The following is a 53609-nucleotide window of genomic DNA, read 5'->3' as shown; positions in this document are numbered from 1 at the left end:
CCAGTGCTGAGGAGGTTAGTTCTGCTGTTGAAGAGCAGACTGCAGCAACAGAAGAACTCGAAAGAGCAGCAAACGACCTCAAAAACATCGTGGCCCAGTTGCGCGATATTATCAGCAGGTTCAAGCTCTGATATGGTTTCTCTCGTATTTTCCTTTTCTTCTGACCTCTTCCGAAAGGTCTTTTTGGAGAAGATGCGTACCATAATCCATGAAGCCCTATCGAGGACTGGCGATAATATTCGGTTTCTACGCGCTCGGCGAGATGGTCAGTTCTGGCCTTAACCTTCCTGTCCCGGGTAGCGTTCTCGGGATGCTGTTCCTGCTCTCGGCGCTTCTGAGCGGTGCCATGAAGCTCGAATGGGTTGAAAACGAGGCCGAGCTCTTCGTGAAGAACATGAGCGTCCTCTTCATCCCGCCGGGAGTCGGGATAGTCACCTATCTCGGCCTGATAAAGGCCCAACTCGTTCCGATATCGGTCGCTCTGGTTATCAGCTTCGTCGTCACCCTCTTCGTGACCGCAAAAACCGTGGAGGTCGTTCGGAGATGAACCCCTACGGGATAGCCCTAACGCTCGTGGTGTTCTACGTCTTCTCGGAGCTCCACGCGAGGAGAAAGGCGTTCTACACGAACCCAGTCCTGCTCTCGATAATTACAATCGCCGTGGTTCTCAAGCTCGGAAACGTTTCCTACGACTCGTACATGGAGAGTGCGGTCTTCCTCAAGTTCCTGCTCGGACCGGCAGTCGTGAGCCTGGCAATCCCAGTCTACAAGAACAGGGGGCTCATAGCCAGGTACGCAAAGGAAATCTCGCTGGGAATTCTAATCGGCGGAACCACCGCGGTGCTGAGCGCCTACTGGACGGCCCAGTTACTCGGCGCGAGCGAAACCGTTCTTCGAAGCATAGCCCCCAAGAGTGTAACGACTGCCATAGCCATAGGCGTGAGCGCGAAGATAGGCGGAATCCCATCGCTGACGGCAGTCCTGGTGATAACGACCGGACTGCTCGGCAACGCCTTCGCGCCGGAGTTGCTGAACGTCTTTGGGGTGGGGGACAGAATAGCGAGGGGTTTGGCAACGGGGGTTTCCTCACACGGCCTTGGGACGGCGAGGATAATAACCGAGGACGAATTGGCCGGAGCCGTGAGCGGGTTAGCCATGGCCCTGAACGGGGTCTTTACCGCCATCCTTCTTCCGTATCTCATCGAAGTCATCTAAGATGCACTCGCTGACGCGAAGCCTGTCGTTGGCGTCGAGGAAGAGAGTGAAGTCCCTCTTCGCCAGCCTGTCGTCAACTGGTGCGTGCTCGACGAGGAAGGCTATTATTTCGGCCGTGCTGTAGGGCACCTTGACGCCGAGCTCGTCGGCCTTGCTGAAGAGCTTGTCGGGAACGTCAAAGATGTCCTCGCCGCGTTTGACCTCGACGCTCACCTTCGAGTTAATCTGCTCCCAGATTAGGAGGGTGTTCCGGGCCTTCTCAATCTTCTCCAGGGCCCTTCTCTCCAGTATGCTAACGTTGGCCCTGCTCGTGCCGAGAAGCTCGGCAATCTCGCTCTGCTTGAGGCCCCTCGCGCGGAGGCGGAGAATCTTAATCTGCTGTTCGGTTAGAAAGCTCTTCATTGTAAACACCAAAGCTTAACAGAACGTAGAAGGTTAAAAGTTTTTAGGTCTGGGCAGCGGTGGGGCATTCTCAATGGCACCTCTAACTCCGATGAAACTTTTGCACAGCCTTGGGAAGGTTTGGCGAAAGGAGCGCCCTTCTATCCAAGGAGCCGAAAAACAGTCGTGCACTCTCTTGAAAATATCGCCTCTTGAGAGTGCAAACTTCCTAGAATTGCATTCTTAGAGAAGAACCACGAACCTTGGTCAAACTTCGCGCAGGCGAAGTTTGTAGTTCTGGGGCCGGGGCCGGGATTTGAACCCGGGCTAGGGGATCCACAGTCCCCTGTGCTGACCAGGCTACACCACCCCGGCCACGTCCAGCTTAAGCTTTTGGGTTAGCTTTATAAAGTTTTCGTCAGATGGCGGGAGCAGAGGTGGCAAATCCCGCCTTCACCCGATATTAGGGCGCGCGTGCAGTTTAACACCGATTGAAAACCTCACCGGGGGCTGAGGAATGAAGGCAAAGCGGGAAGCGCTGGTCAGCCTCTTCACGGCGATGAGAGAAGGTAAAGTTGACGAGGACATAATAGACCTCCTCCTGCTCATTAACTCTATCAAAGGAATCTACACTACGAGCTCGTGCTCGGGCAGGATTGGAATCATCGAGGAGCCAGCTTTGGGCGCCAAACCCCTGAGCAGGTGGCTGATTAAGGTTCACCGCGAGATGACGTTCCCCGAGGCAAAGAAGGCCTTGGAGAAGGCCAAGGAGGGACTGATATTCCTCAAAAGCCAGCCCCCGATTTTCCACGTCGTCGCCGAGGACCTTGAGAAAGCAAAGAGGCTCCACGAACTCGGCCTCGCCAGCGGTTTCAAGTACACGACCTTCAAGGTAATCTCCAACCGTTACCTCGTCGAGATAAACGCCACCGAGTATCTAACCGCTCCACTTGGCAGGGATGGAAAAATCCTCGTAAGCGACGACTACCTGCGCTTCGCCCTCGAAATCGGCAACTCGATGTTGAGACGCTCGAAGGGCAGGCTTCCGAGGCTGATGAAGAACTTTGAAAAACTCCGCGAGGAGCTCGGTGAGGACGAGCTGTTCTACGAGCTGGCGGGGGATTTTAGAATTGGAAACCTTTAAAAGTGATGGCCCGTCACTAGTGATGGGGTGTTCACTTTGTTCAGCACCCGGCCGATACGAGACGAGAAAAACCTTCATGGGAAAGGTCACAGGAAGGCGCTTAAAGAACTCGAAAAACCGTTGATGAAGGCGACTTCGTGGCGATTCTGGGTTCACGGAGAGTTGGCAAAACCAGCGTTATCAACGTCTTTCTCAACAAACATCGCTCAAAGTACAATTACCTTTATTACGACCTGGCCTTTGGAATGGGGCGTGAGGCAATAAGTTACAGGGAACTTGTCCCTGTCTCGACGAACATACCAGAGGGGCTCGAATATTCCGCCACGCTGAGCCTTGGAATCGTGAAGATGGACGTTAAACCGAAGGGAATCGCCGAGTTCCAGAATGCGTTTCTAAACCTTCTCAGGCACCTAAACAGGTTGGGAAAGAAAACGGTGGTGGTATTTGACGAGGCGCAAGTTCTCCCAAGGTTTGCCCCGTTGAACATGCTCGGCATGCTCCAGACGATTTCGGACGGCTTTGAGAACGTGACGGTCGTCCTCTCGAGCTCGATGCCCGGCCTGCTGGAGAGGATAATAAACCCCTCTGGGGATAAACCCTTCTTCGCAAGATACGTTGAGAAGATTCACATTTCCAGATGGACGGTTGAGGAAAGCGTTGAATACCTGAGGAAGGGCCTTCCGGATGCCTCAGAGGAGGAGCTTTACGAGGCCGCCCGGGAGCTTTCAAACGTTCCGGGTTTTCTGGCGTATTACGGCAAGCTGAGGGTTAAGGGGAAGTCTCACGGGGACGCACTAACAACGGCTGTTAATCATGCCGTCAAGCTTTGGAAGAAGGATTTAAGTGACTTCATCAGGATATACAGGTCTCCCGCGTATATAATCGCCCTGAAGAGGGTTGCCAAGGGGCCCTCATATGGTGTGACGACCGAGGAAATTGTCACTGAAATAACGTCCATCGTGGGAATCTCTGAGAGGAGGGCAAAGGAAGTCCTCAAGAACCTCGTTGATAGTGGCTTCTTAATAAAGCCAAAACGGGGCGTTTACCAGATTCCAGAGCGTCCCTTGCGGCAGGCGGTCCTCGAAACAAAATTGGAAGAAGTTGGGAGCCCCGTTTGATAACTCTGTCTTACCTCATCTCGTTCCACTCTGGATTTCCGTAGCGCTTCTCGATGAGCTCCTCGGCAAGCTCAAGCTCGTAATCGGTCAGCTCGCCTTCCTCTAGCTCGAAGGCGTTGAAAAAGCTCTCCCTCAACAGCTCGTAGGCCTCCCAGCGGTTCAGCTTTATTCCCTCGCGCTCCAGGGTCGTTACGCGCTCCCAGATGCTCGAAACGCCCTTGTCAGCGAGCTTCGCCTTGGAAGCCCTCAGGACTTTTCCGAGGATTTCAACGCGCGTCGCGTACATGAACGTGCCGTGCTGGAGGATTACCCCCTTCCTCCTCGTCTGCGCCGAACCGCTTATCTTCTTCCCGTTGGCGACGATGTCGTTTAGGCCGGAGAAGCCCGCGTTAAGCCCGAGGTCGTTTAAGGCATCGACGAGAGGACCGGCTAAGTAGCGGTAGCTCGTCTCGACGTTCCTCAACGCTGGATGAAGGTCTTCACCAACGACGACTGAATAGGTTATCTCGCCGAACTCGTCGTGGAAAACGCTTCCTCCGCCAGTTATCCTGCGCACGACGGTAATGCCGAGCCTTCTGGCCTCTTCAAGGTTGACGTCGTGGACGACGCTCTGGAAGCGGCCTATCGTCACCGAACTCGGTGAGAAGGCGTACAGCCTCACCGTGTCGGGAACCTTCCCCTCGATTCTGGCAATCATTATCGCCTCATCTATTGCCATCTGAACCTCCGGTTTGGCAACGATGAGCGGGATGAAGCGCATAGCGACCACCAGGGTTAAAAGGTTCCATGAGCTTTTAAGCCCAGCGATGATGATGCCCAAGCCCTCCTGAGGGGGTGATGAGAGCGGTCACCACTGAGCACATGGCATATACCAAAACTTTTTAAAACCCCGGGCACTCCACTATAACCGGGAGTGGGCCGGTAGCTCAGCCTGGTACGAGCGCCGCCCTCGCAAGGCGGAGGCCGCGGGTTCAAATCCCGCCCGGTCCACCAACAAAACGTTTTTACGCACCTTTTCCAACTCCATTAAGGTGGTGCCATGGGCTCCCTTGAGGGGTTCTTTGAGTCCAGAGACACAACAGAGTTGCTCGAGCTCGTGTCCAAACTTCCCCCAGAGGACGTTTTAGGGTACCTTCTTTCGACGTCCAAACGTGTTCTCGCAGTTTATGCCACGATGAGGGATTCACTTCCCCGGGGTTACGGTAGAGTGAAGTTCTCACGCTTCGTTGAGGCAAAGGGGCGGCAGGTGGAGGAGCTCTGCAGAATCGCACTCAAGCTGTATCCTCAGGCGCTTTCTTCCGAGACCTCCGGTGAGGATGTTAAGGTCTCCCTCTCCACGGTCGGAGATTACCTCGACGTCCTCAGGGAGGCGGTAAAGCTTGAGGAGCTCCAGCTTCGAGCCGCCAGGTATCTGGCCGGAAAGGTCGGGGACTCTGATATGAGGGCAATACTTGAGGACCTTTCAGCCGAAATCGAAGAGAACATATCGCTTCTCAAGAAAGAGCTGGAGAGGGCAGAAAACTTTGATAGAAAGGCCAAGTTCTCCGATTTCGTTAAGGAGCTGGTTGGTGATAGGGATGGACGAGTTTGAACTCCTTAAAAAGCTCGTTGCCATTGAGTCTCCCTTCGGCAGGGAAGGGGAAATTTCACGCTTCATAGCGTCTCTGCTGGAAGAACACGGTTTTGAGGTCGAAACACTTCCTGTTGAGGGCTTTGGCGACGACGTGCTGGCATATCTCCCCGGTAGGGGCCTAACGGTCGTGCTCAACGGCCACATGGATACGGTAAACCTCTCGCCGGGCTGGACGAGGAATCCGAAGGGAGAGCTCGACGGCGACCGCTTCTACGGCCTTGGAAGCGCGGACATGAAAGCTGGCCTGGCCGTTCTGCTGAGCCTCTTCGTAGAGATGGGTGAGCTTTCAAAGCGGGAGAGGCCGAACCTAATCTTCACCGCCGTGAGCGACGAGGAAGGTTACTCGCGCGGAACCTGGGAGCTGATAAAGAGCGGGAAGCTCGAGAATGCAGATTTGGTTCTCGTGGCGGAGCCGACGCGTGAGAGGCTGATGCTCGGCGCGAGGGGTCGCTTCGTAATCACCGTTAGGGCCAAAGGAAAGAAGGCCCACGCCGCAAGGCCGGGGTTGGGAATAAATGCCATCGAGGAGCTGGCAAAGTTAGTTTCGAACCTTGGGCGGATAAAGACGAAGAGCCACATAAAGCTCGGCAGGGGCTCGTACTGCACGCTCTATATGAAGGGCGAAGCCGACGGCCTGAGCGTCCCGGACTACGCGGAGGCGATAATTGACAGGCACACCGTCATAGGGGAGGACTGGGAGCGCGTTGAGGCCGAGCTGAGGAAGCTCGCGGACAGGGTTGGCGTTAAAGCTGAGCTCGAAATTGAGAAGTTCCCGAGGCCAACGCCGGACATGCTCCCCTACGTTGTGAGGGAGAACCTCCACGAGGTCCGGCTGTTCAAGAGGGCGTATTTCTCTGTAACGGGCCTCGACCCGGAAGTAACCTACGGCAGGAGCGTCGGCGACTTCAACTACTTCGCGACCTACCTCGGCAAGCCAACCTTCGTCTTCGGGCCGGAGGGGGGCAACTGGCACGCGAGCGACGAGTGGGTGAGCGTTTCGTCGATGAGAAGGGTGAAAGAAATCTACAGGGCCTTCCTTGCGTCGCTGGTGTAGCCTCGGTAAAGCCGGTCTCATCACCGCTCAGGGCAGGGAGTTTTCCTCATCGGCGCGAAGACTTTTAAGCTTCCCCTTTTAACCCCTTCCATGTTCGCGCTCATAGCGAGGGCAAGGAAGGACGCGAAGGCTCTAAGTTACATAAACGAGAGGAACTACGGGGGCTTCCTGAGGGTTGAGAGCCTCGGCGGGGGCAGAACCAAGGAGGAAGTCCTTGAGAACCTTGAGAGAATTCTTGAGGGGCCATACATCCCGGTTCTCCTCCTCGGCGAGAAAGAGAAAGACCTCATGGAGGAGCTTTTGCCGGTTCTGAGGGAGTCAGGAAAGCCCTTCTACGCGAGGGTTCTGAGGACGAAGCGCGTTAGAAACATGCGCGTTGACGAGCTCTACTCCCACATCGAGGAGATAAAGGCCCGCTTTCGCCTCGGCATCGAGTGGAAGGGAACCTACGCCCTCAACCCCGAGAACCCATTCGGCCTCGAAATTAACCCGGACTATGACGTTTACCTCGCCCTTGGCGACGGCTTCAGAAAAGCTATGCGCTCGCTCCTCGACGTCGAGCTCGGCGAGAACTCGCTCGTCTTGAGGAAGACTATGAACCAGGAAATTTACTTCTCCGGCCCGAACAGGGTTGCTGAGGTTAGCAAGAAGCTCGGCTTTCCGACGGAGGTTCTCTGGAAGTGCCCCTGCACCGAGGACGTCTCGCTCGACTCGCTCATCTCCGCCAACAGGGAATACATAGAGGCCTTTGCCAGCGCATCGAAGGCTTTCCTCAGGGCTTTTAAGGACTACGACATCGTCGTTCCCTGGAGCGGGGGAAAGGACTCGACGGCCACACTTATTTTAGCGAAAGAGGTCTTCGACGAGGTTACAGCAGTCTACGTTAGAATGGAGTACGAGATGCCCGGAACGGACGAATACGTTGAAGAACTCGCGAAAAGGCTCGGCGTTAACCTCATCCGCGTTGACGTTCCGATGCCCATCGAGGAGTACGGCATGCCGACCCATCGGAACCGCTGGTGCACGAGAAAGAAGGTTGAGGCCCTCTATTCGGTCGTTTCGGAGTTTGAAAACCCGGTTCTTCTCGTCGGCGACAGAGATGGGGAGAGCGCAAGGAGGAGGCTTAAACCGCCGGTCGTTGAGAGAAAGACGGACTTCGGAAGAATCCTCGAGGTTATGCCGATAAAGTTCTGGAGCGGGTTCATGGTCCAGCTCTTCATCCTCATGAGGGGCTTTAAACTGCACCCTCTCTACTACGAGGGCTTCTACCGGCTTGGCTGTACCGTCTGCCCGAGCCTTGCCGAGTGGGAGGTTGAGTTGTTAAAGAAGAGGGGGGTGAAGGCCCTTCCGGGCTAAAGCTTCCTTCCAACCGCCAGACCGACGACGAAGGCAACTATCGCGAACAGGCCGATGAGCCCGTAGTCCGCCTCGCCCGTTGCAGAGCCGGTGGAACTCTGGGCCGGTGAGCTGGTTGCAGTCGGAACGCTTACCTCCGGAACCGTTGCGTTTTCCTCTGGAACGTTTGGAATCGGGCTGAGGGGCGTTGAGAGGAACAGGTTTGCGGTTTCCTTGGCGTACATGTAGAAAGTCATGGCCGTTTGCAGGTCGTCCGTGCTCTGGTTCTTCTTCGCGAGCTCTTCAAAGCTCTGGGCGAACTCGTAGTAGGCTATGGCAAGTATGGGGGTTATTCCCTTCTCCTCGGCGATGCCTATCGCGGCCTTGGCGTCGCCCTTGACCATGTTGAGCTTGTCCATCAGAACGGTCCAGTTGGTTATCGCGAGGGTGTCGAGGAAGACCTCACCCTGAACGCGCGCCTGCATGGCCGTGAACAGCGCCGCGGAGTACTTTCCGTCGTCATAGTACTGCTGGGCCTTCTCTATCGTGTCGGTGAGGCTGTTTCCGAGGACGTCGCCGTACATGGACTCGATGTAGGCGACGATTAGGTCGGACTCGTCTATGTAGTCTCTCGCCGTGGCTTTGATTAGGTCTTTCTTGATGGGCTCGCCCTTGGCGAAGCGTTTCCCGAGGTCTGTCCACAGGATTGCGGTTTTTGCCCTTTCGTAGGCGTAGGCCGCCTTTCCTATTGCGTCCCAGTAGTCCCCCGAGTAGTAGGACTTCCACGCCTGGTCAAGGTTGCTCTTTGCGTCCTCTATCCTCTGTTCGGCCGCGGCAACTGCCTGGAGCATCGTGATTCCTCTAATGCTCTGGTTCTCGACGTAGGCTTCGGCGCTCTTGATTGTCTCGCTGGTGTTCTTCAGGAGCTCCTCAACGTCCTTTGGGGTGTTGGTCTGGAGGTACCAGTCAACGTGCCTTATCACTATCCTCGCCTGGAAGTCCTTGCTAAGGGCGGTGTAGTAGAGACCCTCGTCTATGTACCCCTTCGACTGGTTGAGCAATTGCCCAGCGTTGTTCAAAGCCGCGAGGAGCGTCATGTAGGTGTCGTAGCCGACGTTGCTTTCCTTCAGTTCCTTCATGACCCTCTGGTAGTAATCGGTTGTGTTCTTGTAGTCGCTCAGGGCGTCGTTTCTGAGGAAGGAGGTGTCAATCTGGACGTTCTGGGGGGCCTTCGGTTTCGGGAGCCTGTGTCCCGTGAAGTAGTATACCGCCTCGTAGATGTCCTTAACTTCCACCACTTTGAGCCCCCAGCGCTCCTCCGCGTACTTGACGACGTCAACTGGCTTGGTCTCGGTGTTTATCTCGATAACGCCGCCGATTTCCTTCTTCTGGGTTTCCTGGACGTACTGAATCCTCTGGCCCTCGGGAATCAGGAAGAGCTTTACCCCGGCCTGGTGTGCGGCGGCCGCCTTCTCAAGGATTCCGCCGACTGGACCGATACTGCCGTCCGGGTTAATCATTCCCGTCATCATGACGTTTGGGTTTACCTTCCAGCCCATTAGTGCCGCGATTATTCCGACGGTCATTGTTCCTCCAGCCGAAGGGCCGCCGATGATTGAGGTGTTCGCGCGAACCTGGATAAAAACGTCGTAGTGACTCATGTTGACTCCGAGAACCCTTCCTGCCACTTGAGTGGCCAATCTGGCGCTGGCCTGCATGTCAACCTGAGCCAATGGCCAGGTCTCTATGTAGACGTGTCCGCTTCCTGGAGTTACCGTAATCACGAACTCCGTGACGACACCGGTCAGCTCACCGGTTGAGGTCTTGGCGACGGCTGGAGCGTGCATTATCACCGTGTGTCCCTCGCTTGGACACTGGGCCATCACTGGCGTCGCTAACGGAAGCAGAAGGAGTACTGCCAGAACTAAAACGACCGCTCTCTTCATCCTTTCACCCGTTTGGAGAATTAGAAAGGCCAAATAAAGCGTTTGTGGTTCAACAGTTTAACGCCTCCAGAGGGCCAGGAAGAACAGCAGGAGGACGAGCACCTCAAGGAAGTCAACGATTAATCCGATGTCCCTTCCCAGCGCCCTGCTCTCCGCTGAAATCTCGACGACCTTCTTAAAGGCGAAGAGCAGGAACGCCAGCGCCAGGTAGAGCGTTGCCCTAAGGTGGCTCTTGCGGTAGGCCAGGTAGCTGACCCCAACCAGCGCCATTGCAAGCAGGATTATCGCAACGTCGAGGAGCATCTCCATCATTCACCCTCACCCATTCCAGCGAGGAGGTCTATAAGGCTATCTGCCAGCCTCTCCCACAGTCCCGGCCTGTAGTCCCTAATCAGTCTCACCAGGGTTTCCGGGTCGTAGTTAATCGTGTATATCACGCTCTTTCCGGTCCTTTCGGCCTTCACGACGCCGAGCTTCTCGAGTTCACGCATATGGTAGCTCACCGTCGGCTGGCTGACCTTCAGCCTTTCCGCTATTTCGCCCTGGCTCATAGGGCCCTCCATGAGCAGGAGCAGTATCTTCCTCCTCGTCTCCGTTGATATCGCCATCAGCAGTCTCTGGGCTTCCTCCTCGAAGCCTGCCGGGAATATGTAGCGCCTCCTGCCAACCTTCCGTGAAAACACCTTGCCCTCCTTTTCGAGCTTTCCGAGATGATACTGAAGGTCGCCGATGCCCAGTCCCAGCTCCCTTGCCAGCTCTCTGAACGTCACGCCGGGCCTGTTTCGGATGTAGTTCAGTATCTCGTTCCTCCGCTCCATCTTTCAACCCTTAAACCCTGTGGTTCATCCCTCTATGGCAAGTGATATAAGGCCTTCCCCTTTTATGCCCTGCGGTGAGAGTATGGAGTGGCTGATTAAAAAGGCTGAGGAGCTCGCGAGAAAACACGGTCTCGATTACTATGAAATCAGGCTCGTTAAGGTCACCTCAAGGAGGCTCGTCATGAGCAACGGCCAGCTGAGGGAGCTCTCAAGCAACTCCGAGCTCGGCATCGGCGCGAGGGCCTTCAACGGAACGTGGGGCTTTTCGAGCGCCAACGACCGCGAGAGGTTTGAGAAGGCAATAGAAACGGCGATGAAGATAGCGAAGCTCTCCCGCGGGAACGCGAGGATTTACCTCGGCGAGCCCGTGAGAGACGAGGTCGAACTTAAGGTCAAGAAGCCCTTCACTGAAGTTGACATCGAGGAGAAGCTCTCTCTCGTCAAGGAAATCGACGGTCTTCTTAGGGGCGAGAAAATCGTCAGCAGGACCGTCAACTACGGCGACTCAATCGTCGAGACCTTCTACTTCAACTCCCTCGGGAGCGAGATAAGAACCGTCGTCCCGAGGATACGGCTCGGCTTCTCGGTAACGGCCAAGGAAAACGGCGAGATGCAGGACTTCTGGAAGAGCTTCGGCGGAACCCTCGGCTGGGAGCTGGTTGAGGGGATTGACCTCCACTACTGGACGGCCCACGTAAAGGAGAAGGCCCTTGAGCTTCTGAGGGCATCTTCACCGCCCTCCGGAGAGATGGACGTCATAGCCGACCCAGAGCTGACTGGGGTTTTCATCCACGAGGCTTTGGGTCACGCCGTCGAGGCAGACTCCGTCAAGAACGGCGACAGCATCTTAGCTGGAAGGCTCGGGGAGAAGATAGCGGTCGATGGTCTGAACGTCGTTGACGACCCCACTCTGCCGGGCAAGTTTGGGAGCTACCCGTACGACGACGAGGGGATTAAAGCGAGGCGCGTTGAGATTATCAAGGACGGCGTTCTCGTCAGCTACCTCAACGACAGGGAGACGGCCGAGTACTTCGGCCTCGAACCCAACGGCCACGCGAGGGCCGAAAGCTACTCCCATCAGCCCCTCGTGAGGATGGGCAACACCTACGTCGAGCCCGGCGACTGGTCCTTTGAGGAAATCCTTGAGGAGGTTAAGAACGGCCTCTACATGCTCGGCGACAAAGGCGGCGAAGTGGACACCGCCAACGGGACGTTCACCTTCGGGGCGAAGCTCGGCTACATCGTGGAGAACGGCGAGATTAAGGAACCGGTCCGCGACGTTGCGCTCTCTGGCAAAATCCTCGACGTTTTGAAGAACATAAGGGCCATCGGAAACGACACGCGCGTTGAGTTTCCGGGCTACTGCGGAAAGGGCCAGTGGGTTCCGGTTGACGACGGCGGGCCGCATATACTCACAAGGGCCCTCGTGGGGGGATTGAGATGATTGAGGCCGTTGAGAGGCTCGTGAAGCTCCTTGAAGGCGAGAACGTCGAGTGGGAGGTATTCTACCAGTTTGGGCGCTCGGGCTCGTTCAGAATCGAGAGGGAAACCCTTGAGCGCTCCCAGAGAAAGTTCTACTCGGGAATAGGCCTCAGGGTTGGTTTAAAGGGTAGGCTCGGCTTTTCCTATATAACGGGCCTCCACCCAAGCGAGGAGGAGCTTAAGAAGCTGGTGGAGAGGGCGGTAAAGCTGGCGAAGATAAGCGAGGTTCCCTTCAGGGGCTTTCCGGCCAGTGGAAGGGTGAACCGCGTCAAGGGAATCTACGACAGGGAGATAGACGAGATTCCCTTCGAGGAGGCCCACAGGCTCGCCCTCGAATACGCTGAGCTGATGCGGGAGAAGAAAGGTAAAGAGACGCTCTCGGGTTCGCTCTCCCTTGCTGTCGGGACGAGCGGGGTCGTCAACTCCAACGGAATCGAGCTTGAAGAGCGCTCCACCTACATGGGAGTTTCGGCCTACGCGGTGCTCAGCGAGCCTCCGGGGACAGGCTCCTACAGGCAGAGCTTCACCTCCCTCCAGCCGGTTGAGGAGCTTGAGCGCGCCGTTGAGAAGGCGATTGACGAGGCGAGGCTGAGCGCGAGGGCGAGGAAGCTCGAACCCTATTCGGGGGAACTCGTTCTGGAGCCCAACGCTCTGGCTTCAATCATGGAGGTCTTCCTGAGCAACCTCTACGGCGATGAAGTTTACCACGGCAGGAGCAGGTTCTCGAAGCCCGGCGACGAGGTAGGTTCCTTCACGCTCGTGGACGACTCGACCCTTCCGGAACTGCCGGGGAGCTATTCCTTCGACGGGGAAGGAAGTCCGGGCCAGAGGACGGTTCTCGTCGGGGACGGAATAGTTAGAAACTTCCTCCTCGACCACACCTACGCTTCATTCCTCGGCATGGAGAGCACCGGGAACGCGCTGAGAACCTTCAGGAGCGTCCCGTACATCGGGACGAGCAACCTAATCCTTGAGCCCGGGGAGGAGAGCCTTGAGGACTACGAAGGAGTCGTCGTCAGGAAGGTCTTCGGCGAGCACACGGCCAACCCCGTGAGTGGTGACTTCTCGCTGACGGTCGAGCTCGGCTACGTGGTTGAGAACGGTGAGCTCAGGCCGTTCAAGGACAACATGCTCGTCGGCAACGTCTTCGAGCTTCTCAGAACGCTGAAACCCGGAAAAGAGGTTGAGAGAATTTCGAGTTTTCTTTCACCGAGGGCAATCGTCGAGGGGAGGCTCGTTTGACAACGTTTTTATATTTTCTCGCTTAACCCTATTTAGGGGATGCCCCATGACCAGCGATGAGCTTGATGAGATTCTATCCCTTCTCAAACCCGGTGAGACAGTGCTCGTTGAGTACACTCAGGATTCTCCCTCTGAGCTCCTCCTGTGGTTGCTCGTGGGGTGGGCAAAGGCAAACGACAGGGCGATTCTCATTGATGACGTCCTCGACACTTTTCCAGAGGTGCTTGCCAGACTCGAAGTTCTCGGCTTCGACGTCTCTGGCTTTGAAGAACTGCCCGTAGTCAAAATCGGCGGTTCAAGGAACGTTGGAAACGTAATAGGGACAATAGACGTTGACAGGCATTCAATCGACTTCCGCTACTACGAGAGGATATACTCCAAGGCCACCGATGGCGTCATGGTGAACCCCGTCCTTGGGTTCCACAAGCTCTTTCTGGTTCTTACGGACCGGGAGCTCCTGAGGCTAATCCGCAACGTTGCAGGCTTCGTTGGGAAGAAGGACAGGATAGCCCTGTACCTCGTCAACTCCGACGTCATAGCTTCAAAGCCCGGTGGCTTCGGAGCCCTCTTCAGGGAAATCGCAACGACAGTCTTGGCACTTTACCCAACGGAAAGGGGCTATGTTCTCGGCGTTGTAAAAACATCGAGAAGAGAACTTCTCGGGAAGGAGGTCGTAATCCTCTAAATCTCCTCCAGCAGTTTCTTCCTCTTTTCTTCGTACTCTTCCTGGCTTATGACGCCCATGTCGTAGAGTTCCTTCAGCTTCTTCAGCCTGTCCATCGGGTCTTCCTTCTTCTCCTGAACAGGTGCAGTGTGCGAGATTGGGGCCGTTCTTGTGACGAGCTCCTTCGGCTTGTTGAGAACCCATTCCTCGCTGGTGAGGCCCTTTTTGACCGCTATGCTTACTGGCTCGACCGCTATCGCGTTGAGGGCCTCCTTGATGGCGTTTATCGTTTTCCTGGCCTCCTCCTTGTCCATCCAGCCGAGCTTCAGCGTTATGCTCTCCTCGCCCTCTATTATGAACTCGGAGCTCATTATGCCGAGCTTGACAGTGACCCTCTCGAGCTTCTGGTAGGGCAACGCCCTGACGTCGTACCTCCCGAGAATCTTCTCATCGAGGTAGATAATCCTCCTGTCCGTAACGAGAAGCCACTTGGGCTTTTCGAGGCTTACCTTCTTCTTGACCGAGTAGAGGACGCGCTCCCCGGGTTCAATAATCTTCCCGAGGGCCTTCGGAAGTTCAGGCTCTCCCATGGACACCACCTAACCTAATTTGGCGGTGGAATATATTAACCTGCCGGAAACCGTTTAAGGAGAAGCCCCCTACGGTTGGGGAGGTGTTGGTATGGACTTCGAGAGGAAACCGCTCATCGGCATGGTTCACCTCAAGCCCCTCCCCGGCTCGTACCTCTACGACGGCAACCTTGAGACCGTTACTGAGCTCGCCCTGAGGGATGCCAGGACCCTTGAGGAGGCGGGCTTCGACGCGATAATGATTGAGAACTTCGGAGACGTCCCGTTCCCCAAGACAGTTGACAAGGTGACGGTCGCTTCCTTCACGGCGGTAGCTAAGGCCGTTAGGGACGAGGTGAGCGTTCCGGTCGGGATTAACGTCCTCAGGAACGACGGGATATCGGCCTATTCAATAGCCTACTCGATTAAAGCGGACTTCATAAGGGTGAACGTGCTGAGCGGAGTTGCCTTCACCGACCAGGGAATCATCGAGGGCATCGCCCACGAGCTTGCAAGGCTGAGGAAGCTTCTCCCGAGCGGAATCAAGGTTTTCGCCGACGTTCACGTCAAGCACGCGGTCCACTTCTTTGACTTCGAGGACGCGGTAAGGGACACCGTCGAGCGCGGTCTGGCCGATGCGATAGTGGTGAGCGGAAAGGCAACCGGAAAGCCCGTGGATTTAGAAAAGCTCGCCCTCGCGAAGAGAATCTCGCCCGTTCCAGTCGTCGTCGGCTCGGGAACGACCTACGACAACCTGCCGGAGCTGTGGAGGTATGCAGATGCCTTCATCGTCGGCACGTGGCTCAAGCGCGATGGAAAGGTCGAGAACGAGGTTTCCTTTGAGAGGGCAAGAAAGCTCGTCGAGCTGGCGGAGAAGTTGAGGAGAAGTTCTTAGCTTTTCCTTCAGAATTCTTCGAATTTTCTTCTCCGAAAGTCTTATTACGATTAGGCGCGTATCTTCTAGAAGCCCTGTCCCGCTTTTCTCTTCCGCGAGATGGGTTGTTGTTTGGAGGTGCTAAGTTTGGGAATCCTGAAGAAACTGGTGGTCGGCTTCTTCCTGCTCATCTTCCTCGGCGTCGCGGCAATCTTCGGAATGCAGTACTACTACGAAACCGCTTACGACAAGGTTCCGGTCGAGGTCAAGACCGAGACGGTGAGTGGCGACGTCTTCTACCTCAGCCACGTGCTCGAGCCCGGAAAGTACAAGATAACGGCCGAGAGCGAGGGGACGGTCGAGAAGATAACGATACTCGACGAGAACGGCAACGTGCTGACCGAGTCCGAGACGGACAGCCTGATATACGGCTCCAGCGTACCGTTTCAGGTGAGGATTGACTACAAGGCGCCCGTTAACGTGGACAGCTACACTGTCTCGGTCGGCATATACAGGCTCGTCAAGAAATGACGAAAGCGTTATATTTTCTTTCCTTTACTTCTTCTCGTCTCATTACTCACTCTTACCTTGGGTGATGCTCATGGGGAAGTACTTCGGCACGAGCGGAATCAGAGGGCTGTTCAACGAGTGCGTTACCCCCGAGCTGGCGTTGAAGGTTGGAAAGGCGGTCGGGACTTATCTCGGGGGAGGAAGGGTCGTCGTTGGAATGGACACGAGAACGAGCAGTGAGACCCTCAAGTCGGCCCTAATCAGCGGGCTTCTGAGCACGGGCGTCGAGGTGATAGACATAGGTCTGTCCCCAACGCCGCTCACGGGCTTTGCGATAAAGCTTTACGAAGCCGATGCGGGTGTTACGATAACCGCCTCCCACAATCCTCCGGAATACAACGGGATAAAGGTGTGGCAGTCCAACGGGATGGCCTACACCCCCGACATGGAGGCCGAACTTGAGGGAATCCTCGAATCCGGGAACTTTAGAAAGGTTCCCTGGAACGAGATTGGGACGCTCAGGAGGGCCGACCCCAGGGATGAGTACATAAGGAAGGCCCTCGAGATGGTGAAGCTCAACGATTCCTATACTGTTGTCGTCGATTCCGGCAACGGCGCCGGCTCAATCCTCAGCCCATACCTCCAGCGCGAGCTGGGCAACAGGGTTATTTCGCTCAACTCTCACCCGAGCGGTTTCTTCGTTCGCGAACTCGAGCCGAACGCGAAGAGCCTTTCGGGGCTGGCGAAGACGGTTAGGGTCATGAATGCCGACGTTGGAATAGCGCACGACGGCGACGCAGACAGAATCGGCGTGGTGGACGACGAGGGGAACTTCGTTGAGTACGAGGTCATGCTCTCGCTCATAGCCGGCTACATGCTCAGAAAGTTCGGGAAGGGGAAGATAGTTACCACCGTCGATGCCGGCTTCGCTCTGGACGACTACGTCAGGCCCTTGGGCGGGGAAGTGATAAGGACGCGCGTTGGAGATGTGGCGGTTGCCGATGAACTGGCCAAACACGGTGGAATCTTTGGTGGCGAGCCGAGCGGGACGTGGATAATTCCCCAGTGGAATTTGACACCAGACGGGATATTCGCGGGGGCGCTCGTCCTTGAGATGATAGACAGGCTCGGGCCGATAAGCGAGCTCGCCAGAGAAGTTCCGCGCTACGTGACGTTAAGGGCGAAGATACCCTGCCCCAACGAGAAGAAGGCCAGGGCCATGGAGATTATAGCAAAGGAAGCTTTGAAGAGCTTCGACTACGAGAGGCTCATAGACATCGACGGCATAAGGATTGAGAACTCTGACTGGTGGGTTCTGTTCAGGCCGAGCGGAACCGAGCCGATAATGCGCATAACCCTTGAGGCGCACACCGAGGAGAAGGCGAAGGAGCTGATGGGAAAGGCTGAGAAGCTCGTCAGGAGCGCGGTGGAGCGGGCTTGAAATGAAAACCTACATCCTCTACGCCCTCCTCTCTGCCTTCTTTGCTTCTCTCGTTCCAATCTTTGGAAAAATCGGCCTCAGGGACGTTAACCCAACGCTCGCGACCGCCGTGAGGGCCGTCATAATGGCGGTCTTCCTCGTCGGCGTCGCCCTCGTGAGCGGTGTAACTCGGGAACCGCTGGGCGGAAGGGCGCTGCTCTTCATAACGCTCTCAGGGATAGCGGGCGCGCTCTCGTGGCTCTTCTACTTCATGGCCGTTAAAGCCGGCCGTGTTCCCGCTGTAGTTGCGATAGACAAGACGAGCGTCGCGCTGGCAATCTTCCTCTCGTGGTTCATCCTTGGGAGCAGGATGGACGTGAAAACAGCGGTTGGCGCGCTCCTCATAGTTCTCGGCGCGATTCTGGTGGCCCTTTAGGACTTCAGAGCATTTTTGAGCCTTTTAACGCTCTCCTCAACGTCGTCCTTGTCGAACTCTAAAAACTCTGCCTCCGGGAAGCGCTCCATGAGCTCCTCGAAGAGCAATCCCGGCCCTTCTTTAACCTCGAAGGAAAAGCGCTCGATGATTTTCCTGCTATCCTCAAGCCTCTTCTCCTTGTCCATGTAGAAGAACGCCGGAATCAGACCGTAGTCAAAGGAATCGGGGTCGTTCGAGGTTGTGTGGAAGACACCACAGGTTGGGGAGCCTTTAACGCCGACGAAAACCACCCGCTCCGGCTTCTCTTCAGTCAAAATTCTTCCTATGAAGTCCGCTATGACCTGAACCCTCTCGCGCATGCCGAGTCTCTCAAAGCTCTCCCTTCCCATCGGGGGCCTCGGCCAGCCGATTAGCTCGAACTCCGGGCAGGGATAAGCAAGAATCTGCCATTCGTCGCCGAGTTCTCCAATCAGCTTCCTTAGCTCTCCTGCCGTCCTGTATTCCTTCTCCTTCGGCCCGCGGTAGACGTAGAACGGGCTCAACAGGCAGGGGGCGATGATTAGGAGGTTCACGGTAATCACCTGACAACTTTTACCAGAGGAACCTTCTCGAAATCCGAGTCAAAGGTTAGAATGCGCTCAATTTCGTGTTCCGCGCAGGTTGCAACGATGAGGGTATCGTTGGGAAGCAGTTGATACTTCTCCCCAATCTCAGAGCGACTCATAGTATGCCTCCTTGAGGCGCTTGTAGTCGATTTTTTCGACCTTTCTGATGAGCATGGAGTCGAGTATCTCATCAACGTCTGGGGTTATCACTATTCTCACCCTCGCGTGCTCCGGCAGGTTGAGCTTCTTCAGGGGCTTCAGCACGCCGTTCTCGTAAACCGCCTCCACAACCTCCATGTTCCCACCAGTTTCCCTTACTCCCAACTCCCTTTAAGCCTTGCTCAGCTCCTTGATAATCCGCTCCACCTCTTCCCTCAGCTCCTCTAAGGTTCCCTCGTTGACTATGACGTAGTCAGCCAGGTCCTTTAGCTCGCTCGTGTGGTAGAGCCTTTCCTCGGCGTCGTCCATCTCCTTGAAGTCTTCGAATGTCTTAATTCCCCTGTCCTTGCTGGCCTTCCTCCTCATCAGGCGCTCGAACCTTATCTCGGGTTTAGCTTCGACGTAGATGACCTTCCCGCCGAGCCTCTTTATCGCCTCGATTTCCTCACGCGAGCGGACGCCGTCTATGACGATATTTTCGCAGTTCCTCTTCTTGTCAACGGCGAGACGAATTAATATATCCCCGCCGTATTTGTCCTTCAGGTACTTTCCGAACTCTATGAGTTTCTCGCGCGTCGGTTCTGCCTTCTCTGGCAGTTCCGGAACCCAAGAATACTCGGAAACGTTGTGGGTCAGCAGGTCAATCAGCGGCTCACTGCAGGAAACCCTGCAGAAGCCCTTCTCCTCGAAGAATTTAGCGATTGTCGTTTTTCCAGCGGCAATCTTTCCAACGACCCCGATTATCATCTCCTTCGCCTCCAGTAGCGCCATACAACCTTGGCCCCATCTGTCGACTCCATGAGGCCGTCGTAGGTGAGTTTGGCGACGAACTCAAGGAGGGCCTTCTCATCGACCATCGTGGGGAATTCGAAGCCAAAAAGGTATTTCAGCTCGAAGAAGCCGATGTGGAGAAGCCTGAAGGGATTGAGGAGGTAAACTCCACCCTTCTCGTCCAGCGGGAATGGAAAATCTGCCAAAACAAGTCTTGCGCCCTTTTTCCTGGCGATTCTCACAAGCTTGTCCTCATTTGGGAAGAACAGCTCCCTGGGGCTCCCTTCAACGGCTTCGTACTCGAGCCTTGGAAAGGTGTACCTCAGTCCGATTGCCTCGTAGGGGAGCTTTAGGGCTTTGGCAAAGCCGAGGAGCGGTCTGGCGGAGAAGCTCAGGAAGACGAGCGTTTTCAGGTTTCCCACGACTTCCGGCCACGCCCTCGGCGGGAACCTACGCTCTGCCTCGATTATCGGCGTTAGGAACTCAAGCTCTTCGGGAAGGAGCTTTTCTGCCTCGTCCAGCTTTCTCCGCTTTATCTCGAGGTCGAGGTTTGAATAGACGGTAACCTGCTTGACTCCGAGCCTCTCGCGGAGCTTTCCGATGACGAGGCTGTTGCCGATGACGACGCTCTTGTCAGTTCTGTCGTGGGCTATTATGAAGAGCTTGTCCCCCTTTGGGTCGTAGCGGACCTCGTCTATCCTGAAGGGGCTCTCCGGAAGGCCGTGCTCAAGCCTTATCTCTCGAACGAGCTCCGATATTGCTTCCGGTGTGGACATCGGGCTCCATTATCATGGGAGCTTTTAAGGAGATTGTTCCGTTTCTGGAACAAAGATTTTAAAATTGTGGAACAAACTTGGGTCGGTGGTGGGGATGAAAATCGGGCCCAAGGAGATAGCGATTTCAGGTGTGATGCTCGGCCTCGCGCTCCTCCTTGACGTCGCTCCAATAGACTTTCCGACGGTCTGGGGCATGAAGATTGACGTCGTAGCTGTGCCCATAGTAATCGTTTACTTCATCCTGGGCTTCTGGGGAAGCCTCTTCGCCCTCGGCCTGCTCTTCGTAGGCCTCAGCGTGGTTTCATCTGCGAGCTGGCTCGGGGCGATGATGAAGGTAACGGCAACCTTCGCCGTCATACTCGGCCTTGAGTTCGCGAGGAGAACGGTCGGAATGGACTTCAGGAACCCGCGCAGGTTGCTTCTCTTCGGTGCCGTCGCCTACATCGTCGGCGTTGCCATAAGGGTTCCGCTTATGCTTCTGTTGAACTACTACGTGGCCCTTCCGATATGGCTTGGCCTTCCGAGGGAGCAGGTTGTTCAGGCCGTTGAAAACTGGACTCACGTTCCCTTCTGGGTGGCTATAGGCCTTCCGAACGCGGTTCAGAGTGCCATAGACGTCTTCCTGAGCCTCACGGTTGCGGTTCCGGTTCTCAAAAGACTCCCCCACCTTGGCACGGTGGACGTTTCAACCGGTGACATCGAGGAGAACGCCTTTTGATTCTCAATTTTTGAAAAAAGAGAAGGAATTCAGAGGTTCCCCAGGATTTCATCTCCCTCAATCGTTCTCTCGCAGTAGTGGCAGCGGAGCTTTAGTGGGTCCCTGCTCTCGACCTTGAAGCGTGGCCTCACGTACTCGTGGTTGCTGACGCAGTTTGGATTGGGGCAGGTGAGGATTCCGACTATCTCGTCCGGAATCGAGACCTTGAACTTCTCCACTATCTTGTAGTCCCTGACGATGTTGACGGTAGCGTCCGGCGCGATGAGTGCAATCTTGTTGACCTCCTCCTCGCTGAGGTAGCGTCCCTCGACCTTCACGATGTCCTTCCTGCCGAGCTTTTTGCTCGGAACGTTCGAGGCTATGAGGAGGGTCCCCCCGTTCGGCTTCGTCAGGCCGAGGATTTCGATGACCTTGAGCCACTTTCCTGCCGGAATGTGGTCTATTACCGTTCCCTCGGGGATTACCTCAACCTTCAGCTCGGGCATTTTAGAGCACCCCCAGCGTTAGGCCTAAAAGCGCCATTCTAACCGGCACGCCGGAGAAGACCTGACGGAAGTAGAGCGCGTGCTTGCTCTTGTCAACCTCTGGGTGAATCTCGTCCACCCTCGGGAGCGGGTGCATGACCTTCAGCGTTTCCTTGGCGTTCTTCAAAAGCTTGCAGTTCACCTGGTAGCTGCCCTTGACCTTTAGGTACTCCTCCTCGTCAGGGAAGCGCTCGCGCTGGATTCTAGTGACGTAGAGCACATCAAGCTCTGGAATCGCGCCCTCGAGGTCGGTCGTCTCGTAAACCCTAACGCCCCTCTCCTTCAGCTCCTCGACGATGTGCTTCGGCATCCTCAAGAGCTCGGGTGAAATCAGATAGAGCTCGACGTCGTAGAAGGCTAAGGCCTCCGCGAGGCTGTGGACGGTTCTTCCGTACTTGAGGTCGCCGAGCAGGCCAATCTTGAGGCCGTCAATCCTTCCGAAGGCGCGCTTTATCGTGTAGAGGTCGAGGAGGGTTTGAGTCGGGTGCTGGTTGCTCCCGTCGCCGGCGTTGATGACCGGAACCTCCGCCACCTCAGCCGCCAACCGGGCGGCTCCCTCAAGTGGATGCCTAATCACAATCACGTCGCTGTACTGCTCGACGGTTCTTATCGTGTCGGCCAAACTTTCACCCTTCTTGACGCTCGTGCTTGAGGCCGAGGAGAAGCCTATCACCGAGCCGCCGAGCCTGTGCATCGCGCTCTCGAAGCTCAGCCTTGTTCTCGTTGAGGGCTCGAAGAACAGCGTCGCGAGTATCTTCCCGCGCGCGTATTCGAGCGAGCCCTTCTCCTTGAGTTCTTCCTCGAGCCTTTCGGCGACCTTCAAAACAAACTCGATATCGCTTTTCGAGAAGTCCCTAATGCTTATAACGTCCCTTCCTTTCCAGTCCATAAGAGCCCTTCCGGTGTAAAATCCGATGGGTTTTTAAGCCTTTTTTGACATCAACTTGTGGACAATAACGATTTAAATCCTCCGCGGTTTAATAACTCGGTTTTAGGGTGATGGTATGAAGACGCCGAGCGTTTATATCACTGAAGAGCTCATGCCCTACCTGCGAGCAAGGATAGCGGGAATCCTGTACCGTGAGGGGTTCAGGCAGTCGCGTATAGCGAGCTACCTTGGCATAACTCAGGCGATGGTGAGCAAGTATCTTGGGGGCACTTACAAGCGCCCTCCCGAGGAAGTTGCCGTGCTCTTAGATGCGATAGCCGAGGAGATTGCCAGGCTAATCCTGACGGGTGCTACGAAGGATGAGATTATAGTCTTCACCTCAAGGAGGCTCTTTGAGCTTTTCTCTTCCGGTAAACTCTGCAGATACTATGCCAAGTACGCCGGGGTGAGCGAAGATACCTGCAGGTCTCTCTTTGCTTCCACCCACTCTTCGGCAGTTGAAGAGATGAGGCTGGCACTCCGCGAGCTCCTCTCGTTGCCTGGGCTTCCAAAGCTCATCCCCGAGGTCAGGAGCAACCTGGCCTACGCGCCCCCCGGAGCGAAGAGTCCAGCCGATGTAATCGCGATTCCCGGCAGGATAACCCTCGTCAAGGGCAGGCCCTACGCCCTTCCGCCGGAGCCCGGCGCGAGTAAGTTCACGGCTTCGCTAATCCTCTCCGTTTCCGAGAGGGCTCCGGAAGTGCGGAGCGTCATGAACGTCCGCCTCGACCGCGAGATTGCCGAGGCAGTTAAGAAATTGGGTCTCAAATACTCCGAGATAAGAACCGGCGGCCTGAGTGACGAAGATGCCATAGAAAGGATAGCGGGCCTGTTTGAGAACGATTCCCCTGACTTCGTCCTCGACTGGGGCGGGGAGGGCGTTGAGCCACTCACCTACGTCTTCGGCAGGAATCCTCTAGACGTCGTCGGGAAGGTTAAGGCGCTGTTGGAGGTGATGAAATGATTTACACAAAGGAGCTCCGGTTTTCAACGAGGGGCGAGATTGACCTCGTGGACATAACGGCCGAGGTTGAGAGGGTCGTTGAAGAGTCCGGAATCCAGAACGGGCACGTTTTGGTCTTCGTTCCTGGGGCAACGGGTGCGATAGTCACGATAGAGCACGAGTCGGGCCTCTTAGAAGACTTTAAGAGGGCGTTGATGGAGCTGATACCAAAAGGTGCCGGCTACCTCCACGACAGGATAGACGACAACGCCCACAGCCACCTGCGCGCGACCCTTCTCGGCGCGAGCGAGTGCTTTCCGGTCGTAAACGGCCGGCTCGTTCGCGGAACGTGGCAGCAGATTTTCTTCGTCGAGCTGGACGTCAGGCCGAGGCACAGGCGCGTTATCGTGCAGGTCGTTGGTGAGTGAGAACTTCTGGTTCTCACCTATTTATACACCTTGAGAAGTGTGAGTTCTCAGGATTATAAACGCTTCAATGCGAAGGCGTTAAACAGTTCAGAGATTAAAATGAGAGTGGTGGGAGGATAGGAAAGAGGATAGTTGTCGAGCTTCCTGAGACAGTAAAACTACCCGAGGACGAGATAGAGGAGAGAATCAAGGTTGAGTTGGCCATAAGACTTTACGAGAGGGGAATCGACCTCAAAGTTCTGGAGGAGCTATCATGAGGGTTGCCGCAAACTCGTCACCACTCATATTTCTCGCCAAGCTCAGACTGCTCCACATTGTTGATGAACTCTTTGACGAGGTCTACATTACCGATGCCGTCTACTATGAAGAATATCTGGGAGGAGGCAGAACTCTCAGCCTTCCCACAGCTCCAGCAGGAAGAAGGGCACGTCCTCCCTTTCGAGCACGATTACGTTCCGTGGATATCTCCTGTGGGCTTTTCCGGCTTTCACCTCCACCTTCAGGTTCCCAGCTATCGCGTCAACCTCGTAGGAGTTCCGGTAGTAGTAAACCTCCCCGAACTTCCTGTGCAGGTGCTCCTGAACGAGCCACTCATAGAGGGCATCTTCCCTCAGCTCAGCCCCGCTCCAGGCAGAGAAGAGCCTCGCAAGTAGAGGGTCGCGGAAGAAGAACTTCTTCTCCCTCTTGTACAGGACCCTGCTTCCTTCCTTCAAGTATGCAATTCCGATGATGTACAGCTCCCGGAAGAACTCGATGTAGTCCTGCACGACCTTGTAGGAGTAGCCTGATGTCATTCCCGCTAAAGCCCGAAAGCTCGTAGCCGAGGGCGCGCTCTGAATCAGAGCATAGAACGTTTCCCTCGCTATCTCGAGGCTCTTCCCAAAGCGGACGAATTCACCTATGTATGCTCCGAGCAGGTCTTCCATCGGCAGACCGTTTATTGAACCGGGGAATCCGCCGGTTTTCAGGTACTCCTCGAACAGTCCCAGTGTTTTTTCTCTGTGAAGTTCTGGCCTTTTCAGGCCCATGACCTCAGCGTATTCCGCAAATGAAAGAGGCATGACTTCGAGCGTCTTTCCCTCTCCTCTCCTGCCCGGAAACATCTCGATGTCCCGCTTCACCCTTAGGGAGCTTGAGCCAGTAACCGTGACCACGTCGTTCTCCAACATGCCAGCATCGATGAGCGGTTTGAGGCCCCTCCACCAGCCGTCGAGCGACGTTACCTCATCGAGGAAGATGTATCCCGTGTTGATTCCTTCCCGCTTTTTCATCCCTTCGAACTCCCTAAGGAGAGACGCCAGTTCCCTGTGGTCTGGGAGAATCTCCACGTTAACGTAGAGAATCGACTCCGGCGGGTTTTCCTTCAGGAGTTCCTTGATAAGAAGCTTTATCCCCGTCGTCTTTCCCACCTGCCTCGGGCCGAGGACGAAGTTGAGCGAGAACGGTTCGAGCGATAGCTCATCGGTCCATTTAGGCCACCAGTGGATTTTCTGCTCTCTCCAGCGTTTAACATGGTAGTCCTCTTTTCCCTCCCACCAAGGGTTCATGTAAACTAAGTCCCCCAATCTCATGCCCTCACCTGAGAATTTCTAGTTCTCACACCTTTATAAACTTTGAGAACTTGCACTTCTCATGATTTGTGACTCTTAAAGAGACACCCTCAGTTTCAGTATTGAACCCTCCAAAAACGCCGTGAAAGGGGGTAATAACCCGCCCGAGTTCATTGACTCCGCCCTCGGCGGTGCTCCCCGGGCGATTTAGGTTAGGCTTTTCACAATAAAAGGCTTTCTACCACACTTTGACCTCTTCGTTTTCGTTCTCCTCGAGCTCGACCTCCTCGTACTTCCCGTTCAGCTTGATTGAGATGGCATAGACGAGGGCAACGAACGAGCCGAAGAGAAACGCCATGAAAATCCAGACGAGCCTCTCAGATTCTGGCATAAGTTTCTGATTCTTAACGACGTCGTAGGTAACCCACGCGAAGCCCGCGATGTTGAGAACCCAAATCAGACCCCAGATTCCGATGACCACGTCGAACATGAAGAAAAATTAGGAGTGGAGGTTAAAAACTTCACTCCTTCTTGAGCTTCTCGCAGTTCTTGACCCAGTTCTCGAGGATGTCCTTGAGCTTGGGCTGGCCGATTTCCTCGAGCTCGTAGCGGACCCTTACAGCTGGCTTGTTGAGGTTCATGAACCTGCGCAGGTCAACCGGGGTTCCGAGTATGACGACGTCGGCATCGGCCCTGTTGATGGTCTCCTCAAGTTCCTTAATCTGCTTCTTGCCGTAGCCCATGGCCGGCAGAATGAGGTCGAGGTGCGGGTACTTCTTGTAGGTCTCGACGATTGAGCCGACGGCGTAGGGCCTCGGGTCAATGATTTCCTTCGCTCCAAACTTCTTGGCGGCGACGTAGCCGGCTCCGTATTTCATGCCGCCGTGGGTGAGGGTCGGACCGTCCTCGACGACGAGAACGCGCTTGCCCTTGATGAGCTCGGGGTTGTCAACGAATATCGGCGAGGCAGCCTCGATGACGGTGGCGTTCGGGTTGACCTTCTCAATGCTCTCGCGAACCTTCTGGATGTCGTCCCTGTTGGCGGTGTCAATCTTGTTGATGATTATGACGTCAGCGGCCCTGAAGTTGGTCTCACCTGGGTGGTACTTGAGCTCGTGGCCGGGCCTGTGCGGGTCGGTGACGACTATCCAGAGGTCGGGCTCGTAGAACGGGAAGTCGTTGTTTCCGCCGTCCCAGAGGATTATGTCAGCCTCCTTCTCGGCCTCGCGGAGAATCTTCTCGTAGTCAACGCCCGCGTAAACCACCATGCCGCGCTCGATGTAGGGCTCGTACTCCTCGCGCTCCTCGATGGTGCACTCGTACTTGTCGAGGTCCTCGAAGGTGGCGAAGCGCTGGACGACCTGCTTCCTGAGGTCGCCGTAGGGCATCGGGTGCCTTATGGCAACGACCTTGTAGCCCATCTCCTGGAGGAGCTGGGCGACCTTTCTTGAGGTCTGGCTCTTTCCACAGCCGGTTCTGACGGCGGTAACGGCTACAACCGGCTTGCTGGACTTGAGCATGGTGCTCTTCGGGCCGAGGAGCCAGAAGTCGGCGCCCGCTGAGTGTGCCCTGCTGGCGAGGTGCATGACGTGCTCGTGGGAGACGTCGGAGTAGGCGAAGACGACGATATCAATGTTGTGCTCCTTGATTATCTTCTCCATGTCGTCCTCACTCCATATCGGAATGCCGTTCGGGTAGAGCTCCCCGGCGAGCTCAGGCGGGTAAAGCCTGCCCTCGATGTCCGGAATCTGAGTGGCGGTGAAGGCGACGACCTCGTAGTCAGGGTTGTCCCTGAAGAACACGTTGAAGTTGTGGAAGTCCCTTCCGGCCGCTCCGAGAATCAGAACCCTCTTCTTTTTCTTCTCGGCCATTTTCGTTCACCTCTAAAACTTTGTTCGTTGGTGTATTGAGCTTTACACTTATAACGGTTTTCGTTTAGCGATGAAAGGCATTTACGTAACTCCTTCGAAATCTTTTAACGTTTCCTGAAAAACCTTCAAAAAACGCTGAACCTCCCCCGTTCCTGAATTACCCGGTGGGTTAATAAACGATTGCCGAAGACGCTTTCGGGGATTGTCATGGTGAGTGGAGACGTTGAAGTTCGAACTCACACGGCCCTGCATGTTGTCAAGGGGGCCGTTGTGAAGGTCCTCGGTGAAAAGGCCAAGTGGACGGCCTCGACCTACGTCAAAGGCAACCGTGGGGTTTTAGCGGTTAAGTTCGACCGGAAGCCGACGCCCGAGGAGGTAGAGGAAATAGAGCGCCTCGCCAATGAGAAAGTTAAGGAGAACGTTCCCGTTGAGGTTTACGAGCTTCCGCGCGAGGAAGCGGAGAAGCGCTTCGGCGAGGATATGTACGACCTGTTTCCCGTTCCCGAGGAGGTTAAAACCCTTAAAGTGGTCGTCATCGAGGGCTGGAACGTCAACGCGTGCAATAAGGAGCACACGAGGACGACGGGCGAAATAGGGAAGATAAGAATCAGAAAGGCCCGCTTTAGGAGGAGCAGGGGGCTTTTGGAGATTAGCTTTGAGGTGCTTTAATCTATGGAACCATAACGAAGCCGTGAACCGCAAAGTCGCTGTCGAAGGTGAACGCCTTCCTGATTCCAAGCCTCTCCATTATCGCAAAGGCCAGGCTGTCGAATAAGTCTATTCCCTGCTGGTCGCGGTACTTGAAGAAAAGCTCCCAGGCCCTTTCCCAGTCCGCTTCGGTTTCCTTCTCGATGAAGATGAACCTGCTCGCGGTGTAGAGGCGGTACTGCTCCTCGGCAACGTCCTTTCCAACGTGCTTTGCAACGCCGTTTAGGAACTCCATCAGCGTGGGCCTGCCGATTACGAAAACAGACCCCTCCCTAACGGCGTCCTTAAAGAAGCCCAAGGCCCGCTCGTGCTCAGGGTCGTCCCTGACGAGGAGAGCTATCATGGCGCTCGTGTCCATGTAGAAGAGCTCTGGCCTCAGTGGCTTCGCCATTCGACCACTCCCCAGTCTTCATCGTGGCTCGTCTTCTTGCCTTTAAGCTCTACCACGCCGAACGCCTTCCAGATTGGGTCTTTTTCTACTTCCTCCTCGGTTATCCCTGCGTTCCTCCTGAGGTATTCCTCTATGGCCTCCTTGAGTATCTCCTTTATGGGCTTTCCCTCCCTGAGCGATAGGGCCTTGAGCATTGAGTACAGGCTCTCATCAATCTCGGTCTGTACATGTTTTGTAGATGACATGGAATCACCATAAACATGAAGAAGAGAGGAACATTTAAACCTTCACTTCCGCACCCACAGCGCCCCTGCCATGCCGAAGTAGGTGGGGCAGGCGTAGGCGCTCGCCTTCAGCTCGAACTCGGCCTTTCTCATAGCTCCAAGCATTATCAGCATCTGCCAGTAGCTGTCCACGAGGGCCTTCCTAACGAGGTCCTCGGGAATGCTGAGAAGCTCCTCAAGGCGGTCTTCGTTGATGAGCTTCATTATCAGCCTGTCGTACTCCTCGCTCTCCTTCACCTTCCCGTAGGGGCCTTTTTCATCGTGTCCATGTCCGTGGTCCGCGCTGATTATCAGCGCAACCCTCTTCTCCTCCCGCTCAAGGACTTCGCCGAGGATTTCGCCGAAGCGGACGAGCGTTTCTCTGCTCACTCCCCTCGACGGCGTCATCAGGACGAGCGGTTTCCTTTCGAGAAACTGGAGCGGAATCAGCTCGCCCCAGCTCAGGGGCCAGCGCGAGTACCCCCCACTGAGCGCGGCAAAGTTTAAATCCACCACTGGCATTCCCGCCTCTTTCTCGGCTTGATAAATCTTCTCCGCCAGCTCTCTGTCGGTTTTCCACTCTCCAGGTAGCTCCTTCCCTTCGAAGCCGAGCCACGAGACGAGGTTTTCAGCAAGGACGACGCCGAGGTGGTCGCTCATCCTCACGTTGTGGGGGCTTATCAGGACGTAGGAGTCCGCATCTCTGAACTCCCCGCCGATTCTCCTCAGGACTTCCGCGAGCCTCTCGGTTTCCTCGTCCGGAGGCTCAAGAACCGGGTTGCCGTGGGGCATCAGGCCTATTCCGACGAGCATCTCAATCACCTCAGACAGTTTTCAAGCCCTTCAAGCGGGCACTCCGTTGTCTTCCCCGCCGGGGCATCCTTCAGGGTTCTCAAGCCAGAACCCGTGAGAATCGAGACAGCCTTAACTCCCTCTGGAAGGTTTAGCTTTTCTATGGCTGCTATCCCCGTCGCGCTCGCCGGCTGGACGAAGAGGCCCTCGAGGGCGAGCTTTTTCTGAGCTTTCCTTATTTCATCGTCCGAAACTGAAACGCACCCTCCGCCAAGTTCTCTCAGGAGTTTCAGAACCGCGTTCCCGCTCGGCGGGCAGGGGTTCGCTATTGCCTTCGCTATCGTTCTCGGGTTCTCGAAGCGCTCTACTTTTTCCTTCCCTTCACGGAAGGCTTTGCATATCGGGGAGCAACCCTCAGCCTGAACCGCTATCAGCTTTGGAAGGCCATCAATAAGCCCGTTCTCGTAAAGCTCGAGGAAGCCCTTTGCCACTCCCCTGAAAAGACCGCCCGAGCTGGTTGGGATTAGAACGTAGTCCGGGGTAAGCTCCTCGGCTATCTCAAACGCGATACCCTTGTAGCCCTCGATTCTGAAGGGGTTGTCGGAGTTCATGAAGTAGACCCCAAGCTTTTCTCCAAGCTTGAGGCTCTCGAAGTAGAGCCTCCCGTAGTCCCCGAGAACCCTTATCACTTCCCCGCCGTAGACAGAGATGGCCTTTAATTTTTCGTCGCCCGCGCTCTCGGAGACGAGAATTTTAGATTTCAACCCGAAGCGTGATGCGTAAGCCGAAACGCTCGCCGCCATGTTTCCGGTAGAGACCGTCCCGACGGTCTTGTAGCCGGCTTTGAGTGCGTAGCTCATCGCCAGAAACGTTCCCCTGTCCTTGAAGCTCCACGTCGGGTTCACCGTTTCGTTCTTGAGGTAGAGCTTAACGCCAAACTCATCGCCGAGCCTCGACTTCACCAGCGGGGTGTCGCCCTCGCCGAGGGAAAACTCAAGGGCCGGCTCGACCGGCCAGAAGTCCCAGAACCGCTCCCAGACGCTCTTTCCGATATAGGGTTCTCCCTCAAAGAGCTCGAACTCGACCGGCCCACCGCACTCGCACCTCTGGACGGGCTCATCGTATGTTTTTCCACAGATTGGACACCTAAGCTTCAACTCTAACCCTCCTCACGGCTTTTAGGGTGACGGTCTTTCCGTCGAGGGTGATTGTGAACCTCGCGTAGGTGTCTTTTTCGGCGAGGCTCTTGAGGGTTTCGGCGAAGGTTTTAGAGGCGTTTTCGTTTGAGAACTCAACCTTCCACAGGAGAACGTAGTCGGTACCGTTGGTCGCGAGGATTAGATGGTCGCCGAGCCACGCGCTTGAAACGTTCCACGCGGTTTCGTTGCTCAGCTTGGCGACGTCCCTGAGGAGGACGTAGACGTAGAACTCGCCCATCCTGTCGTCTCTCATGACGCTCCAGTTCGCTGGAACGCTCAGCGAGACGTTCACGGGCGTCACGTTCTCCAGATAGAGTTTGGGGTGCATTATCTGGGCCGTTGAGAGGGGATAGTGCCTGTAGGCCTCGTTTACAAGTTCCCAGCCACCTTTCTCGTAGAGGTAGCGGACGAACCTGTCACCGAAGACGTAGGGGAAGATACCGATGTCCGTTAGAGGGTTCCCGCTGAGGGAGCGTATCTTGTATATAGGAATCCCGTTCCGCTCGCAGTAGAGGTCGGCCACGAGGTCTGCATCTCCCTCAACCAGCGCCCTCACCGCGAGGGTTCCGTCGAAGGTGCTGGCACCGTACTTTGCATCGAACCACTGCTTTTGCAACACGTGCGTGAGCTCATGCGCCAAAGCCCTCTTCGCAATCGCGGGGTTTCCCTCAAAGTTCTCCTCGATGACGTAGATGGTGTTTCCAACCGTGAGGGCAATCCAGCCGGCGCTCTGCTCCTCCTTCGCCTTGATGAAGGAGTAGTTCCCCGGCAGAAGGAGGGTCATCTTGTAGGTGAGCTCCTGAACCTTCAGCTCCTCCTCGTTCTGGCTACCTGGCCCGAAGAGCCTTATCGCCTCCGCCCTGCTGATGACGATTACCTTCGGCTTCTCTTTGAAGTGTAATCCCCTGATTTCCTGAACCTGCTCGATGATATCGTTAATCTGGTCGAGAATCGCGTCGGTGGAGTAAGCTAGGTCAACGGCCGAGTAGAGCGACAGAACGACCGTCGCGATGAGAAGAACCGCGAGCGCTTTCTCCTTCATTCCCCTCGGAGAAGGTTGGAGGGGGAGTTAAAAAGGGATTTGGTGCAAATCTAAAACTCGACGAACTCCTCCTTCATGCCGTCCTTCGTGATGACGACGACCTGCACCTTCCTGTCCCCTGTGTAAACGTCGCGCTTTCCGGCGGTTCTGACGGCCCTAACCGCGAGCTCCTTGGCTTCTTCGACGCTCATGTCCTTCCGGAAGCCCTCTTCGAGGACGGCTATCGCGAAGGGACTGCCGGAGCCAGTGGCCGTGTACTCGTCGAAGATAAGACCTCCGAGCGGGTCGAGGTTGGCCAGCGTTGGCTCCTCGACGTAGCCACCTATGATAATCTGCACCATGTAGGGGAACCACTTGTTCTCGTTGAGGATGTTGCTGAGTAGGTGTGCCATCGCCTTGGCCGTCATCGGCCTTCCCCACGTGAACTGGTAGTAGCGCGCCTCTGCTTCCAGCATTCTCGCCAGAGCCTGGACGTCTCCGACGCTTCCCGCGGTGGTTATCGCTATCCTGTCGGTTATCGGGATTATCTTTTTGATGTTCAGGGTTTCAACCATGTGGTCAAGCGAGGCCTGAGTGTCCGCCGCGAGAACCACTCCGTCCTTGGCCTTTATTCCCACCGTTGTTGTTCCGGTCTTCTTCTCCACCTTCTCTCACCTGAAGTAAGAAACGCGCCGAAGTTTTAAACCTTAGCCCTTCAGTCCCGGCACGAGGAGGCGCTTCCCCTCGACCTCGATTATCCTCGCCCTTATCCCGTAGGTCTCCTCTATCACCGCCGGCTCCAGCTTTCTCGACGGTCCCTCCCAGACCTTTTCGCCGTCCTTCAGGACGAGAACCCTGTCGGCGTAGCTTAACGCGAGGTTGAGGTCGTGGAGAACAGCAACGATAATCTTCTCCCCTTTGAGCTCGTTAAGCAACTCCATCACCATGAGCGCGTGGTTTACGTCGAGGTGGCTCGTGGGCTCGTCGAGGAGGATTGCCCTGCTCCCCTGTGCCAGAGCCCTCGCTATAAGGACGAGCTGGAATTCCCCACCGCTCAGGCTCGTTACCCTCTCCCTTCTCCTCTCCCAGAGGCCGACCCTTTTGAGCGCTTTCCTGACGCTCCCCCGCGTTATGTAGGCACCCATCTCCACGAACTCCTCGACGGTGAAGGCGAACTGGGGAAGGGAGCTCTGGGGAACGTAGGTTATCAGCCTCGCCCTTTCAGCGGGCCTGAGCGATGTCAGCTCAACGCCGTCGAGCCTTGCCGTTCCCCTTGGCCTTAAAATCCCGACGAGGCACTTGAGGAGTGTGCTCTTCCCCGCTCCGTTGGGCCCGATTACCGCGAGAAGTTCGCCCCTCTCGGCTTTGAGCTCTACGTTTTTCAAAACCTCCCTCTCGCCGTAAGCGAAAGAGATTCTCGCCTCAAGCAACGAGCTCACCCCTCTTGTGCCTCATCAGGAGGTAGAGGAAGAAGGGCGCGCCCATGAGGGCCGTCACTATGCCGACCGGGATTACTGTCGGCTTTGCCACAGTTCTCGCGAGCAAATCTGCGATGACGAGCAGAACCCCACCGAAGAGGGCCGTTGCTGGCGTTAACTCCCTGTGGTTCGGCCCGAGGAGAAGTCGCATTATGTGGGGGCTTACCAGTCCGATGAAGCCGATTATCCCGGCGGTGTAAACGGCGAAAGCAGTAAGCGTCGCTATGACGCCGAGGAAGATTTTCCGGTAGAGATGAAGGTCGAGGCCGAGGGCTATGCTCTCCTCGCCGAGGAGTATTAGGTTGAGCTCGCGCCAGCGCCAGCTGAGGAAGCCGACGCCGAGAAGCGAAACGACGAGCATTATCCCTACGTCCCGCCAGGTGCTCCCGTTGAAGCTCCCGAGGAGCCACATCCAGCTCAGATGGCTCTCCTGGGGGTGTGTGACGTAGATGTACCACGTTATCGCGTTTGCAAGGAAGCCGTAGGCTATTCCTGCCAGGAGGAGGGTGTCAACGGGAACCGCGCCGTTGGTCCTTGCTATCGTGTAGACGATGAAGACCGAGAGGAAGGAAAAGAGGAGCGCGAGGGGGGCCATGTAGGCCGGGTTAATCAGCGTTCCGATGGCGGAGCCGAGCGCGGCGCCAGAGCTTATTCCGATTATGTATGGGTCTGCGAGGGGGTTTCGAAAGAGGGCCTGGCTCGCGACTCCGGCACTCGCCAGCGCGAGGCCGACGAAGTAAGCTAGGAGGACCTCCGGAAGGCGGAGTTGCCACACTATGGTGAAGTACTCTGGGGGTTGGCCTGAAACAATCTCCACTACGTACTTGGCCTCCTCCGCGAGGACGTTCGAGTGGATAATCAGGGCGAGTTTGTCGAGAACCCACGAGAGCCAGCTCGCGAGGGTTGTTTTTACTCCGTAATCCACGCTCTCGGCGACGTCGTGAAGGCTCAAACTAACCGGGCCGAAGTAAACGCCAAGGAAGATTGAAAGTGCTGAAAGGATGAGCAGGGCCGGAAGCCATTTCCGCATGTGCTGGAGTTTTTGTCCAGCCTTTTAAAGTTGATGCATCAGCCAGGAATCCGGTCATCATCCCGGGGTCAGGTTCGAGAGTGCTCATCACGTCGGGGTGGCCACCCCATAGGGAGTCCCCTCAAGCCTTAAAAGCCTTGGGGGAGAGTTATTAACATGAGCGTCTCAGCGAGGGAAGTGAAGGCCAGAATACCGCTGGCACTCGTCACGATACGGCCGGCGAAGCTCTTCGACATAAGCGACGTGATGAGAATCGAGAGGGAGTCCTTCCGCGAGGCCTACCCGAGGGGAATCTTCCTCGTCTTCCTCGAGAACAACCCCGAGACCTTTCTCGTTGCCGAGTACAACGGCAGGGTAATCGGCTACGTCATGGCATACCTCCGCCCGGACCTTGAAGGACACATAATGAGCATAGCCGTTGACAAGCGCTACCGCGGGAACGGCATAGGCTCGGCCCTGCTCGCCGAGGCGATAGAGAGGCTCATCGCACGGGGAGCTCGTTACATCGGCCTCGAAGTTCGCGTGAGCAACGAAAAGGCCATAAAGCTCTACGAGCGCTTCGGCTTCCGGAAGGTGAAGCGGATTATCGGCTACTACTCGGACGGCGAAGATGCATACTACATGCTCCTGCCTGCCGGGGAATGGAGGGGAAGCTGATGATAGTCTTTTACCTGAGCGGGGACAGGGTCTTCTCGACCGACCAGAACGCGATAAACGGCCTTTACAACAAGCGCCACTTCGGGAAGCTTGTCGAGGGCAAGCTTTTCCTCTCGTTGCTCGAAGCCACCTACCTCGTGGAGAGGGGCAAGATAGAGGTCAGGGACGGGAAGAGAAAGCTCACTGTCGAGGAGCTTATGAACCTCGGGAGGAAGAGGGACGAGCTGTTCGACGCCAAGTATCTCGTCTACAAGGACCTGCGCGACAGGGGCTACACCGTCAAGTCCGGCCTCAAGTTCGGCTCGCACTTCCGCGTTTACCGCAGGGGCATGGACGAGCACTCCCAGTGGCTCGTGTGGGTCCTGCCTGAGAACTCAAGGATTAGTCCGAACGACATAACCGCTCGCGTTAGAGTAGCTCACGGTGTCAGGAAGAACATGGTGATGGCGATAGTTGACGAGGACGCGGACGTTACCTACTACAGGGTTGAGTGGACGAAGTTCTGAACCTGTTTTCATTAATCTCGCAAGAGAAAAGGGATAAAAGCTGTATTTTCCTGTCCGGCCTTCTTGTGGAGCCACAGTTGGCCCCCTGAAGCACCTGCAGGTCGGCGTGGCTCCGGCTTATGGATGCCCCACAATAACCAGCAGTGCAAACGCAATTGCCCCAATCTCCAACATTAAATCTGTGGGAAGGTTTCTTCTCCTCCCGAATTCACTGTGTCTCAAAAAGATAACGGCCAAAATGTAAAGGAGGAGGGCATAGTCCGCGGCCTTCCAGACCTCCATCCGTGTCACCACCTCAGTTGTGCCATATGATTAGGGGAACAACTATGGTGTGTTCAATGTATATACCCTTGTTGCCCCCAAGGTCGTCAACCACCTTAATATAGGCCCCAAGGGCTATAAGGCCTTCGGCTATAATGGCAAGGGTGCTTTCTGCTATTGTAATACCAAGCCGTTTTAGGAAAGTGATTAGAGCTGCCCTCCCTATCTTAGTACCACCTCCGACTACACCAAGCCCCATGAAGTCGATGAGCTCCTGAGTCTCGTGTTCGTTCAATGTAAGCTTCCATCCCCACCAGTGCGTCTCAAAGTGCCACTGGGGCAGGATGCCTCCTCCTTTGGACATTGCTCCCACAGGTGCCCCGACCGGAGTTGTAATCCTGTATCTCTCCAAGTGTGCATTCGACAGTGTGTTTTGTAGCTCGCGAACGGTACTCATAGAGTAATGCTCATAGTGTACCCTGCCATTCTGGACGACCTTCACAGTAACGTGGTCTTGTGAAACAGCGGTTACCATGGCGATTTCGAATGAGTGTCCGTCGTACATCCCAGTTACCAGTCCCTGCGAGGTGTTTATCGTAAAAGCATACCTGCCATTGAAGCTGAAGCCAGATATTGAGTTCGGGGAAACCTCACGTATGCCCAGCTTGACCAGATCGCTTTTTGACAGCTCAAAGAGGTATCTCTTTTCCTCCTGTGTTAATGGGTTCAATATGAGCCCGGGGTGTCCCATTATCTGCCGGTTGGCAAAGGAGGATGTCGCCGCCGCGCTTCCAGCCGTCACTCCGACCATCAGCAGTCCCAACAGGACTGCGAACAATGACTTCCACCGCATGGGGTTCGCCTCCGTAAAGTTGTCTGCAATATCTTGTACTCAACTCATCCTTATAAGCTTTTCTCTTTACCGTTAGTATAGTTCCTTCCTTTTTTTTCGAGTAAAAATTTATTCTAACCGGGGTTTTCCGTTTAGAACAGTTCAAAAGAAGCCTGAGTAAAGGAGTTGCATGGTCACGCAAATGGGCTGAGATGTCGGGAAGATGCTGCTGAAGCCCGCGATTTGCGTGGTGTGGCACGTTTATTTAACCACTTTTCTCGTTCTTCTCTTTAGGCCTTCTAAGGATTCCCCATAGTGCGAGTCCTGTCAGTACTGCGAGAACCCAGGCGGGTCTGCTTCCGGCAACTATCTTTAGGAGGTCGCCCCTGTAATTCAGCCACCACTGGAGGTATTCCCCTCTGAACGCTCCATAGCCGAGTATGAATCCAACCGGCATTCCCGCTAGGAACTGAATGCTCGCAGGTCTCTCCGAGTAGTACTTCATTTGGGGCTTGATTATTCAGTTGAGCACCAAAACGACAACCGCCAACCAAGGGTGAAGCGTTGACGAGAGGCCCTCCACAAAAAACACCCGTTTTGCCCTCACCATCACCACCACGTTCTTCTTAACGAAGTCAATTATAAGTTTTACCACTAAAGACCATCAAATAACGTCCTTCTGATTTGCCAAAAATGGATTTTGTGGATTCCTGGGGATGCAGGGGGATTTCTTGACAACAGCCACTGTCCACAGGGCATAATGGAAGAAAAGGAGAACCTCACTTCAAGAACCCTGTCTTCTTTCCGAGGTCCTCGAACGCATCTATGACGTACTGGAGGTCCTCCTTGCTGTGGGCCGCTGAGGGTTCGAGCCTTATCCTCGCAGTTCCAAGCGGGACGGTCGGATAGACGATGGCCTGAGCGAAGATGTTGTACTCGTCGTATAAGCGTCTGCTGAACTCCTGGGCGAGCTTCTCGTCGTAGAGCATGACCGGTGTAATCGGGTGCTTGGTGTTTCCGAGGTCGTAGCCGAGGTCTCTCAGCCCGTTCTGGAGGAAGTGGGTGTTGTCCCAGAGCTTCTTGACCAGCTCATCGCTCCTCTGGAGAATCTCAACGGCCGCTATGGCCGCCGCGACGTCGGGCGGGTTGGGCGCGCTGGAGAAGAGGAACGGCCTGGCCCTCTGGCGGAGGTACTCAATGGCCTCCTCGGGACCGGCAACGTAACCGCCGATGACACCGAAGGCCTTGCTCAGCGTTCCCATCTCGAAGTCAACACGGTCGTGGAGCTTGAAGTGGTCGACGATACCCCTTCCGCTGTCTCCGAGGACTCCTTCACCGTGCGCGTCGTCTATGTAGAGTATCGCGTCGTACTGCTCAGCGAGCTCCGCCATCTCCGGGAGCGGGGCGAGGTCGCCGTCCATCGAGAAGACACCGTCGCTGACGATGATTTTCTTCTTCTTGTCCTTGTTCTCCTTGAGCCTCTTCTCAAGGTCTTCCATGTCGATGTGCTTGTAAATGACCTTCGGCGCACCGCTGAGGCGCATTCCGTCTATAATACTCGCGTGGTTGAGCTCTTCGCTGATGAAGACTCCGTCTTCCCCTTTCTTGAGGAGGGCGCTTATCGCTCCGAGATTCGCGTTGTAACCGCTCTGGAATAGTATGGCCGCTTCGCGCTTCTTGAACTTCGCCAGCTTTTCTTCAAGTTCGACGTGAAGCTCCATAGTTCCCGCTATCGTTCTAACAGCCCCGGCGCCAACACCGTAGTCGAGAATGGCCCTTATGGCCGCGTATCTAATCTCCGGGTGAGCCGCCAAACCGAGGTAGTTGTTGGAGCACATGTTGAGAACCTTCTTGCCGTCGACGACGACCCACGGGCCCTGGGCACTCTCAAGCTTCCTTATGGTCACGTAGAGGCCCTTATCCTTGAGCTCCTGGAGCTCTTCCCTAATCCAGTCAAGCTTCCCCATGAGAACCACCGGTCCTAGTTGAACATCGAGGTATAAAAGTTTTGCACTGAACCGGTTAGTGCAGTCTAATTATTGCCGTGAGGATTGCCAAAAGGGCGAGTGCGAGGCTCCCGCCGATTTCCAGCCTGTAATCGTGCTTCCTGTCCGGATACCTTTCGATTAGTCTGAGCTCAACCCTAAAATTCCTCGGCCCGGTGACGATAATTGACAATCCCCAGCCCCTCCGCGAGAGCGGGTAAGCAACGGGCACGACGCCGGTGAAGAAGTCGAGGAAGAGATGACTCCCCCAGCCGAGGGCGAAGAGCAGGAACGGACCGCCGAGGTGCAGGCCGAAGAGAAGGGCCGGGAGAAAGGGCAGGAGGGAGTGGAGGTATGAGCGGTGCTCCTCAGCCAAAGCATCGAGGTCCGGGAAGACCGCGCCAAGGGCGAGTGCGGTGAGTCCAGCTATCGTCGGCTCGCCGGAGAGTGCGAGGTAGACGAGGCTCGGAATCGAGGCATGTTCGAGCGGGTCCATGGCAAAGCCCTTAAACTCTTGGCTCTCATAAAGGTTTAGGTGGAATACATGACCGAGGAGATTAGAGAGGTTAAGGTTCTCGAGAAGCCCTGGGTTGAAAAGTACCGCCCCCAGAGGCTCGATGACATCGTCGGTCAGGAGCACATAGTCAAGAGGCTCAAACACTACGCTAAAACCGGTTCGATGCCCCACCTGCTCTTCGCTGGGCCGCCAGGCGTTGGAAAGTGCCTTACGGGAGACGCCAAGGTCGTAATCAACGGTGAGCTGACCACCATAGGTGAACTCGTCGAGAAGCTGAGCAACGGTAGATTTGGTCCAACCCCAGTCAAGGGCCTAACGGTTCTCGGCGTTGATGAGGATGGAAAACTCAGGGAGTTGCCAGTCGAGTACGTTTACAAGGACAGAACCGATGAGCTCGTCAGGATAAGAACGAGACTCGGCAGGGAGCTCAAGGTAACCCCGTACCACCCGCTCCTCGTGAACAGGAAGGACGGGAGAATAGAGTGGGTCAAGGCCGAGGAGCTCAGGCCCGGAGACAGGTTGGCAGTTCCGCGCTTCCTCCCGGCGATTCTCGATGAGGACCCCCTGGCTGAGTGGCTCGGCTACTTCATCGGCGACGGCCACGCCGACGCCCAAACAAACGCCATAACCTTCACTAACACGGACGAGAAGCTCAGGAAACGTTTCATGGAGCTCACCGAAAGGCTCTTCCCGGACGCGAGAATTAAGGAGAGAATCCACAAGGACCGTGCCCCTGACGTTTACGTGAACTCAAGGATGGCAAAGGAGCTCGTTGAGAGCCTCGGCCTTGCCGGCAGGAAGGCTGATAGGGTTTACATACCCGGGCAGGGCTGGAAGGGTCTGCGCTCCTTCCTCAGGGCCTACTTCGACTGCGACGCGGGCGTTGAGAAGAACGGGATAGTTCTCTCAACCGCGAGCCGGGAGATGGCAGAGCAGGTCTCTTACGCGTTGGCGGGGCTTGGAGTGGTCGCCAAAGTGAGGAGCAAGGCCGTCAAAGGACGCACCTACTACTACGTCGTCATCTCGGGCTCCGAGAACATATCGCGCTTCCTCAGGGAGGTCGGCTTCTCGGTCGAGGAGAAGAGGAGGAAAGCCGAAGCGCTCGTGAAGAGGCCCAATCCCAACATCGGCTCGCTCTACGCGGACAGGGAGCTGATTTCCTACGTTAGGGACAGGCTCAAGCTGAACTTCTACGATGACAAGGCCCGGTGGAGCCCGGAGAAGGCCAAGCGGATAGCCTGGGAGCTTATGAAGGAAATCTACTACCGCCTTGACGAGCTCGAAAAGCTTGAAAAGGCCCTGTCGAGGAGCATCCTCATAGACTGGAACGAGGTCGCGAGGAGAAGGAAGGAGATAGCTGAGAAGACCGGTATAAGGCCTGACAGACTTCTTGAATACATTAAGGGCAAGCGGAAGCCGAGCCTGAGGAACTACCTTAAGATTGCTGGTGCCCTTGGAATTCAGCTGGAAGAAACGATAGAGGCCATGCGCACCTTTGCGAGGAAGTACTCAAGCTATGCCGAGATTGGAAGGCTCGTCGGAACCTGGAACTCAAGTGTGAGGATTGTCCTTGAGAGCAACACCGAGAAGATAGAGGCCCTTGAGGAGATTAGAAAGGCCGAGCTGAAGCTTTTAAGGGAGATACTCAACGACGAAAAGCTCAAGAGGGGTGTCGCTTACCTGGTATTCCTCGCCCAGAACGAGCTCCTCTGGGACGAGATAGTCGAGGTCGAGAAGCTTAAGGGCAACTTCGTAATCTACGACCTCCATGTGCCCGGTTACCACAACTTCATAGGCGGCAACCTTCCGACGGTTCTCCACAACACAACGGCCGCTCTCGCCCTCGCCCGCGAGCTGTTCGGCGAGAACTGGAGGCACAACTTCTTGGAGCTCAACGCGAGCGACGAGCGCGGAATAAACGTGATTAGGGAGAAGGTCAAGGAGTTCGCGAGGACGAAGCCCATAGGCGGGGCGAGCTTCAAGATAATCTTCCTCGACGAGGCAGACGCTCTAACGCAGGACGCCCAGCAGGCCTTGAGGAGAACGATGGAGATGTTCTCCAACAACGTTCGCTTTATCCTCAGCTGTAACTACTCCTCAAAGATAATCGAGCCGATACAGTCGAGGTGTGCAATCTTCCGCTTCAGGCCCCTCAACGACGAGGACATAGCGAAGCGCATAAAATACATCGCCGAGCAGGAGGGGCTTGAGCTCACCGAAGAAGGCTTACAGGCGATTCTCTACGTTGCGGAAGGCGATTTGAGGAGGGCAATCAACGTCCTCCAGGCGGCGGCCGCTCTGGACAAGAAGATAACCGACGAGAACGTCTTCCTCGTTGCCAGCAGGGCCCGCCCCGAGGACGTTCGCGAGATGATGACCTTAGCGTTGGAGGGCAACTTCCTGAAAGCTAGAGACAAGCTCAGGGACATACTCCTCAAGCAGGGCCTCAGCGGTGAGGACGTGCTGATTCAGATGCACAAGGAAGTGTTTAACCTGCCGATTCCCGAGGACAAGAAGGTCGCTCTGGCGGACAAGATAGGTGAGTACAACTTCCGCCTCATTGAAGGGGCCAACGAGATGATACAGCTCGAGGCGTTGCTCGCTCAGTTCACGATTATGGGTAAGTGATTCCTATGGTGGAAGTTCCCTGGGTTGAGAAATACCGGCCGAGGAAGCTGAGCGAGATAGTGAACCAGGAGAAGGCCATAGAGCAGGTGAGGGCCTGGGTCGAGGCCTGGTTCCACGGCAACCCTCCGAAGAAGAAGGCGCTAATCCTCGCCGGGCCTCCGGGCGTCGGCAAGACGACGACCGTCTACGCTTTGGCGAACGAGTACGGCTTCGAGGTCATCGAGCTCAACGCGAGCGACGAGAGAACCTACGAGAAGATAGAGCGCTACGTTCAGGCCGCTTACACGATGGACATCCTTGGAAAGAGGCGGAAGCTAATCTTTCTCGACGAGGCGGACAACATAGAGCCGAGCGGTGCTCGAGAGATAGCGAAGCTTATCGATAGGGCCAAGAACCCGATAATCATGAGCGCCAACCACTACTGGGAGGTTCCCAGGGAGATTAGGAACAAAGCCCAGATAGTTGAGTACAAGCGGCTAACGCAGAGGGACATCATAAAGGCCCTCGTGAGGATTCTAAAGCGTGAAGGAAAGACAGTTCCGAAGGAGATACTCTACGAGATAGCCAAGCGCGCGAACGGCGATTTGAGAGCGGCGATAAACGACCTCCAGACTGTGGTTACGGGTGGCGTCGAGGATGCGAAGGAGGTTTTAGCTTACCGCGACGTCGAGAAGAGCGTTTTTCAGGCTTTAGCTCAGGTCTTCGCGACCGACAACGCCAAAAGGGCAAAGATGGCGACGCTCGGCGTGGACATGTTCCCGGACGAGCTCCTACTCTGGATTGACGAGAACGTGCCGTACGTCTATTACAAGCCCGAGGACATAGCGAGAGCCTATGAAGCTTTGAGCAGAGCCGACATATACCTTGGCAGGGCGAAGAGGACGGGCAACTACTCGCTCTGGAAGTATGCAACGGACATGATGACCGCTGGAGTGGCGGTTGCGGGAGTTAAGAAGAAGGGCTTCGTGAGGATTTACCCGCCGAAGACGATTAAGCTCCTCACCGAGAGCAAGACCGAGAGAACGCTAAGGGACTCGATAGTCAAGAAGGTCATGAAGGAGATGCACATGGCCAGGCTTGAGGCCCTGGAGACCCTCCACTACCTCCGCGTCATCTTCGAGAACAATCCCGATTTGGCCGCTCATTTCACGGTCTTCCTCGACCTCAGTGAGAAGGAGGTTGAATTCCTCGCTGGAGATTCGGAGAAGGCCAAGACGATATGGGGCAAGGCCATGAACATCGAGAAGAAGCTCAAGGAGCGGGGCAGGCTGGAGACGAGCGTCCGCGAGGGTCTCAGGAAGGCGAAGGAGAAGGAAGAGGCTGAGGAAACCGAAGAATTTGAAGAAACTGAAGAGCTTGGAGGGGAAGGAACCCCCGAAGAAGAACCCGAGGAAGGGGAGGAACTCAGCGAGGAGGAGCTTGAGGAGGCCGAGAGGGAAATAGAGCCAGTCGGTAAGAAGGAGAAGAAGTCCGAAAAGAAGAAGGGCAAGCAGGCGACGCTGTTTGATTTCCTGAAGAAGTGAGTTTCGCGTTTTGTATTCTTTATGTATTCTTTGCGATACAAATTTTTGCTGTTTTTATATTCTGCAGGATATAAGATTGAACTCCAGAGAGAAACGGTGAAGTGCGTCCTTCTGTGGAAGTTTTTGCTGGAGTTTTAGCTGTTATACTCTCCGACGCTCAATACCCCACCAAGAAGACCGAGAGATTAACATCGCGCCCCTTCAAGTGCTTCCCATGTGCAGTAACACTCTGTTATCCACGGCATCCATCCAGATGCCAATGATTATGAAAACCACAACCAGCACTAGCGTTCCGTACAGCCGGAGTTTCGAGATGTTTCCGGATTTGTAGGCATCGTAAGCTCTAAGCATCCAGAGCGCGCCAAGCACTGCAAAGGAGACCGGTATCAAATGGTGTTTCACGAAGTATTCTTGGGCGTAGAAGAACAGAGCGAGAAAAAGGGCCGTTGTTCCGGCTATGAGCGCGTTCCAAACCTTGGGCTTCATTTGGAGCACCCCTAATTTGTTTTGCGCTAAAGCGTTTTATAACTCTGTCTCCTAAGTTTGACTAACTTTTTCAGTATACACATCCGCGCAGACCTTAAACACGTGGGGCTTGAAGTCGCTTACTTTCTTCACCCTCACGGAGCAATCCTTTCCGAGCTTTTGGCATTCCCCAATTATCTTTCTCCTGAAGGCTTCAATCTCGTCCTCGTGAACGAAGTCGTAGTAGTGAAGCCAGCGCTCGGCCTTCGAGAGCGTTAAAGCCAACGCGTCAACGCCCCTTGGCGTCGGGCTAATGACTCTGTCGTAGCTCGGAAGCTCGGGCAGAACCTTGAAGGCGTCGCCGTGAATGAACTCTATCTCACCCTTCAGCCTCTTCCTGTTGCGCTCTATGTTCTCCAGCCCGAGTTCGTAGGCTTCTCTGTTCAGCTCGACGGCCGTTATCTTGACTTTTCTATATCTCGCTATCACGAGAGCGTAAGGCAGAACGCCGGCGAAGGGAATTAAAATCCTCTCGCCGTCTTTCACCAACTGGGCCAGCCGATAGCGTTCCCCCTTCATTCTCGGGTTGAAGAAGGCTTTGCTCAAATCAACCTTAATCTCGACGCCGTTCTCCTTGTGAACCGTTTCAAGTCTCTTCTCGCCCCAGATTATCGAGTAGTCCCTGATTCGAAAGGCCCCCTCGTGGAAGCCCTTCCTCGCTATCACCTTGAGGAACGGGTGGACCTTCCGCAGGCCCCAAACGATGTCCCCAACGCGATGCTCCAGCTCGGGCGGAATTTGAATAACGGCGATGTCGCCTATAACGTCGTAGCGCCTGAGGTACTTCAGCTCCTCCCCGCTCAGTCTCTCCGCCAGAACACTTTCGAGGTTCTTGTATATCTGCCTCTCGGGCCGAAGCGGAAGCTCAACGGACAAAACCTCGTAGCCGAGGGTGTAAATCCTCTCGTCCTTGATGACGGGTAATAGAACGAAATCATCTTCCCTCTTTGGTCTCCTCTTCCCGTCGTAGAGGCCGAGCTTCTTCAGCCTTCTCTTCACCGGCTCCGCTTCCCTCCTCGGAACCCTCAGCGCTGGCATTGAAATCCCTCCGCTTCCTGCTCGGAATAGCCCCGAACAACGCGGGCCCCATGAGCTTTTCGAGGATTTTCTCGACGTCTATCTCCTCAAACTCCTTTTTCAGTATTGCCATCTGCTCTGGGCTGAGGGTGTCCTCGTTGGCTAGTATGAGTACGTGGGCGCTCTCTATCATCGCCGCGTCTCTGATTGAAAACAGAAACTTCGCAACGGCCTTGAAATCCGAGTAGAAGAGCATGTACTCGATACCCTCGATGTAAACTACTCCGCCGGGGTTGTCCCTTATGAATCCTATTACCTTCCCGCTGAGAACGTGCAGGCTGCTCGGGCTTACCGCCTTTTTGTGCTCAACCCTCGTGAGCCAGATGTAATCGTCGGGTTCTACTCCCGTTTTGTTTCTCCACTCCTCTGGATGTTCCCTTCCGATGACGAGCAGTGGGAGGTCAGCATAGCTGTCTATTGCCTTCAGCAATGTGATTGCGTCATCACGAGACTTAATGATTCCGGCAACGGGGAGGGCGCATTTTACTTTCCTCCTTTCGTGTCTCTTCTCTGGGGTCCGTAGCTTTTCAAGCATGCTCAGAGATTCGTTAGCAAGAAGAAGGTATCCCAGGGTTACCACGATTGCCTCGGCAATCCAGAATTCCGGGTCAACTGCGATAGTTAAAAACACGGCGATGCCCCCGATGACCCCGAACAGGGCGAAGGACACCATTAGGGTCAATGCAAGCCTGCGAATGGGTTCATCGTGGCCCTTCCACTCCCAGTACGATTTAACCATTCCGTAGATGCCTATGACTATCAGCATCGCCCCGGAGAAGTAGGGGGCTAGGTTGCTGAGTCCCACAGTCCCACCGTTCAAAACTGCGCGCTACTCCACAAAAACCTTTCTACCGCCAGTAGGGCTCGCGTTTTAACACGGCTTTCCTGAAAATATCGACCAGCTCGGCGTCGCTCGCGCCGTTCCTCATCGCGCTCAGGAAGTCTATCAAATCGTCGTTCCTCAGCAGGCAGGTCTTGAACTTCCCGTCGGAGGTGACCCTCAGGCGGGTGCAGTTGGCGCAGAAGACCGTGTTGTGCATCGCCCTAACGACCTCGACCTCGGCTATTCCGTAGTCCGTCGGGATGAAATACTTCTTCCTCCTGTGCATCCTCCTCTCGCGGATTTCGACAGCCCTCTTTTCGAGCTCCTTCTCAACCGGCCTGAGCGGGTAGAAGTACTTCCGGAAGAAGGCCGTCTCCGTCATCTCCCTCGGCGCTTCGAGCTCTATGAGCTGGAGTATCGCGCCTGTCTTCGCCGAGAAGTCTATCATGTCCCAGATTTCACCATCGTTGAGACCCTTCATTACCGTCATGTTGAGCTTGACCGGAGAGAGATACTTCACCGCCTCCTCAATGCCTTCAAGAACGGTTTCGAGCATATCAACGCCCGTGATTCTCTTGTAAACATCTGGCTTGAGGCTGTGGAGCGAGACGTTCACCCTATCCAGTCCGGCCTTCGCGAGCGGTTCTGCGAGCTCCTTTAGGCGACTCCCGTTGGTCGTCATGCTCAGGTCTTTAACGTAGGGCTTAATCCTCCGGACGATTTCAATGATGTCCTCCCGAACGGTTGGCTCACCGCCCGTGAGCTTGACCTTCCTTATTCCGAGGCGAGAGGCTATTCTAACGAGCCTTTCTATCTCCTCAGGCGTCATCTCGTTTTTGGCCAAAAACCGCTGGCCCTCGCGGTGGCAGAAGAAACAGCGGAAGTTGCACTCCTGCGTGAGCGAAATCCTGAGGTTCGTCACTGGTCTTCCGAAGCGGTCGTAGAGGGTCATGGCAACACCTTAACCCGGTACACGAGCTTTTAAAAAAGGCTTTCGGGTAAGCGGTTTCGTTTAACTCCACCAATCGAAAAGTAAAAGTAGGCCTACGGCCAACTCCTACCTTAGGGGGTTTCGGGGATGGACGTTGACGAGCTCAGGTCACTTCTCGGGGAGCTTGAGAAGCTTCACTCCCGTTTTGAATCAAAGTTCTCCGAGCTCTACGGTGAGAAGAGCGTTGAGGAGCTTGAGGCGGTTCTCAGGGCACTGCACGAGCTCTCGGCCGAGAAGCTTGAGAGGGCCTCGTCGCTCTACCGCGAGCTGGCGAAGTTCGGTGGAAGGCTGGAGGAGCTCTCGAAGGAGCTTTACAAAAACGAGCACCAGATGAAGTTTCGCATTGAGGAAGTCCTCTCGCTCCTCCGCGGTGACGACTTCAACTCACGGGCGAGGCTGAAAGCTTCCTTCGACAGACTGGTCCAGTTTCACAGGCTCTACGACTACGCGGTGAGGAAGGCGATAGGCGAGCTCTCGGCCGAGGTCGAGGGGCTGGCCTTCCTGGGCGAAAACCACAAAAAGGTTCCCGTTGGCATACTGGAGGAAATCCACAGAACGAGGTACCTTGAGGAAAGGCTTGACTCACTCGTTCGCTTCGTTTACAGGCTCTACGCTCATCCTTCCGATGTTCACCGCGTTGAGAGGGCCCTGCTCGAATGGCACTCCAAGGGCCTGCTCTGGGTTGAGGCGAGAAACGTGGAGAAGCTCAGCGGAGTGAGAGACGCTGAGGAAATCCTTGAAGGACTGGCGCTCATTGGAGTGGTGGAGAAGAAGATGAGGGGTGGTGAAGGTGTCTACAGACACAGGGCTTACGGTTAGGATTCGGGGCATCTACTCAACGGCCCTAACGAAGCTCTTCCTCGACAGGGGCTTCGGCATAAGCCAGCCGAGCAACAAGATAGTCGAGCGCTTCGGCCTTGAGAAGACCTACGACGAGTTCGACGTTGACATCTACGACAAGAAGGACAGGCACGGCGTCGTTCTCGTTGGAAACGCCGTTGAAGAGGCCAAAGCCGTTCTCGAAGACGAGCTCATCGACGTCTTCTTCAGGAGGCTCTCCTACCAGCTTTACGGCATCTACAAGGGTCTCGTTGTTAAGGTTGATGACAGGTACGTTTACGTTGACCTCGGGAGCGCGATAGGAACCCTCCCCAAGAACGAGCTCCCGAGGGCGAACGAAGGGGACGAGGTTCTCGTTCAGGTGAAGAAGCACAACCTCCTGCCGCACCTCAGCACTACCCTCACGATTCCCGGTGACTACGCGGTCCTGATTCCCAAGCCGATAGGCGCGCAGAGGCACGTGAAGATTTCGAGGAAAATAAGGGACAACCAGGAGCGCGAGAGGCTCAGAATCCTCGGCCTGAGCATAGACCTCGGCGAGTGGGGAATCCTCTGGAGAACCGCCGCGGCCTACAAGGACTGGAACACCCTGAGGGACGAGATAGTCAGGCTTTCAAAGCTCGCTGACAGACTGGCCAAGGCTGACACCTACTTCGCGCCGTCGCTCATCATCGAGGGCAGGAATATCTACGAGGTCGAGTTCGGTGGAGGTGCCAAGAAGAAGCTCGACGAGATAAGGAACAAGGTCGTCCCGACGGTTGAGGGCCACCACCAGCTCAAGGCTAAAGACCCCGAGCTCGGCTTCGCGGTTGAGATAGCGGAGGGAATCCTCGCCAAGGTTCCCGGCCAGAGGATGAAGGTGAACCAGGGCTTCTGGGAGGCTCTGATAGAGAACAAGGGGCCGAGGAGGGGCTGGCTCTTCAGCCTCGACCACGTCAAGCCCGACGGCCAGAGGATAAGGATTGGGCCCGGTGAAGTTCTGGAAGTCAGCCACAACCCGCTCAAGGTCACGATAAAGAGGCACCTCAAGCCCGGCAAGTTCTACGACGGCCTCGACCTTCCGATAGAGTTCGGCGATTATGCCATAACTGAAATCGAGGCCGGCAAGTGGTGGTTCGTGCACAGGTATTACGACAAGAACGGCAACCTGAAGGGCGAGTACTACAACATCAACACGCCGGTCGAGATTTACCCCGATGGAGCGCGCTACGTTGACCTCGAGGTTGACATCGTCAGGTGGCCGGACGGAACGAAGGAGATAATTGACAAGGAGAAGTTGGCAGAGCACTACGAAGAGGGCATAATAAGCGAGAAGCTCTACAAGGCCGTGCTGAGGATTACGCAGGAGGTTTATGAGAGGATTTAGGGTAGCACTTTGATTCCAAGTTTTTCCGCCTCTTTTCTCAGCTTTTTATCATAGGTTGCGAGCCTTCCAAAGTCCTTCGCAGTTGCAAGAATTACCATGTCGTTGAACCGCTTGGGGTTCTTAGTCAGCTTCAGGGCTTCCTTCGTGTATTTCCCGTTGTCGCCGACGACCTTTGTTCTGGGACTTGAGAGAACCGCGGAGATTACCCCGTTGATGTCTTCCACCGAGTACTCCCTCTTCTTCAAAAACCAGTAGAGTTCGTATAGAACCATGCTCGGAACGACCCATCGCTCCAGTGACGCCAGCAGGTTCCTCGCCTCTTCGTTGAGCTCCGAGTCCTTCAGGACCGCATAAAGAAAAACGTTGGTGTCTATGACCGTCATTCATCATCACCGATGCCTTCGATGATGGTTTCTTCGATTTCCTCAACAGTCAGCCCCTTTCCACCCGGGAGCAGTGGAAGTTCAAGCTCGCTCTTTTTGAGAACCACCTTCCCGTCCTCCACCTCAACGAGCAGTATGTCGCCAACTTTGATGCCAAGCTTTTTCCTAACGTCGCTTGGTATAGTAATCTGGTAGTTTCTAGTTACTTTTGTCAGGCTCATAGTCTCACCGAATATAGTTGGGACTTTGAAGACTAAAAAGCTTTCCGAGAATGGCCGGTTTGCTTTGCAAATATTACGGCTTCAGTAATATACCAAATTGGTAATATCTCACTCGCCCACGTCCTCTATCCCCTTCTCCGTAATCCTAAAGTAGACCATCGTCCCCTCTGGACGGAAGCGGTGCCTTTCGAGAATGGCCAGTCTCAAGCCTGGCTTCGGAAGCTTGTCGAGCCGGAGTATGTCCTTACAGCGGTAGCCGAGGGTTTGTTCCGCCACTGGCCTTGTCCTTTCGAGCCTGCTGTCGTAGTGCACCTGGTTGATGACGAGAACCGGAATGTTCTGCTTCCTTGCAATCCAGAGGAGGACCTGCAGTTGTCTGCTAAGGTCAGTTAGGAGGCCCATCCTGTTCTCCTCGGCACGGTAATGGGCGGTTATGGAATCCACCACGACGAGCGAGAACGAGTCGTCAATGACCTTCTTGAGCGAGCCTATAATCCTCCTCTGCTCCTTGAAATCGGCAGGAGTGAACAGTATGAAGCGTGATAGGGTTTCCTCGGGGTCGAGGTTTCTCGCCTCTGCCATCTGCTTCAGCCGTTCGGGAGAAAAGCCCCCCTCCGTGTCCACGTAGGCGACCTTCTTACCGCTCAGAATTCCCGTCTGGACCGCTAAGGTCGTCTTTCCTGTGGCGTAGGGGCCGTAAATCTGGGTGAGCACGCCGGGGGCGAAGCCTCCCCCGAGCAGTTCGTCGAGCTTCCGCGAGCCTGTGGAGAGCATGCCTTTCCCTCAGAAGGACATCTCCTCGTAGAGCTTCGGCTCCTTGAAGAGCACCCACACGCGCCTCTTCCTGAGCTCCTCGGCCAGCTTCGACGGGTCTGCGTCGTTGTAAACGCCGTAGTGCATCGGGATTACCACCCTCGGTCTCACGTCCTCGACTATCTGAGTTGCCTCCCTCGCGTTCGCGGTTGAGCGGCCGCTTATCGGGACGAGCAGGATGTCCACCTTACCGCGAAGCCTCTGGAACACGGGGCCTGCGTAGGTGTCGCCCGGGTGGAGGAGCCTCTTGTCACCCTCTATCAAGTAGCCGAGCGGGTACTGGCTCGACGGGTGTTCGACGTAGATGGCCGTAACCTTCACGCCGTTTTCGAGCTCTATCGTCTGTCCCGCCTCGATTTCCCTGACCTTCGTAACGCCATCTGCCACCGCCATCAGGTAGACCTGCTTGGGGCCTATTACCGTGGCGTCGCGGAGCCTTGAGAGGAGCTCGACCTTTCCGTAGTGGTCCGTGTGCTCGTGGGTTATCAGGATGTAGTCAACCTCGCCAATTCGGTCGTCGTCAACCTCTGGGTAGGGGTCTATCAGTATCTTCACCCCGTTCGTCTCAATCCAGAAGCATGCGTGACCGTACCAGATGACCTTCATCGGTTCGACCTCCTCAAGTGCCTTCGATAAAGCGGACTTAAAGTTTTCCCAGCGTTGGTTTTATTAACCTCTGAACCTACTAAGGGCGATGGCGATGGAGAAGAAAAAGGGCCTCATCGTGAGGGAACCCTACGCGAGCCTAATCGTCGAGGGCAAGAAGGTGTGGGAAATTAGGAAGACGAGAACGAAAATCAGAGGGGAGATTCTGATAATCAGCAACGGAAAGGCCATAGGGAAGGCGGAGCTCGTCGACGTTCTCGGGCCGTTCACGCCGGAGGAGTTAGCTGAACACGAGGACAAGCACCGCGCGAGCGTTTCTTTCCTCCGCGAGTACTCCAACGGAAAGCCACTCTACGCGTGGGTGCTCAGGAACGCCGAGAAGTTCGACCGCCCCAAGGAGGTGGAGATGGCCAAAGGGGTCCAGATATGGGCCAACGTGGTGGTTAAAGATGAATAAGGTCCGGCGCTTCCTGTTTCCTCCCCTCAACTGGCCGTTTCTGATTCTCATAGCGGTTGCCTTCGTCCTCGTCTTCGTTTTCTTCTCGGGTGCTGTTCTCATGGCCTTCGACAGGCTCGGCCTTCCGCCCGGTGTGGCAATCACCCTCTTCGTATTCGCGCTCGTCGGGAGCTTCATAAACATACCCATAGCGGAGGAGGTAACTTATGAGCCCGTGATACGGGTTAGAGAAGTCGGCTTCTTTGGAATCCTCTACCCGATGCCCTACTTCGACTGGGAGGAGCGGAAGACGGTCATAGCCGTCAACGTCGGCGGTGCCCTGGTCCCGCTGAGCATAGTTCTCTACGAGCTCTTCCGCCTCGTCCACCTCGGGGAGTACGGCCTTCTCCTGAACACCCTTCTCGCGGTTTTCATCGCCTCGCTCCTCAGCAACGCCGTCGCGAGACCGATTCGTGGCCTTGGAATCGCGATGCCGACGCTCTTTCCCCCGCTCATAGCGGTTCTCCTTGGCTGGCTCCTCGGGGACGGGAACCCGACGCTGGTTGCCTACGTCAGCGGAACGCTTGGGGTTCTCATTGGGGCCGACCTGATGAACTGGGAGAAAATCAAGCGCCTTGGAGCCCCGATGGTCAGCATAGGTGGCGCCGGAACCTTCGATGGAATCTTCCTCGCGGGGGTTATTGCCGTTCTCTTGGTATGACGGTGGGTTTATAAGGCGGTAATTCAACAGGAAGCCGTCAAAGGAGGTGGCGCTCATGTTCGTTATCGGGAGCGGTGGGAAGCACCTTGAGGGGGAGCTCAGGGAACTCGGTGGAGAAATCATCGAGGTCGAGCTGAGGAAGTTCCCCGACGGGGAGAAGTACGTTCGGGTTCTCGGTTCTGGCAAGGAAGCAACGGTCGTCAGCTCTACCTTCGCACCACAGGACGAGAAAATCGTTGAGTTGCTCCTCATCGGGGACGCGCTCAGGGAGAAGGGCTTCAAGAAACTCCGCGCCGTCGTTCCTTACTTTGCCTACAGCAGGCAGGACAGGGTCACGAAGGAGGGTGAGCCGGTAAGCGTGAGGGCGATAATGAAGGCGCTCGGCATCTACTACGATGAACTCTACATCTTCGACCTCCACAACCCCGAGACACTGAAGTACTTCCCTGGTAAAGGCGTCAACGTTTCTCCGGCGAGGGTCATAGCGGACTACTTCCGCGAGAAGCTTGGCGACGGCATAGTCCTTGCCCCGGATAAAGGCGCCCGCGAGAGGGCCAGGGCGGTTGCGGAGGAGCTTGGTCTTGAGTACAGCCACTTCGAGAAGAGGCGCATATCCCCAACTGAGGTTGAGATGAGACCGGTTGATATAGACGTTAAGGGCAAGAACGTGCTGATAGTTGATGACATCATAAGTACCGGAGGGACCATGGTCAAAGCCGCACAAATTTTGAGGAAATTAGGTGCGGGGAAAATATTCGTTGGGGTCACTCATGGAGTCTTTGCCGAGGGTGCCATTGAGAGGGTTAGTAGGGCTGTTGACGAGCTCGCCGTCACGAACACGATACCCACTCCCGTCTCGAAGATAAGCATTGTGCCGGAAATACTCCGCCTCTGATTGCAAAAATTTTTAACATTTTTATGTCTATTTTTGTGCATTTTGGTTCTTGATTTTAACAGGTTCTTTTTCAAAAATCTCCCCCGTGAGGGGTTTTGCAAAAATTTTTCACTGCGGGGGTTCGTCCCTATTGGGTGGAGCCCCCGAACAGGGGGCGACGAAGACCCGGACGCCAAGACGGCGGCGTCGGGGGGAACGGGTGCAAAGCACCCAAAGATGAACCCCGCCCTCCAGTCCGGGTCACACCAGGTGCGCTCCCGAGGAAACGCCGAAAGGCGGACCCCTCGGGGGTAAGGCAGGCCCGGCACCCCGACCAAACCCCCGGACGGGAATCGGTACTCCCCCATTTGAGGGGAGTTCCACCGGCCGTACTCCTTGCTCAATTCCGGTTGATCCTGCCGGAGGCCACTGCTATGGGGGTCCGACTAAGCCATGCGAGTCATGGGGCGCGCTCTGCGCGCACCGGCGGACGGCTCAGTAACACGTCGGTAACCTACCCTCGGGAGGGGGATAACCCCGGGAAACTGGGGCTAATCCCCCATAGGCCTGGGGTACTGGAAGGTCCCCAGGCCGAAAGGGGCTCTGCCCGCCCGAGGATGGGCCGGCGGCCGATTAGGTAGTTGGTGGGGTAACGGCCCACCAAGCCGAAGATCGGTACGGGCCATGAGAGTGGGAGCCCGGAGATGGACACTGAGACACGGGTCCAGGCCCTACGGGGCGCAGCAGGCGCGAAACCTCCGCAATGCGGGCAACCGCGACGGGGGGACCCCCAGTGCCGTGGCACAGCCACGGCTTTTCCGGAGTGTAAAAAGCTCCGGGAATAAGGGCTGGGCAAGGCCGGTGGCAGCCGCCGCGGTAATACCGGCGGCCCAAGTGGTGGCCGCTATTATTGGGCCTAAAGCGTCCGTAGCCGGGCCCGTAAGTCCCTGGCGAAATCCCACGGCTCAACCGTGGGGCTTGCTGGGGATACTGCGGGCCTTGGGACCGGGAGAGGCCGGGGGTACCCC

At 55.6% G+C, this 53609-nt stretch carries 64 protein-coding genes, 2 tRNA genes and 1 rRNA gene; 29 read left to right on the top strand and 38 right to left on the bottom strand.

What is annotated here, in order from left to right:
* Positions 1-208 precede the first annotated feature (208 nt).
* A complete protein-coding gene (locus tag E3E30_RS11010; RefSeq protein WP_167729618.1) occupies positions 209-547 on the top strand; it encodes a CidA/LrgA family protein in 339 nt (112 codons plus the stop codon).
* Positions 544-1215, top strand: a complete 672-nt coding sequence (locus E3E30_RS11005; protein ID WP_167729617.1) for a CidB/LrgB family autolysis modulator — start codon at positions 544-546, stop codon at positions 1213-1215. Before E3E30_RS11010 ends, E3E30_RS11005 begins: the two co-directional genes overlap by 4 nt.
* Here the strand turns inward: E3E30_RS11005 and E3E30_RS11000 are convergent.
* Both E3E30_RS11000 and E3E30_RS10995 read right to left on the bottom strand, forming a co-directional pair.
* Entirely contained in the window at positions 1150-1617 is a 468-nt protein-coding gene (locus E3E30_RS11000; protein WP_042690888.1) for a Tfx family DNA-binding protein, read from the bottom strand. The two genes, E3E30_RS11005 and E3E30_RS11000, sit on opposite strands and share 66 nt — an antisense overlap.
* A 277-nt stretch (positions 1618-1894) precedes the next feature.
* A tRNA-His gene (locus E3E30_RS10995) sits at positions 1895-1971 on the bottom strand.
* A gap of 142 nt (positions 1972-2113) precedes the next feature.
* On the opposite strand from E3E30_RS10995, the gene E3E30_RS10990 reads away from it, so the two are divergent.
* Together E3E30_RS10990 and E3E30_RS10985 are read left to right on the top strand one after the other, a co-directional pair.
* The gene (locus E3E30_RS10990; RefSeq protein ID WP_167729616.1) at positions 2114-2740 is read left to right on the top strand and encodes a hypothetical protein; all 627 of its coding nucleotides are present in this window, start codon (positions 2114-2116) and stop codon (positions 2738-2740) included.
* Between the two features lie 137 nt (positions 2741-2877).
* Positions 2878-3858 (top strand): ATP-binding protein, encoded by a 981-nt coding sequence (locus E3E30_RS10985; protein ID WP_240922702.1) that lies wholly within the window; start codon positions 2878-2880, stop codon positions 3856-3858.
* Between the two features lie 10 nt (positions 3859-3868).
* Here E3E30_RS10985 and E3E30_RS10980 read toward each other — a convergent pair whose 3' ends face one another.
* On the bottom strand, positions 3869-4618 hold the full coding sequence (locus tag E3E30_RS10980) for a biotin/lipoate A/B protein ligase family protein (protein ID WP_167729630.1): 750 nt from the start codon (positions 4616-4618) through the stop codon (positions 3869-3871).
* 155 nt (positions 4619-4773) lie between these two features.
* Between E3E30_RS10980 and E3E30_RS10975 the strand changes: the two genes are divergently transcribed.
* From E3E30_RS10975 to E3E30_RS10960, 4 genes are all read left to right on the top strand, one after another.
* Positions 4774-4851, top strand: a tRNA-Ala gene (locus tag E3E30_RS10975).
* A gap of 46 nt (positions 4852-4897) precedes the next feature.
* Positions 4898-5449, top strand: coding sequence for a hypothetical protein (locus tag E3E30_RS10970; RefSeq protein ID WP_042690915.1), 552 nt, complete (start codon positions 4898-4900; stop codon positions 5447-5449).
* Positions 5436-6545 (top strand): M20/M25/M40 family metallo-hydrolase, encoded by a 1110-nt coding sequence (locus tag E3E30_RS10965; RefSeq protein WP_167729629.1) that lies wholly within the window; start codon positions 5436-5438, stop codon positions 6543-6545. The genes E3E30_RS10970 and E3E30_RS10965 overlap by 14 nt, the downstream gene beginning before the upstream one ends.
* Before the next feature lie 90 nt (positions 6546-6635).
* On the top strand, positions 6636-7901 hold the full coding sequence (locus E3E30_RS10960; RefSeq protein ID WP_167729615.1) for a phosphoadenosine phosphosulfate reductase family protein: 1266 nt from the start codon (positions 6636-6638) through the stop codon (positions 7899-7901).
* Here the strand turns inward: E3E30_RS10960 and E3E30_RS10955 are convergent.
* The 3 genes from E3E30_RS10955 to E3E30_RS10945 are packed head-to-tail and all read right to left on the bottom strand — an operon-like array spanning position 7898 to position 10644.
* Complete coding sequence (locus tag E3E30_RS10955; protein WP_167729614.1) at positions 7898-9826, bottom strand: S16 family serine protease; 1929 nt, start codon at positions 9824-9826, stop codon at positions 7898-7900. The two genes, E3E30_RS10960 and E3E30_RS10955, sit on opposite strands and share 4 nt — an antisense overlap.
* Positions 9827-9883: 57 nt before the next feature.
* On the bottom strand, positions 9884-10138 hold the full coding sequence (locus tag E3E30_RS10950; protein ID WP_042690920.1) for a hypothetical protein: 255 nt from the start codon (positions 10136-10138) through the stop codon (positions 9884-9886).
* Complete coding sequence (locus tag E3E30_RS10945; RefSeq protein WP_042690922.1) at positions 10135-10644, bottom strand: metalloregulator ArsR/SmtB family transcription factor; 510 nt, start codon at positions 10642-10644, stop codon at positions 10135-10137. The genes E3E30_RS10950 and E3E30_RS10945 overlap by 4 nt, the downstream gene beginning before the upstream one ends.
* 82 nt (positions 10645-10726) lie before the next feature.
* On the opposite strand from E3E30_RS10945, the gene E3E30_RS10940 reads away from it, so the two are divergent.
* The 3 genes from E3E30_RS10940 to E3E30_RS10930 are packed head-to-tail and all read left to right on the top strand — an operon-like array spanning position 10727 to position 14053.
* Complete coding sequence (locus tag E3E30_RS10940; RefSeq protein WP_167729613.1) at positions 10727-12088, top strand: TldD/PmbA family protein; 1362 nt, start codon at positions 10727-10729, stop codon at positions 12086-12088.
* Complete coding sequence (locus tag E3E30_RS10935) at positions 12085-13368, top strand: TldD/PmbA family protein (RefSeq protein WP_167729612.1); 1284 nt, start codon at positions 12085-12087, stop codon at positions 13366-13368. The genes E3E30_RS10940 and E3E30_RS10935 overlap by 4 nt, the downstream gene beginning before the upstream one ends.
* Before the next feature lie 46 nt (positions 13369-13414).
* On the top strand, positions 13415-14053 hold the full coding sequence (locus E3E30_RS10930) for a DUF257 family protein (RefSeq protein WP_042690926.1): 639 nt from the start codon (positions 13415-13417) through the stop codon (positions 14051-14053).
* On the opposite strand, the gene E3E30_RS10925 is transcribed toward E3E30_RS10930, so the two are convergent.
* The gene (locus E3E30_RS10925; RefSeq protein ID WP_167729628.1) at positions 14050-14622 is read right to left on the bottom strand and encodes a PH domain-containing protein; all 573 of its coding nucleotides are present in this window, start codon (positions 14620-14622) and stop codon (positions 14050-14052) included. The genes E3E30_RS10930 and E3E30_RS10925 overlap by 4 nt on opposite strands.
* Positions 14623-14713: 91 nt before the next feature.
* On the opposite strand from E3E30_RS10925, the gene E3E30_RS10920 reads away from it, so the two are divergent.
* From E3E30_RS10920 to E3E30_RS10905, 4 genes are all read left to right on the top strand, one after another.
* The gene (locus tag E3E30_RS10920; protein ID WP_167729611.1) at positions 14714-15496 is read left to right on the top strand and encodes a BtpA/SgcQ family protein; all 783 of its coding nucleotides are present in this window, start codon (positions 14714-14716) and stop codon (positions 15494-15496) included.
* 126 nt (positions 15497-15622) lie between these two features.
* Positions 15623-16006 (top strand): hypothetical protein, encoded by a 384-nt coding sequence (locus E3E30_RS10915; RefSeq protein WP_167729610.1) that lies wholly within the window; start codon positions 15623-15625, stop codon positions 16004-16006.
* 70 nt (positions 16007-16076) lie between these two features.
* Positions 16077-17426, top strand: a complete 1350-nt coding sequence (gene glmM, locus E3E30_RS10910) for a phosphoglucosamine mutase (RefSeq protein ID WP_167729627.1) — start codon at positions 16077-16079, stop codon at positions 17424-17426.
* Position 17427: 1 nt separating this feature from the next.
* The gene (locus E3E30_RS10905; protein WP_167729609.1) at positions 17428-17841 is read left to right on the top strand and encodes an EamA family transporter; all 414 of its coding nucleotides are present in this window, start codon (positions 17428-17430) and stop codon (positions 17839-17841) included.
* On the opposite strand, the gene E3E30_RS10900 is transcribed toward E3E30_RS10905, so the two are convergent.
* The 5 genes from E3E30_RS10900 to E3E30_RS10880 are packed head-to-tail and all read right to left on the bottom strand — an operon-like array spanning position 17838 to position 20152.
* Positions 17838-18413 carry a hypothetical protein gene (locus tag E3E30_RS10900; RefSeq protein ID WP_167729608.1) on the bottom strand — a complete coding sequence of 192 codons (576 nt, stop codon included), beginning with the start codon at positions 18411-18413 and terminating at the stop codon, positions 17838-17840. The two genes, E3E30_RS10905 and E3E30_RS10900, sit on opposite strands and share 4 nt — an antisense overlap.
* A gap of 5 nt (positions 18414-18418) precedes the next feature.
* The gene (locus tag E3E30_RS10895) at positions 18419-18565 is read right to left on the bottom strand and encodes a PIN domain-containing protein (RefSeq protein ID WP_240922701.1); all 147 of its coding nucleotides are present in this window, start codon (positions 18563-18565) and stop codon (positions 18419-18421) included.
* Positions 18552-18743: an antitoxin family protein gene (locus E3E30_RS10890; protein WP_042690937.1), complete on the bottom strand. Its 192-nt coding sequence runs from the start codon at positions 18741-18743 to the stop codon at positions 18552-18554. The genes E3E30_RS10895 and E3E30_RS10890 overlap by 14 nt, the downstream gene beginning before the upstream one ends.
* Before the next feature lie 33 nt (positions 18744-18776).
* Positions 18777-19352 carry an AAA family ATPase gene (locus E3E30_RS10885; protein ID WP_167729626.1) on the bottom strand — a complete coding sequence of 192 codons (576 nt, stop codon included), beginning with the start codon at positions 19350-19352 and terminating at the stop codon, positions 18777-18779.
* Positions 19349-20152, bottom strand: coding sequence for a hypothetical protein (locus tag E3E30_RS10880; protein ID WP_167729606.1), 804 nt, complete (start codon positions 20150-20152; stop codon positions 19349-19351). Before E3E30_RS10880 ends, E3E30_RS10885 begins: the two co-directional genes overlap by 4 nt.
* Positions 20153-20246: 94 nt before the next feature.
* On the opposite strand from E3E30_RS10880, the gene E3E30_RS10875 reads away from it, so the two are divergent.
* Positions 20247-20870, top strand: a complete 624-nt coding sequence (locus tag E3E30_RS10875; protein WP_167729625.1) for a hypothetical protein — start codon at positions 20247-20249, stop codon at positions 20868-20870.
* A 29-nt stretch (positions 20871-20899) separates the two neighbouring features.
* On the opposite strand, the gene pyrI is transcribed toward E3E30_RS10875, so the two are convergent.
* Both pyrI and pyrB read right to left on the bottom strand, forming a co-directional pair.
* Positions 20900-21355 carry an aspartate carbamoyltransferase regulatory subunit gene (gene pyrI / locus E3E30_RS10870; RefSeq protein ID WP_042690942.1) on the bottom strand — a complete coding sequence of 152 codons (456 nt, stop codon included), beginning with the start codon at positions 21353-21355 and terminating at the stop codon, positions 20900-20902.
* A 1-nt stretch (position 21356) separates the two neighbouring features.
* Entirely contained in the window at positions 21357-22283 is a 927-nt protein-coding gene (pyrB, locus tag E3E30_RS10865) for an aspartate carbamoyltransferase (RefSeq protein WP_167729605.1), read from the bottom strand.
* A 115-nt stretch (positions 22284-22398) separates the two neighbouring features.
* On the opposite strand from pyrB, the gene E3E30_RS10860 reads away from it, so the two are divergent.
* Positions 22399-23286 carry a thiamine-phosphate synthase family protein gene (locus E3E30_RS10860; protein WP_167729604.1) on the top strand — a complete coding sequence of 296 codons (888 nt, stop codon included), beginning with the start codon at positions 22399-22401 and terminating at the stop codon, positions 23284-23286.
* Positions 23283-23693: a secondary thiamine-phosphate synthase enzyme YjbQ gene (locus E3E30_RS10855; protein ID WP_167729603.1), complete on the top strand. Its 411-nt coding sequence runs from the start codon at positions 23283-23285 to the stop codon at positions 23691-23693. Before E3E30_RS10860 ends, E3E30_RS10855 begins: the two co-directional genes overlap by 4 nt.
* Before the next feature lie 392 nt (positions 23694-24085).
* Here the strand turns inward: E3E30_RS10855 and E3E30_RS10845 are convergent, their stop codons facing one another.
* From E3E30_RS10845 to E3E30_RS10835, 3 genes are all read right to left on the bottom strand, one after another.
* Positions 24086-25264 (bottom strand): ATP-binding protein, encoded by a 1179-nt coding sequence (locus E3E30_RS10845; RefSeq protein WP_167729602.1) that lies wholly within the window; start codon positions 25262-25264, stop codon positions 24086-24088.
* A 217-nt stretch (positions 25265-25481) separates the two neighbouring features.
* Entirely contained in the window at positions 25482-25733 is a 252-nt protein-coding gene (locus E3E30_RS10840; protein ID WP_167729601.1) for a hypothetical protein, read from the bottom strand.
* Positions 25734-25764: 31 nt separating this feature from the next.
* The gene (locus tag E3E30_RS10835) at positions 25765-27114 is read right to left on the bottom strand and encodes a cyclic 2,3-diphosphoglycerate synthase (RefSeq protein ID WP_167729600.1); all 1350 of its coding nucleotides are present in this window, start codon (positions 27112-27114) and stop codon (positions 25765-25767) included.
* 207 nt (positions 27115-27321) lie between these two features.
* Here E3E30_RS10835 and E3E30_RS10830 point away from each other — a divergent pair, with 207 nt between their 5' ends.
* On the top strand, positions 27322-27783 hold the full coding sequence (locus E3E30_RS10830) for an alanyl-tRNA editing protein (RefSeq protein ID WP_167729624.1): 462 nt from the start codon (positions 27322-27324) through the stop codon (positions 27781-27783).
* A 1-nt stretch (position 27784) separates the two neighbouring features.
* Here E3E30_RS10830 and E3E30_RS10825 read toward each other — a convergent pair whose 3' ends face one another.
* The 8 genes from E3E30_RS10825 to E3E30_RS10790 are packed head-to-tail and all read right to left on the bottom strand — an operon-like array spanning position 27785 to position 33996.
* Positions 27785-28213 carry a type II toxin-antitoxin system VapC family toxin gene (locus E3E30_RS10825; RefSeq protein ID WP_042690952.1) on the bottom strand — a complete coding sequence of 143 codons (429 nt, stop codon included), beginning with the start codon at positions 28211-28213 and terminating at the stop codon, positions 27785-27787.
* A complete protein-coding gene (locus E3E30_RS10820; protein WP_042690954.1) occupies positions 28198-28458 on the bottom strand; it encodes a hypothetical protein in 261 nt (86 codons plus the stop codon). Before E3E30_RS10820 ends, E3E30_RS10825 begins: the two co-directional genes overlap by 16 nt.
* A gap of 42 nt (positions 28459-28500) precedes the next feature.
* Positions 28501-29289, bottom strand: a complete 789-nt coding sequence (locus E3E30_RS10815; RefSeq protein ID WP_167729599.1) for an extradiol dioxygenase — start codon at positions 29287-29289, stop codon at positions 28501-28503.
* 5 nt (positions 29290-29294) lie between these two features.
* A complete protein-coding gene (gene thrC, locus E3E30_RS10810; protein ID WP_167729598.1) occupies positions 29295-30425 on the bottom strand; it encodes a threonine synthase in 1131 nt (376 codons plus the stop codon).
* The gene (locus E3E30_RS10805; RefSeq protein ID WP_167729597.1) at positions 30415-31509 is read right to left on the bottom strand and encodes a DUF4157 domain-containing protein; all 1095 of its coding nucleotides are present in this window, start codon (positions 31507-31509) and stop codon (positions 30415-30417) included. The genes thrC and E3E30_RS10805 overlap by 11 nt, the downstream gene beginning before the upstream one ends.
* 50 nt (positions 31510-31559) lie before the next feature.
* Positions 31560-32153 carry an archaeal proteasome endopeptidase complex subunit beta gene (gene psmB, locus E3E30_RS10800; RefSeq protein WP_042690959.1) on the bottom strand — a complete coding sequence of 198 codons (594 nt, stop codon included), beginning with the start codon at positions 32151-32153 and terminating at the stop codon, positions 31560-31562.
* A 42-nt stretch (positions 32154-32195) separates the two neighbouring features.
* On the bottom strand, positions 32196-32927 hold the full coding sequence (locus E3E30_RS10795; protein ID WP_167729596.1) for an ABC transporter ATP-binding protein: 732 nt from the start codon (positions 32925-32927) through the stop codon (positions 32196-32198).
* Positions 32911-33996 carry an iron ABC transporter permease gene (locus E3E30_RS10790; RefSeq protein ID WP_167729595.1) on the bottom strand — a complete coding sequence of 362 codons (1086 nt, stop codon included), beginning with the start codon at positions 33994-33996 and terminating at the stop codon, positions 32911-32913. Before E3E30_RS10790 ends, E3E30_RS10795 begins: the two co-directional genes overlap by 17 nt.
* A 156-nt stretch (positions 33997-34152) precedes the next feature.
* Between E3E30_RS10790 and rimI the strand changes: the two genes are divergently transcribed.
* The gene (rimI, locus tag E3E30_RS10785) at positions 34153-34653 is read left to right on the top strand and encodes a ribosomal protein S18-alanine N-acetyltransferase (RefSeq protein ID WP_167729594.1); all 501 of its coding nucleotides are present in this window, start codon (positions 34153-34155) and stop codon (positions 34651-34653) included.
* Positions 34653-35159: a tRNA-intron lyase gene (gene endA, locus E3E30_RS10780; protein WP_167729593.1), complete on the top strand. Its 507-nt coding sequence runs from the start codon at positions 34653-34655 to the stop codon at positions 35157-35159. The genes rimI and endA overlap by 1 nt, the downstream gene beginning before the upstream one ends.
* A gap of 117 nt (positions 35160-35276) precedes the next feature.
* Here the strand turns inward: endA and E3E30_RS10775 are convergent, their stop codons facing one another.
* From E3E30_RS10775 to E3E30_RS10755, 5 genes are all read right to left on the bottom strand, one after another.
* A complete protein-coding gene (locus E3E30_RS10775) occupies positions 35277-35441 on the bottom strand; it encodes a hypothetical protein (RefSeq protein WP_167729592.1) in 165 nt (54 codons plus the stop codon).
* Positions 35442-35454: 13 nt separating this feature from the next.
* Positions 35455-36258, bottom strand: coding sequence for a hypothetical protein (locus E3E30_RS10770; RefSeq protein WP_167729591.1), 804 nt, complete (start codon positions 36256-36258; stop codon positions 35455-35457).
* A 259-nt stretch (positions 36259-36517) separates the two neighbouring features.
* Entirely contained in the window at positions 36518-36757 is a 240-nt protein-coding gene (locus E3E30_RS10765; protein ID WP_167729590.1) for a hypothetical protein, read from the bottom strand.
* 274 nt (positions 36758-37031) lie between these two features.
* On the bottom strand, positions 37032-38219 hold the full coding sequence (locus E3E30_RS10760) for a glycine C-acetyltransferase (protein ID WP_167729623.1): 1188 nt from the start codon (positions 38217-38219) through the stop codon (positions 37032-37034).
* 55 nt (positions 38220-38274) lie between these two features.
* Positions 38275-38733, bottom strand: coding sequence for a metal-dependent hydrolase (locus E3E30_RS10755; RefSeq protein WP_167729589.1), 459 nt, complete (start codon positions 38731-38733; stop codon positions 38275-38277).
* A 48-nt stretch (positions 38734-38781) separates the two neighbouring features.
* Here E3E30_RS10755 and E3E30_RS10750 point away from each other — a divergent pair, with 48 nt between their 5' ends.
* Together E3E30_RS10750 and E3E30_RS10745 are read left to right on the top strand one after the other, a co-directional pair.
* Positions 38782-41382, top strand: a complete 2601-nt coding sequence (locus E3E30_RS10750; protein WP_167729622.1) for a replication factor C small subunit — start codon at positions 38782-38784, stop codon at positions 41380-41382.
* A gap of 5 nt (positions 41383-41387) precedes the next feature.
* Positions 41388-42905 carry a replication factor C large subunit gene (locus E3E30_RS10745; RefSeq protein ID WP_167729621.1) on the top strand — a complete coding sequence of 506 codons (1518 nt, stop codon included), beginning with the start codon at positions 41388-41390 and terminating at the stop codon, positions 42903-42905.
* 201 nt (positions 42906-43106) lie between these two features.
* On the opposite strand, the gene E3E30_RS10740 is transcribed toward E3E30_RS10745, so the two are convergent.
* Genes E3E30_RS10740 through moaA form a run of 4 tightly spaced genes read right to left on the bottom strand, consistent with a single transcriptional unit; the run spans position 43107 to position 46282 of the window.
* Positions 43107-43391 (bottom strand): hypothetical protein, encoded by a 285-nt coding sequence (locus E3E30_RS10740; protein ID WP_167729588.1) that lies wholly within the window; start codon positions 43389-43391, stop codon positions 43107-43109.
* 51 nt (positions 43392-43442) lie between these two features.
* The gene (locus tag E3E30_RS10735; protein WP_167729587.1) at positions 43443-44468 is read right to left on the bottom strand and encodes a class I SAM-dependent methyltransferase family protein; all 1026 of its coding nucleotides are present in this window, start codon (positions 44466-44468) and stop codon (positions 43443-43445) included.
* A complete protein-coding gene (locus tag E3E30_RS10730; protein WP_167729586.1) occupies positions 44365-45312 on the bottom strand; it encodes a DUF835 domain-containing protein in 948 nt (315 codons plus the stop codon). The genes E3E30_RS10735 and E3E30_RS10730 overlap by 104 nt, the downstream gene beginning before the upstream one ends.
* A 43-nt stretch (positions 45313-45355) precedes the next feature.
* Positions 45356-46282, bottom strand: a complete 927-nt coding sequence (gene moaA / locus E3E30_RS10725; protein ID WP_167729585.1) for a GTP 3',8-cyclase MoaA — start codon at positions 46280-46282, stop codon at positions 45356-45358.
* A gap of 126 nt (positions 46283-46408) precedes the next feature.
* Between moaA and E3E30_RS10720 the strand changes: the two genes are divergently transcribed.
* The gene (locus tag E3E30_RS10720; protein WP_167729584.1) at positions 46409-47140 is read left to right on the top strand and encodes a hypothetical protein; all 732 of its coding nucleotides are present in this window, start codon (positions 46409-46411) and stop codon (positions 47138-47140) included.
* On the top strand, positions 47112-48527 hold the full coding sequence (locus tag E3E30_RS10715) for a ribonuclease E/G (protein WP_167729620.1): 1416 nt from the start codon (positions 47112-47114) through the stop codon (positions 48525-48527). The genes E3E30_RS10720 and E3E30_RS10715 overlap by 29 nt, the downstream gene beginning before the upstream one ends.
* Here the strand turns inward: E3E30_RS10715 and E3E30_RS10710 are convergent.
* The 4 genes from E3E30_RS10710 to E3E30_RS10695 form a co-directional block, all read right to left on the bottom strand.
* On the bottom strand, positions 48524-48910 hold the full coding sequence (locus E3E30_RS10710; protein ID WP_042690980.1) for a PIN domain-containing protein: 387 nt from the start codon (positions 48908-48910) through the stop codon (positions 48524-48526). The two genes, E3E30_RS10715 and E3E30_RS10710, sit on opposite strands and share 4 nt — an antisense overlap.
* Entirely contained in the window at positions 48907-49131 is a 225-nt protein-coding gene (locus tag E3E30_RS10705) for an AbrB/MazE/SpoVT family DNA-binding domain-containing protein (protein WP_042690981.1), read from the bottom strand. Before E3E30_RS10705 ends, E3E30_RS10710 begins: the two co-directional genes overlap by 4 nt.
* Before the next feature lie 108 nt (positions 49132-49239).
* Positions 49240-49905, bottom strand: coding sequence for a DNA repair and recombination protein RadB (radB, locus tag E3E30_RS10700; RefSeq protein ID WP_167729583.1), 666 nt, complete (start codon positions 49903-49905; stop codon positions 49240-49242).
* 9 nt (positions 49906-49914) lie between these two features.
* Entirely contained in the window at positions 49915-50550 is a 636-nt protein-coding gene (locus E3E30_RS10695; RefSeq protein WP_167729582.1) for an MBL fold metallo-hydrolase, read from the bottom strand.
* A gap of 88 nt (positions 50551-50638) precedes the next feature.
* Between E3E30_RS10695 and E3E30_RS10690 the strand changes: the two genes are divergently transcribed.
* The 4 genes from E3E30_RS10690 to E3E30_RS10675 all read left to right on the top strand — a co-directional run.
* Positions 50639-51007 (top strand): ASCH domain-containing protein, encoded by a 369-nt coding sequence (locus E3E30_RS10690; protein ID WP_167729581.1) that lies wholly within the window; start codon positions 50639-50641, stop codon positions 51005-51007.
* Entirely contained in the window at positions 51000-51707 is a 708-nt protein-coding gene (locus E3E30_RS10685) for a DUF1614 domain-containing protein (protein WP_167729580.1), read from the top strand. The genes E3E30_RS10690 and E3E30_RS10685 overlap by 8 nt, the downstream gene beginning before the upstream one ends.
* A 55-nt stretch (positions 51708-51762) precedes the next feature.
* Positions 51763-52602 (top strand): ribose-phosphate diphosphokinase, encoded by an 840-nt coding sequence (locus E3E30_RS10680; RefSeq protein ID WP_167729619.1) that lies wholly within the window; start codon positions 51763-51765, stop codon positions 52600-52602.
* 382 nt (positions 52603-52984) lie between these two features.
* Positions 52985-53609: ribosomal RNA gene (locus tag E3E30_RS10675) — 16S ribosomal RNA — on the top strand; the annotation flags it as partial.

The sequence above is a fragment of the Thermococcus sp. 9N3 genome (assembly GCF_012027685.1).
Taxonomy (GTDB): Archaea; Methanobacteriota_B; Thermococci; order Thermococcales; family Thermococcaceae; genus Thermococcus; species Thermococcus nautili.
The sequence above is the reverse complement of the archived record's forward strand: the minus strand, read 5'-3'. Positions and strand labels throughout refer to the sequence as shown.

Coding starts and splice junctions, on each gene's coding strand:
- E3E30_RS11010 (WP_167729618.1), top strand. CDS start 209: ATGAAGCCCTATCGAGGACTGGCGATAATATTCGGTTTCTACGCGCTC.
- E3E30_RS11005 (WP_167729617.1), top strand. CDS start 544: ATGAACCCCTACGGGATAGCCCTAACGCTCGTGGTGTTCTACGTCTTC.
- E3E30_RS11000 (WP_042690888.1), bottom strand. CDS start 1,617: ATGAAGAGCTTTCTAACCGAACAGCAGATTAAGATTCTCCGCCTCCGC.
- E3E30_RS10990 (WP_167729616.1), top strand. CDS start 2,114: ATGAAGGCAAAGCGGGAAGCGCTGGTCAGCCTCTTCACGGCGATGAGA.
- E3E30_RS10980 (WP_167729630.1), bottom strand. CDS start 4,618: ATGCGCTTCATCCCGCTCATCGTTGCCAAACCGGAGGTTCAGATGGCA.
- E3E30_RS10970 (WP_042690915.1), top strand. CDS start 4,898: ATGGGCTCCCTTGAGGGGTTCTTTGAGTCCAGAGACACAACAGAGTTG.
- E3E30_RS10965 (WP_167729629.1), top strand. CDS start 5,436: ATGGACGAGTTTGAACTCCTTAAAAAGCTCGTTGCCATTGAGTCTCCC.
- E3E30_RS10960 (WP_167729615.1), top strand. CDS start 6,636: ATGTTCGCGCTCATAGCGAGGGCAAGGAAGGACGCGAAGGCTCTAAGT.
- E3E30_RS10955 (WP_167729614.1), bottom strand. CDS start 9,826: ATGAAGAGAGCGGTCGTTTTAGTTCTGGCAGTACTCCTTCTGCTTCCG.
- E3E30_RS10950 (WP_042690920.1), bottom strand. CDS start 10,138: ATGATGGAGATGCTCCTCGACGTTGCGATAATCCTGCTTGCAATGGCG.
- E3E30_RS10945 (WP_042690922.1), bottom strand. CDS start 10,644: ATGGAGCGGAGGAACGAGATACTGAACTACATCCGAAACAGGCCCGGC.
- E3E30_RS10940 (WP_167729613.1), top strand. CDS start 10,727: ATGGAGTGGCTGATTAAAAAGGCTGAGGAGCTCGCGAGAAAACACGGT.
- E3E30_RS10935 (WP_167729612.1), top strand. CDS start 12,085: ATGATTGAGGCCGTTGAGAGGCTCGTGAAGCTCCTTGAAGGCGAGAAC.
- E3E30_RS10930 (WP_042690926.1), top strand. CDS start 13,415: ATGACCAGCGATGAGCTTGATGAGATTCTATCCCTTCTCAAACCCGGT.
- E3E30_RS10925 (WP_167729628.1), bottom strand. CDS start 14,622: ATGGGAGAGCCTGAACTTCCGAAGGCCCTCGGGAAGATTATTGAACCC.
- E3E30_RS10920 (WP_167729611.1), top strand. CDS start 14,714: ATGGACTTCGAGAGGAAACCGCTCATCGGCATGGTTCACCTCAAGCCC.
- glmM (WP_167729627.1), top strand. CDS start 16,077: ATGGGGAAGTACTTCGGCACGAGCGGAATCAGAGGGCTGTTCAACGAG.
- E3E30_RS10905 (WP_167729609.1), top strand. CDS start 17,428: ATGAAAACCTACATCCTCTACGCCCTCCTCTCTGCCTTCTTTGCTTCT.
- E3E30_RS10895 (WP_240922701.1), bottom strand. CDS start 18,565: ATGAGTCGCTCTGAGATTGGGGAGAAGTATCAACTGCTTCCCAACGAT.
- E3E30_RS10890 (WP_042690937.1), bottom strand. CDS start 18,743: ATGGAGGTTGTGGAGGCGGTTTACGAGAACGGCGTGCTGAAGCCCCTG.
- E3E30_RS10885 (WP_167729626.1), bottom strand. CDS start 19,352: ATGATAATCGGGGTCGTTGGAAAGATTGCCGCTGGAAAAACGACAATC.
- E3E30_RS10880 (WP_167729606.1), bottom strand. CDS start 20,152: ATGTCCACACCGGAAGCAATATCGGAGCTCGTTCGAGAGATAAGGCTT.
- E3E30_RS10875 (WP_167729625.1), top strand. CDS start 20,247: ATGAAAATCGGGCCCAAGGAGATAGCGATTTCAGGTGTGATGCTCGGC.
- pyrI (WP_042690942.1), bottom strand. CDS start 21,355: ATGCCCGAGCTGAAGGTTGAGGTAATCCCCGAGGGAACGGTAATAGAC.
- pyrB (WP_167729605.1), bottom strand. CDS start 22,283: ATGGACTGGAAAGGAAGGGACGTTATAAGCATTAGGGACTTCTCGAAA.
- E3E30_RS10860 (WP_167729604.1), top strand. CDS start 22,399: ATGAAGACGCCGAGCGTTTATATCACTGAAGAGCTCATGCCCTACCTG.
- E3E30_RS10855 (WP_167729603.1), top strand. CDS start 23,283: ATGATTTACACAAAGGAGCTCCGGTTTTCAACGAGGGGCGAGATTGAC.
- E3E30_RS10845 (WP_167729602.1), bottom strand. CDS start 25,264: ATGAGATTGGGGGACTTAGTTTACATGAACCCTTGGTGGGAGGGAAAA.
- E3E30_RS10840 (WP_167729601.1), bottom strand. CDS start 25,733: ATGTTCGACGTGGTCATCGGAATCTGGGGTCTGATTTGGGTTCTCAAC.
- E3E30_RS10835 (WP_167729600.1), bottom strand. CDS start 27,114: ATGGCCGAGAAGAAAAAGAAGAGGGTTCTGATTCTCGGAGCGGCCGGA.
- E3E30_RS10830 (WP_167729624.1), top strand. CDS start 27,322: ATGGTGAGTGGAGACGTTGAAGTTCGAACTCACACGGCCCTGCATGTT.
- E3E30_RS10825 (WP_042690952.1), bottom strand. CDS start 28,213: ATGGCGAAGCCACTGAGGCCAGAGCTCTTCTACATGGACACGAGCGCC.
- E3E30_RS10820 (WP_042690954.1), bottom strand. CDS start 28,458: ATGTCATCTACAAAACATGTACAGACCGAGATTGATGAGAGCCTGTAC.
- E3E30_RS10815 (WP_167729599.1), bottom strand. CDS start 29,289: ATGCTCGTCGGAATAGGCCTGATGCCCCACGGCAACCCGGTTCTTGAG.
- E3E30_RS10805 (WP_167729597.1), bottom strand. CDS start 31,509: ATGAAGGAGAAAGCGCTCGCGGTTCTTCTCATCGCGACGGTCGTTCTG.
- E3E30_RS10790 (WP_167729595.1), bottom strand. CDS start 33,996: ATGCGGAAATGGCTTCCGGCCCTGCTCATCCTTTCAGCACTTTCAATC.
- rimI (WP_167729594.1), top strand. CDS start 34,153: ATGAGCGTCTCAGCGAGGGAAGTGAAGGCCAGAATACCGCTGGCACTC.
- endA (WP_167729593.1), top strand. CDS start 34,653: ATGATAGTCTTTTACCTGAGCGGGGACAGGGTCTTCTCGACCGACCAG.
- E3E30_RS10775 (WP_167729592.1), bottom strand. CDS start 35,441: ATGGAGGTCTGGAAGGCCGCGGACTATGCCCTCCTCCTTTACATTTTG.
- E3E30_RS10765 (WP_167729590.1), bottom strand. CDS start 36,757: ATGAAGTACTACTCGGAGAGACCTGCGAGCATTCAGTTCCTAGCGGGA.
- E3E30_RS10760 (WP_167729623.1), bottom strand. CDS start 38,219: ATGGGGAAGCTTGACTGGATTAGGGAAGAGCTCCAGGAGCTCAAGGAT.
- E3E30_RS10755 (WP_167729589.1), bottom strand. CDS start 38,733: ATGGACCCGCTCGAACATGCCTCGATTCCGAGCCTCGTCTACCTCGCA.
- E3E30_RS10750 (WP_167729622.1), top strand. CDS start 38,782: ATGACCGAGGAGATTAGAGAGGTTAAGGTTCTCGAGAAGCCCTGGGTT.
- E3E30_RS10745 (WP_167729621.1), top strand. CDS start 41,388: ATGGTGGAAGTTCCCTGGGTTGAGAAATACCGGCCGAGGAAGCTGAGC.
- E3E30_RS10740 (WP_167729588.1), bottom strand. CDS start 43,391: ATGAAGCCCAAGGTTTGGAACGCGCTCATAGCCGGAACAACGGCCCTT.
- E3E30_RS10735 (WP_167729587.1), bottom strand. CDS start 44,468: ATGCCAGCGCTGAGGGTTCCGAGGAGGGAAGCGGAGCCGGTGAAGAGA.
- moaA (WP_167729585.1), bottom strand. CDS start 46,282: ATGACCCTCTACGACCGCTTCGGAAGACCAGTGACGAACCTCAGGATT.
- E3E30_RS10720 (WP_167729584.1), top strand. CDS start 46,409: ATGGACGTTGACGAGCTCAGGTCACTTCTCGGGGAGCTTGAGAAGCTT.
- E3E30_RS10710 (WP_042690980.1), bottom strand. CDS start 48,910: ATGACGGTCATAGACACCAACGTTTTTCTTTATGCGGTCCTGAAGGAC.
- E3E30_RS10705 (WP_042690981.1), bottom strand. CDS start 49,131: ATGAGCCTGACAAAAGTAACTAGAAACTACCAGATTACTATACCAAGC.
- radB (WP_167729583.1), bottom strand. CDS start 49,905: ATGCTCTCCACAGGCTCGCGGAAGCTCGACGAACTGCTCGGGGGAGGC.
- E3E30_RS10695 (WP_167729582.1), bottom strand. CDS start 50,550: ATGAAGGTCATCTGGTACGGTCACGCATGCTTCTGGATTGAGACGAAC.
- E3E30_RS10690 (WP_167729581.1), top strand. CDS start 50,639: ATGGCGATGGAGAAGAAAAAGGGCCTCATCGTGAGGGAACCCTACGCG.
- E3E30_RS10685 (WP_167729580.1), top strand. CDS start 51,000: ATGAATAAGGTCCGGCGCTTCCTGTTTCCTCCCCTCAACTGGCCGTTT.
- E3E30_RS10680 (WP_167729619.1), top strand. CDS start 51,763: ATGTTCGTTATCGGGAGCGGTGGGAAGCACCTTGAGGGGGAGCTCAGG.